Genomic DNA, 57,165 nt, shown 5'->3' with positions numbered 1-57,165 from the left:
GAGAACTCCTCCTCGATGGCGGCGTTGTGCTTGTAGGTGGCCCGGGAGACCAGCACGGCAACCAAGAGGTTGAGCACGAAGCCCGGAACGATCTCGTACATGGCACTGGACAGCACATCGATGTTGCCCCAGACGAAGACCGTCACGGCACCGGTGAGCATGCCCGCCAGGGCGCCGGTGGAGGTCAGCTTGCGCCAGTACAGGCTCAACAGCACGATCGGTCCGAAGGCAGCGCCGAAGCCGGCCCAGGCGAAGGAGACCAGCTCCAGGATGCTGGAATCCCGGTTCAGGGCCAGCGCCGCGGCAACAACGGCCACGACCAGCACACCGGTGCGCCCGAGCATGACCTCGCGCTTGGGGGTCAGCTTCTTGCCGGCGATGTTGTACAAGTCCTCGACCAGGGCCGAGGAGCAGACGATCAGCTGCGAGGACATGGTGGACATGATGGCCGCCAACACCGCGGCGAGCACCAGCCCCGCCACGAACGGGTGGAAGAAGATCTGGCTCAGCAGCAGGAAGACCGTCTCCGGGTCGGTGATCTCCTTTTCCGGGCTGCCGGCAAAGTAGGCGATGCCGACCAGGGCGGTGACGATCGCGCCCAGTGCCGTGAGCATCATCCAGCCGATGCCGATGCGTCGGGCCGTCTTGGCCTCGGACGGGGAGCGCAGCGCCATGAAGCGCACGATGATGTGCGGCTGGCCGAAGTAGCCCAGGCCCCAGGCCGCGGTGGAGAAGATGGCGACGGCGGCCAGGAATCCGTTGGTCGTGTTGAAGGACGAGAACAGGTTCAGCGCATCCGGGTTGACCTGCGTGATCTTGTCACCGATCTGCCCGATGTTGCCCATCTGGAAGATGGCCACGATCGGGACGGCAATGAGTGCGGCAAACATCAGCAGGCCCTGGGCGACGTCGGTGAGGGTTGCGCCCAGGAATCCGCCGAAAAGGGTGTAGAGCAGGGTGACGCCGGCGACCACGAACAGGCCGGTGAGGTAGTTCCAGCCGAAGGAGGACTCGAAGAACTTGCCCGCGGCCACCATGCCGGAGGAAACGTAGAAGGTGAAGAACGCCAGGATGATGACCGAGGCGGCGATGCGCAGGAAGTGGCTGTTGTCCTTCAGCCGCTTCTCGAAGAAGCTGGGGATGGTGATCGCGTTCTGCGCCACCGCCGTGTAGGAGCGCAGGCGCGGGGCGACGAACTTCCAGTTCAGCCATGCGCCGATGGTCAGGCCGATGGCGATCCAGGCCTCGATGAGGCCGTTGAGGTAGATCGCGCCGGGCAGGCCCATCAGCAGCCAGCCGGACATGTCGGAGGCACCGGCGGAGAGCGCTGCGACCCCGGGCTTCAGCCCGCGGCCCGCGAGCATGTAGTCGTCGATGTTGTTGGTGCGCTTGAAAGCGAAGTAGCCGATGCCCAGCATGGCGGCAAGGTACACCGCGATGGCTATCAGCTGGAATGTTGAATCGGACATGATGGGTCCTCATGAAGGTTGGGGCGTCCCGGGGAAGGGTGATCCCCGGGGTCTTTCGTTGCCGGCGGCACGGTTGCACTGCCGCACCGGCACGTGCCTGTGGAACGCAACCGGTCTCGAGTATGACAGCAAAGTTCGCCGGTTTGTGGCGGCTCTCACGGCGCCGTTACCCGTTTGTGACCTAAGTAACTGTACCGTCACCGACCGCATGCGGTCCGGGGAGCGCCACCGCCTGCTCGTGCAGCGCCTTGCGCACGGCCACCAATCCGGGGTGCTGCGCGGAGGAGTGCCGCATGGCGGTGAAGATGGTCCGGTGCGGGGCTCCGGGCAGGTCGACCACGCGCAGGTCCCGGGCCCGGTAGGCCCAAACCAAATCCGGCAGCAGGGCCACGGCGTTGCCGGATTCGACCAATCGCACGTGGGCCTGCAGGTCTGCGGTCTCGTAGCGCACATCCGGCTCGAAGCCCGCGGTGCGGCAGGCCTGCTCGGCCCAATGCCGGGAGGCCGCACCGCGCGGCTCCATGACCCACGGGAGGCCCGCCGCGGCCTCGATGGAGGAGACGTGCCGGAACTCCAGGGGCATCTCGTCGTTGTTTCCCGGCAGCGCCAGGCGGATGGCGTCGTGGGCCAGGATCTTGCGGTCCAGGGCCGCGTAGTGCGGGGCCGCATGACCGGGGTACTGCTCGGCGACGACCAGGTCGAAATCCCGCGCCCACGTCTCATGCAGGGCGGTTTCCGGCTCGTGCTGCACCATCTCCACCCGCAGGTGCGGGTACTGGCGCCGCAGCTCGCGCAGCACCGGGGGAATCAGCGAGAGCACCGCGGTCTGGAACACCGCCAGGCGCACCGTGCCGGCAATCGCCGGCTGGGTCGAGGCGAGGTCGGCCTCGGCACGTTCCATGGAGTCGAGCAGCTCGTCGGTGTGGGCTACCAGGACCTCGGCCTGCGGGGTCAGCTGCAGGCGCCGGCCGACCTTGCGCAGCAGCTTCACCCCGGTCTCCTTTTCCAGCAGCGAAAGCTGCTGGGAGACGGAGGAAGGACTGTAGCTGAGGGCGTCGGAAACCTCGGCAATGGTGCCGCGGATGCTCAGCTCCCGCAGCAGCCGCAGGCGGCGGATTTCAAGCATGGTTTGCTCCCTGGGATGCTCGGTGGCGCGGCCGGATAGCGGCCTTTGTCGACACCCCAACGATACATTGGAAAAGCCGAAGTAAATCGTTCGGCTTTGTTCACTTTTGCCGAAGTGATGGTTGGGTCCATACTGACTGGTGAACCCGCCTATCAAAGCGACACCTTTCGTGCGCAAGATGGGTAGCGGTAGCCCCTTTTTTAGCCACCCCTTTCCTCCAAGGAGAAGCAGCCGTGTCCCTTACGACCCCGCACGTGCGTGTAGTCCCGCCGGCCCTCGCCGCCGACGGCACCGCTCTGGTCCGCCCCCAGGACCTTGCAGACGAAGCCATCAAGCTGGTGCGCCACTGGCTCACCGAAGGCTCGAAGGTTCCCGTGGATGCCTCCGCCGCGCAGCTTGCCGGTGTGCTCAAGGACCCCAACGGCCTGGACTTCACCGTCGGCTTCGTCGACGGCGTGATCCGCCCCGAGGACCTGAAGGTCGCCGCCCGCAACCTCAAGGCCCTGGCCCCGAAGGTCCCCTCCTTCCTGCCCTGGTACATGAAGTCGGCCGTGGCCCTGGGCGGCACCATGGCCCCGATCCTGCCGGGCATCGTGGTTCCGGCGGCCCGCCGCGTGCTGCGCGAGATGGTCGGCCACCTGATCATCGACGCCACCGACGCCAAGCTCGGCGCCTCGATCTCCAAGATCAAGAAGGAGGGCATCGACCTCAACGTCAACCTCCTGGGCGAAGCGATCCTCGGCGAGGGCGAAGCCGCCCGCCGCCTCGAGGGAACCCACAAGCTGCTGGCCCGCGACGATGTCGACTACGTGTCCATCAAGGTCTCCTCCACCGTGGCCCCGCACAACCACTGGGCCTTCGACGAGGCCGTCGAGCACATCATCGAAAAGCTCATCCCGCTCTACCGCCTGGCCGCCACCTCCGCGCCCAAGAAGAAGTTCATCAACCTGGACATGGAGGAGTACAAGGACCTGGACCTGACCATTGCGGTCTTCACCCGGATCCTCGACCTCCCCGAATTCCGCGACCTGGAGGCCGGCATCGTGCTGCAGGCCTACCTGCCCGATGCCCTCTCGGCCATGATCCACCTGCAGGAATGGTCCGCCAAGCGCGTGGGCGCCGGCGGGGCACCGATCAAGGTCCGCGTCGTGAAGGGCGCCAACCTGCCGATGGAGCAGGTCGAGGCAAACCTGCACGGATGGCCGGTTGCCACCTGGAACACCAAGCAGGACTCGGACACCTCCTACAAGTCGGTGCTGGACTACGCCCTGCGCCCGGGCCACGTGGAAAACGTGCGCATCGGCATCGCCGGCCACAACCTCTTCGACGTGGCCCTGGCCTGGCTGCTGGCCCAGGGCCGTTCCGTCACCGAGGGCATCGAATTCGAGATGCTGCTGGGCATGGCCACCGGCCAGGCCGAGGCCGTCCGCAAGGATGTCGGGCGCCTGCTGCTCTACACGCCGGTCGTGCACCCGGGCGAGTTCGACGTGGCCATCGCCTACCTGATCCGCCGTCTCGAAGAGGGCGCCAGCCAGGAAAACTTCATGTCCGCGGTCTTCGAGCTGGACAAGAACGAGGCACTGTTCGAGCGCGAAAAGCAGCGCTTCCTCGCCTCCCTGGCGGACCTGGATGACAGCATCCCGGCCCCGCACCGCATCCAGGACCGCAACATCGTGGACCCCGCGGCGATCGAGGCCAAGCTGGCCGCGCTGGCCGACGGCACCTCCGACTTCACCAACACCCCGGACACCGACCCGGACCTGCCGGGCAACCGCGCCTGGGGCCGGGAGATCGTGAACAAGATGGTCGGCTCGACCCTGGGCAAGGATTCCGTGGCGAAGGCCATGATCCACACCGAGGACGAGCTGAACCAGGTCGTCGAGACCGCCGTTGCGGCCTCGGCATCCTGGCAGGCCATGGGCGCCGCCGCCCGCGCAGCCATCCTGCACCGCGCCGGTGCCGCCCTGGAGGCGCACCGCGCCGACCTGCTCGAGGTCATGGGCTCCGAATGCGGCAAGACCCTGGACCAGGGCGACCCCGAGGTCTCCGAGGCCATCGACTTCGCCCACTACTACGCCCAGCGCGGCCTGGAGCTGGAAAACGTCGACGGCGCCACCTTCGTGCCCTCGAAGCTCACCGTGGTCACCCCGCCGTGGAACTTCCCGGTCGCCATCCCTGCCGGCTCCACCCTCTCGGCCCTGGCCTCGGGTTCCTCGGTCATCATCAAGCCCGCGGGCCAGGCGGCACGCTCCGGCGCCGTCATGGTCGAGGCGCTGTGGGAAGCCGGGGTGCCGCGCGATGTCCTGCAGCTGGTCCAGCTCTCCGAGCGGTCCCTGGGCACCGAGCTGGTGTCCCACCCGAGCGTTGACCGGTTGATCCTCACCGGCGGCTACGAGACCGCCCAGCTCTTCCGTTCCTTCCGCAAGGACCTGCCGCTGCTGGCGGAAACCTCGGGCAAGAACGCCGTGATCGTCACCCCGCACGCCGACCTGGACCTGGCCGCCAAGGACGTCGCGGCCTCGGCCTTCGGCCACGCCGGCCAGAAGTGCTCGGCCGCCTCGCTGGTGATCCTGGTGGGATCGGCTGCTGACTCCAAGCGCTTCCACAACCAGCTCATCGACGACATCCGCTCGCTGAAGGTCGGCTACCCGCAGGACCCGCAGACCCAGATGGGCCCGGTCATCGAGCCGGCGCAGGGCAAGCTGCTGCGTGGCCTGACCACCCTGGGCGAGGGCGAGAAATGGGTGCTTGAGCCCAAGAAGCTCGACGAGACCGGCAAGCTGTGGAGCCCGGGCGTCCGCTCCGGGGTCAAGCGCGGTTCCGAGTACCACCTCACCGAGTACTTTGGCCCGATCCTCGGCGTCATGACGGCGGAGACCCTCGAAGAGGCTGTCTCGATCGTCAACGACATCGACTACGGCCTGACTTCGGGCCTGCACTCGCTGGATTCGGATGAGATGGGCTACTGGCTGGAGAACATCCAGGCCGGCAACCTCTACATCAACCGCGGCATCACCGGTGCCATCGTGCAGCGCCAGCCCTTCGGCGGCTGGAAGAAGTCGGCCATCGGCGCGGGCACCAAGGCCGGCGGACCGAACTACCTGGTTGGCATGGGTTCCTGGGAAGACGCCCCGGTCGCACAAACCGGTGCGCTCTCGGCAACCTCCGCCGCATTGCTGAAGGCGGCCGGCGAGTCCGGCCTCGAGGCCGCGGACCTGTCCTGGCTCGAAGGCGCGCTGGCCTCCGATGCCACCGCGTGGACCAACGAGTTCAACACCGCCAAGGACGTCTCCGGCCTGCACGCCGAGCGCAACGTGTTCCGCTACCGCGCCCTGCCGGTGACCGTGCGCTTCGAGAACGAGACCTCTGGCCACGGCATCGCCGAGCTGGTTCGCGTCGTTGCCGCGGGCATCGCCGCCGGGTCCCGCGTCACGGTGTCCTCCGCCGTCGAAGTTCCTGCGGCAATCCGCGCGGTGCTCACCGAATCCTCGGCCACCGTCGTGGTTGAGGACGCCCAGGGCTTCGGCGCCCGCGCCGCGCGCCTGGCCGCCAAGACCGGTCCGGACTCCGCAGCCCGCATCCGCCTGATCGGCGGCTCGGTCATGGATGTTGCCGAGGCAACCAATGGCAAGCCCGATGTTGCCATCTACGGCAACAACGTGGTTTCCGCAGGACGGGTGGAAATGCTGACCTTCCTGCACGAGCAGGCGGTCTCCATCACCGCGCACCGCTTCGGCACCCCGAACCACCTGAGCGACGCGGTTATCTAACCACGGACCTCGTCCACGCAATGGCCCGCAGCACCTCCCCTGACGGGGAAGGAGCTGTGGGCCTTTTGCTGGTATTTCAATGGTGATTATCGCGTTGAATAATTTATGGATTCTGCAGTGGGAACCAAATCGCAGCGCCGATCATAGCTGCGCAAACCACGAATGTCACCACGCCGCAGATTTGCCACAGGTTCTTGGTGTGACCATTGGGCGCCTTGACTATGGCCAGAGTGGCGGATGCCAAGAGGGCAAGCCCTACGGGCAAGAAAACCCAAATCTTGGGCATGCTGTCTAGTGGAAGGATAGTTGTCGCGCTATACAAGGCGAGGAAAAGTGCTGGAACACCGAGCCCGATGGACAGCAGTGCGACCAGAAGGTTGAACCGTGTTTGTGCGTCGGCTTCGCGAGAACTGGAAATGCTTGTTGCCGATGAGATCAATGCTTGAATGGCGGTGGATTCGTTTTCCAGCTGAAGCTGGAGCTGGATGCATTGGCGGATTGCGGCATCATGGATTCTCATCCAGGGGCGCATGGCCGTATTCGCAGGGATAGCGTCGTTCACGATAGAGGGATCTTGAAGTTTTCGGTATGAGTGGTAGGCCGGGCTGTCAACAATGAACAGCCATAGGCCTTCGCGATGAGCTTCACGGGCCTGATCTGCTGCACGTCCACAGATCACATTGAGCTGCAGCAGGTGTGCCACGATTTGGGTGTATGCCTCTGACCCGCTCGTTCCGTGGCTCGACTTGGCGAGCATCGTCTCGAAGTTGTAGCGCAGGTCCCGGACTTTGGAAATCGTGTTACGTGACATCTCACAAAGTATTTTCGCAACTTTTGGAACTTCATGATCGGAACGTGTTTCTAGCTGTGGGAGTACCGATGCCAGAATAGCTTTCGAAATTTCGGAACATACGAACTCGGTGTCTTTCACTTCGCCAGAGCCATTTACGTGTCGAAACGAATTAATGACTGGCGCCTGTATCCGGCTGGTCATGTCGGAGATCGTTTCTTCCAGAACCCACGAGTCGACTAACGTCACATTCACCAGGACTTCATCGGTGATGGTTTGCATGATGAGACAGTGTCCGACACCTATGACGCGTTTTGAACTGGTGGCGTCCACAGAAATCAACAATGGAGCAACACGAATGTCCTTGACACCGTTCGGCCGTTTTGCTTCCCCGTCTGCGAATAGTTCATGCAGTTCGGTCGAAGAGACCTGCGAATCACCGAACCTGACAATTGGAGCCAGCAGCGTGTCCATTAAGAATTAAACTCCTAGTGAAGGACGGTTATTTTCGCCAAGTATACGTCTTGGATCCTTGAGAGATTGAAATGGCTCAGATTTAGCTGCGGCCAAATGCAGAGCTCCATAAACGATTCATTGCTAGTCCTCGAGCTTCAGCGCCTTGTGCCACGACAAGGCACTGCCGGTCTGCATGATCGCCCGGCGGTAGATCTTCTCGCCGAACAGCACCATGGCCCAGGCCGCCGCGACGGCAACGGCCAGCGAGGCGAACGGCTCCCACAGCGGAACATCGCTGCTCAGCAACCGGATGGGCATGGCCACCGAGGAGATCACCGGAACATAGGACGCGACGACCAACAACGTGCCCTTGGCGTAGATCCCGGTGAACAACACCGCCACCAGCACCATGATCACGGGGCCCGTGGACTGCTGCAGGTCCTCGGTGCGCGAGGCCATCGCACCCAGCGCCGCCCACACCGCGGCCAGGATCAGGAAGCCGGCCAGGAAGAAGGCCAGGAACCAGCCGGCGGTGGCGAACACCACCGAAACGAACGGGACCGGGGTGGGCATCATGTTCAAGGCAAGCAGGCCGATCCCCACGAACAGGCACAGCTGACCCATGGCCAGGATCATGTTCCCCAGGATCTTGCCCGCGAGCAACTGGCGGATCGGGATGGCGGTGGCCAGGATCTCCACCACCCGGTTCTGCTTCTCCTCCACCACCGAGTTGGCGATCGGCATCCCGAAGATCATCGCGGACATGTAGAAGAGGAACGAGAAGATGAAGCCCATGACCATGGCCATCGAGTTGCGTTCCGAGTCCCCGTCAAGCAGCACCGGGCTCACGGTGGAACCCGCGGTCAGCGTCTCGGGGGAGACCCCCAGCTTCCCTGCGTTGAATTCCAGTGCCTGGGCGCTTGCCGCATCACCGAGCAGCGACTGGACCGGGCCGGGTACCTCGTTCAGTGCGGTGAGGCTGTAGCCATCCGGGGTGGGCGCGAGCACCAGGTCGGCGTCCTTGGCGCGCAGGGCATCGAGCGCCGCGGTCCCTGACGACAACGGATGGGAAACCAATTCGACCTTCTGGTCGTTGGCAAGCGCCAGCTCGTTGGCCGAGGCCACCAAGGCGGCGGTCCTGCCGTTTTGCTCGAAGGCGATCGTTGCGGTGGTGGTCTTGTCTCCCATGATCCCGGCGAACAGCACCGAACCCACGATGAGCGCGAGGGTGATCAGCGTGGTGATGATGAACGACTTGTCCCGGACCTTCACCGTGACCTCGCGCAGGGTCACGATCAGCCAGGGCGCGCTTGGCTGTCCGGAAGATGCGGACCGGGCCGGTGCGTCGGTGGGCCTGGTGCGGTGATCGGTGATGCTCATCGGATGACCTCCCGGTAGATTTCTGCCAACGACGGACGTTGCGGGGCGAATTCGGTCACGGCCCCGCGATCCACCGCGATGCGCAGCACGCGCTGGGCAGCGGCGTCATCGGTGAACTCCACCAGGGCCCGCGGGCCCGCGACATCCAGCACCCGCACCCCGGGCTGCTCGCGCAGCCACCCGGCATCGGGCGGGGTCACCACCACGTGCTTGGCGCTGGCCCGCGCCCGCAGATCCTCGGCGCTGCCGGAGGCCACGATCTTGCCTCCTGCCAGCACCACGAGGTTGTCGCAGAGCTGGTCGATCAGATCCAGTTGGTGGCTGGAGAAGAGGATCGGCACCCCGGTGGCGGCCCGCTCGGCCAACAGCTTGGTCATGGAGTCCACGGCCAGCGGGTCCAACCCGGAGAACGGCTCGTCCAGGACCAACGCGGTGGGGTGGTGCATCAGCGAGGCAGCGACCTGCACGCGCTGCTGGTTGCCCAGCGAGAGGGATTCGAGCTTGTCCTTGGTCCGGTCGGCAATGCCGAAGCGGTCCAGCAGGTCCAGGGCCTCGCTGCGGGCATCGGTGCGGCTCATGCCGTGCAGCTGGCCCAGGTACTGGAGCTGGTCCAGCACCTGCTGCTTGGGGTACAGCCCGCGTTCCTCGGGCATGTAGCCGAAGCGGGCCCGGTCGGTGTCGGTGATCTGCGTGCCGTTGAAATACACCGACCCGGAATGGGACTTGAGCACTCCCATGATGATGCGCATGGTGGTGGTCTTGCCGGCGCCGTTGGCCCCGACGAACCCGGTCATACCGTCGGCGGGGACGGAAAACGACACCTCGTCAAGCACCGTCCGGTCACCGAATCGCCGGGTGAGACCTTGTACCTCTAACACGGTGGGACATTCCTTTGGTTGGCGGGTGTTCTCCTGCCTTCCAATCTATGTGCCGGGCCCGCCGCGGCGGATCGTTCGAAGGAATGAAATTCGCCTGTGGGGACCCTGCGCCCCCGCCTCAGGCCTCCGTCGAAGGGATGAGCCCGACCCGGTAGGCGAAGACGACGGCCTGCACCCTGTCCCGCACCCCGGCCTTGGCCAAGACGTTGGACAGGTGCGTCTTTACGGTTGCCTCCGAGACATACAGGGCAGCGGCGATCTCCGCGTTGGACAGGCCCGAGGCCAGCCTGGTGAGCACTTCGCGTTCCCGGTTGGTCAGCTCGTCCAGCACCCGCCGGTCATCCGGGTCAAGCGCTGCCGTCGGCGCCGCGGCCGTGCCCGGTGCCGAAGCGGCAGTGCCGCGCTGGATGATGCGCAGCGTGACCTCGGGGGAGAGCAGCGCCTGGCCGCCGGCCGCCGCATGCACCGCCTGGATGATCATTTCCGGTTCGGTGTTCTTCAGCAGGAATCCGCTGGCCCCGGCATCGATCGCGGCAAAGAGGTAGTCGTCGCGGTCGAAGGTGGTCAGCACGACGACCTTGGCGTTGGTTGCCGAGGTGATCTGCGCGGTGGCGCCGACCCCGTCGAGCACCGGCATCTGGATGTCCATGAGCACCACGTCCGGGTGCAGGTCCAGGGCCGCGGCGACAGCCTCCTGCCCGTCGGCGGCCGTGCCCACGACCACGAGGGACTCGTCGGTGCCCAGGATCAGGGCCAGGGAGGAGCGGATCAGCGACTGGTCGTCGCAGACAAGGATGCGGATGGGGCTCATGGGGTTCCTTCAACGGTGTCGGGCGTGTGCAGGGTGCGCAGCCGGGCGCGGGTGCGCCACCCGGCCGGGGAGCGCGGGCCGATGTCCACCAGCCCGTGGTGCAGCGCCGCACGTTCCTTGATGCCGCGCAGGCCGTAGCCGCTGCCGGCGGTTCCCGGGCGCGGGGTTCCGTCATCGATGACCTCGACCTCCACCCAGTCGCCGTTCCCGTCGCTGCCGCTGCGCAGCGAGAGCACCGCCGAGCGTGCGGTGGAGTGCTCGCGCACGTTGGCCAGGGACTCTGCGGCGATCCGGTACAGCGCCAGGCCCAGCCCGGGGCCGACCTCGCCCAGGAAACCCGGCCGGTGTTCGACGGTGATCAGCTGCACCGCGACCCCGGCGCGGGCCGACTGCTCCACCAGCCCCGGCAGCTGCCCCAGCGAGGGTTCCGGGGAACGGTCGGTTGCGCCTTCCCCGTCCGGTTCCCCGTGGCGCAGCACCCGCAGCAGCGAGCGGGTCTCGCCCACCGCCTGGCGGGCCGAGTCCTCGATGCCGAGCATCAGCGCGGCCGAGCGTTCCGGGTCCCGCGGCTGGACCATGCGGGCGGCTGCCGCCTGCACCCCGACGGCCGAGATGTGGTGTGCCACCACGTCGTGCAGTTCCCGGGCAATGCGCAGGCGTTCGTCGACCACCGCGCGGCGGGCCAGCTCCTTGGCCTGCTCCCGCAGCTGTGCGGCCTGTTCCACCACGACCTCGTGCCGCCAGGCGCTGCGCCAGGACGTCTCTCCCAGGAAGATGGCCCCGCCGAAGTAGAAGAGGTTGACCAGGAAGTTGTACCCGGCGTAGGCGATGACCGGGTCGATGAAGCCGGAGGTCTCGATGGCGATGGGCAGTTCCAGCTCTGTGCCGTAGAACAGCTTCGCGTTGGTGATGGCCACCAGCAGCCACACGGCCATGGCCAGGATGACGCCGCCCAGTGCCAGCCTCAGGCCGCGCCGGTCGCGCGCCCAGGTGACCGCCGAATAGAGCCCGACGAAGTAGGCGATCTGCGGTGCCAGCTGCATCATGACAGTCGGGAGCCAGGTGCCGAAGCCGATGAACTGCGCCGAGAGCACCAGCATCGAGGCGATCGGGAAGCGCCGGCGCACCGCCAGCGGGGCAATCATCGCGCACATGGCCAGGTAGGCCGGGACTCGGTCGGGGGCGTCTTCCGCCGGCGCGAAGCTAAGGATCATTTCCATGCCCAGCAGCGCCGCGGCCATGAGCAGCAGCGTCACCCAGGCATCGCGCCGCAACTGCTGATCGCTCGGTTGCCGGCGTTCCCATTCCTCGGGCGGAAAATCGCCGGGCAGGAAGCGTTGGCGCAAGGCCAGGAATTTCATGGTCCATCCTTTAGTTGCGCAGCTGTCGTCATCATTCCCACACACGAACCTATCGCACCGGGAACCTGCGGAGCGTCTTTCGTTGCGGCACCGGAACCCAAATTCCCTTGTCTGGGAGCGGCAAATGAGATTGGGTGGGGCCATGGGCACTTTCATCGAGGACTATGCGTTGCTTTCGGACCAGCGCACCGCGGCACTGGTCTCCCGGCTGGGCTCGGTGGACTGGCTGTGTTTCCCGCGCTTCGACTCGGGATCCGTCTTCGCCTCGCTGCTGGGCGGCCAGGAGAACGGCCGCTGGCTGCTGGCGCCGCTGCAGGGCGAAGTGGTGAGCCGCAACTACCTCGACGCCTCCTTCGTGCTGCGCACCCTGTGGGCCAGCGACACCGGACAGATCCTGGTCACCGACTTCATGCCGACGGGCAATGGACACTCCGGCATCATGCGGCGCGTGGAGGGGCTTTCGGGAACCATGCGGGTGGAACACGAACTGGTCATCAGGTACAACTACGGGGCGGTGCTGCCGTGGGTGCGGCGCAGCTTCGACCCGGTCAAGGGCACCGAGTCGCTGGTGACTGTTGCCGGCCCGCACGCCGCGGTGCTGCATGCCGCCCGGCTTCCCAAGGCCAGGCACCACACCCACCGCGACGAATTCGACGTGCGGGCCGGGGACGTGTTCGACTTCGAGTTCGCCTGCTATCCCGGGCATGCGGCGACCCCCGAGCCCAGCGACGTGGGCCTGGCCATGACCCAGACCGCGAAACACTGGCACGACTGGGCCGCGAAGATCCCGCGGCACGAGGCCCACGACGCGCTGGTGCGCCGCTCGCTGCTGGTGCTCAAGGCGCTGACCCACCGCGAGACCGGCGGGATCGTCGCCGCGCCGACCACCTCTTTGCCGGAGTTCTTCGGCGGGGAACGCAATTGGGACTACCGCTACTGCTGGTTGCGCGACGCCGCGCTGACGCTGCAGGTGATGATGACCCACGGCTACGAGCAGGAGGCGCTGCATTGGCGCGACTGGCTTTTGCGTGCCATCGCCGGGGACCACAACAACCTGCAGATCATGTACGGGGTCGGCGGGGAACGCGAGCTGCCCGAGCGCGTCTTGCAGCACTTGCCCGGGTACGGGGGAGCCAAGCCGGTGCGGGTGGGCAACGCCGCGGTGCACCAGTACCAGGGGGATGTGGTCGGCGAGGTCATGGTCGCGCTCGACGAGCTGCGCACCATGGGCGGGCGCGAGGACCACTTCTCCTGGCCGCTGCAAAAGGCGCTGATCGACTACGTGATTGCCAACCTGAAACGCAAGGACCACGGCTTGTGGGAAATGCGGGGGAACCCGGAGTACTTCACGCACTCGCGGGTCATGATGTGGGCGGCCCTGGATGCCGGGGTCCGGGCGGTGACGCACCACGGGCTGACCGGCGACGTGCTGGCGTGGGAGTCCGTCCGCGACAAGCTGCGTGCCGAGATCATCGAAAAGGGCTTCAACGCGGATTTGGACTCGTTCACGCAGACCTACGCCACCACCGAGGTTGACGCCTCGCTGCTGGTCCTGGCCCAGGTCGGCTTCGTCGACTACCAGGACCCCCGGATGCTGGGGACCGTGGCACGGCTGGAGAAGGACCTGCTCGACGCGAACGGGTTCATCCGCCGATACCGCACCGAGGCCGCGGGAGACGGGCTGCCGCCGGGGGAGTACACCTTCTTGGTGTGCACCTGTTGGCTGGTGGAGCAGTATGCCCACTCCGGGCGCCTCGACGATGCCCGGGCCCTGTTCGAGAAGCTCGCCGAAACCGTCAACGACCTGGGGTTGGTGGCCGAGGAATTCGATCCGGTCTCGGGGCACATGGCCGGGAACTTCCCGCAGGCGCTCTCGCACCTGGGGCTGATCCGTGCCGCCGACGCCATCGCGGAGGCCGAGGGGACGCGTCCGTTCCGGCCGCGCCGCGGACCGAAGTAGGACCGCGGGAACCTCGGCCTCCGACCGGCTACCGGCCCCCGGGCAGCGGCAGCGGTTCTGCCAGCGGCTGGCGGGCGGCATCCAGGTCGATCCCGTAGTCCTTGGCGAAGACCGTGCGGGTGGAGGTGTAGATGTCCTTGGCGTTCTCGTCGAGCTCGAAGACGCGGGCACCGCGCAGGTTGTGCTGTTGCGCCCCGCCCAAGCCGTAGGGGCCGAAGCCGGTGCCCGGGCCGTATCCCAGCTCGATGCCGAAGTAGTTGCCCATGTAGGTGTTGATGTGGTCGTGGCCGCAATAGGCGCCACGCACGTCCCCGCGCTCCAGCATCGCGGTGAACAACCCCGAGTTGAACGCGCCGACGTAGACGTCCTCGTTCTTCTCTCCCACGATGCCGTGCTTCTTCGCCGCCTTGGCGTGGTCGGCGTCGTTGGAGGTGAACTGGGAACCGAACCACATGTGGTGGTGTTCCCACAGCGGGATGTGGAAGAACATCAGCGACGGGACCTTGCCGAAGCGCTGTTCTGTGGCCTTTGAAGCCGCGCTGTACCAGGCAACCTGCTCGGGCCGGATCCAGTCGTAGGACTTCAAGCCGGCAAAGTCCTGTCCGCCGACCTTGTCGTCGGCGTAGCGTCCCGAGTCGAGCAGCCAGATGCCGAACACCGGCTTGTTGCCGCGCGAGGAGGAGATCAGCAACTGGGAATTCGAGGACCCGAACACCGCGTCGTCCTTGGTGTTCACGTTGTACTTGTAACCGCGCACGAACTCGAGCATTTTTGTCTCGGTCATCCCGGTGCCATGCACCAGGGAATCCTCGTCGTGGTTGCCAAAGGTCAGGGCCCAAGGGATCTTCCGGGATTCCATGGGCATCACGACGTTGTTGATGGCCTGCTTGACCTCGGTGGCGGTGGTGGGCTTGCCGTCAATGACATCCCCGTTGATCACCACGAAGCCAGGCTTCTCGGCATCCAGCACCGCCTCCATGAGTTCCAGTGTGCGCTTGTCGGTCAAATGGCCGTCCTGCGTATCGTTGAATTGGACGATTTTGAACTTGCCCTCTGGCCCGAACCTCAGCTTGCCGTCGGGTGAGGCCACCGGCTGCCCGGGAGTGGGGGTGGTTGCTGCACTGGCCGGGGCGGTTCCGGCGGCAAGCGCGCCGGAGATTGCCGCGGCGGTGCCGCCGAGCAGGATGCCTCGGCGGGGAACGGACGAGGGAGTTTTCACGTGATGCCTTTCGGTGGTTGCGCCTCGGGGGACGATCGAACGCGATGGTGCGAGGGCGCGAACAAGACCTTAGAAAGGTTTGGTGACCAACGGGTTAATGCGTGGTTGACGTGGGATTCCGGTGAGTGAAGTCGAAGGTGGGAGCTTTCGGGGTGCGGGCTGCGCTCGCCGAACACGACCTTGCGGCGAGCACCGTTACCTGCAAGAATTCTTGATGCGCCCCAGATGGGCCGAGCTTCCAGGAGGTCAAGGCAACTCACGTCGTTGCCACAATGCAGCGGTTCACGGACCGCCATGCACCGTGGTGACGGTCTTGCGTTCAGCAAGAGCCCCTCCGTATCCGGCGCACACACTTTTCCACACTGCCTGTCGACATGGGCCATGTGTTGCCTGCATCCTTCGGATCCACCAATTCGAGAAACAGGAAAAACCATGAGCATTTCTTTCAACCACACCATAATTGCCGCGAAGGACCGCGAAGCCTCGGCGCAGTTCTACGTCGACCTCGCCGAGGCCCACCGCATCGAAAGCTGGGGCCCGTTCACCAATCTCCAGTTGGACGACGGGGTCATGCTGCAGTTCGCCGAACCGCCCATCGACTTCCCGCCCCAGCACTACGCGTTTCTCGTCGATGACGAGCACTTTGAGCGCACCTACGCGCGCATCCAGGAACGCGGGATCGAGCATTGGGCCGATCCGCAGCGAACCCGCCCGGGCCAGACGAACACCGAACATGGTGGGCACGGGGTGTATCTCCTGGACCCGGCGGGGCACTACATCGAGTTCATTACCCGGCCCTACCTGTAACGGGAATGTGCAGCCCGTTGTCCGTTGCGCAGAAATCGCGGGAGTCCTCAGCGTAGCTACTTGTCGAACAGGGAAGCGCAGCCCGGTGCGTGGGGGTTCCGGGTGCAGTTTTCGGCGACCAGGATCTTCCTGGTCCGCCACACGCTCATCGTGACCTGTTCGCTGGGCACGTTGGCGACGCCCGGGATCGGGGTCCAGGGGCCGCCCTCGGTCGAGTATTCACCGCGGAACCGGGTGGTCAGGCCGACCCTGAAGTCGCCGGTGTCCTGGTAGACGTGGCTGGTGCTGGTGGCCTCGTCGAAGCCGCGCTCGGCCACGGGGCCGCCGGGGAATGCGAGCGTCCGGGAGGTTCCGTCGCCGTAGGTCCACAGGTATGAAACGGGGATCGCCCGCACCCGGATGTCCTGGTCGTACAGGGTGATGTTGAAGTCCTGGGGTTCGGACTCCGCATACATGTGAGCGTGTCCGTTGCGCAGCGAGAAGTTCTCGGGCTGGCTGACAATGGTCGAAGCCAAGATCGGCAGCCTTCGGAAGTCGCTGAGGCCAACCTTTGCGATGTCGTCTTCCGCGCCCGGGATGGTGGTCGGCGGTTCAACTTGGCAGTATTGCGTAACGGAAACTACTTGGCCAGCTCGAGGACCGTTGACTGCCCGAATGGTCCGCACGATTCGATAGCCGCCACCCGGGCAAGTTGGATCAGAGATTGCGTTGCAGCCTCGAGCCAGAGTGAGATCCGGGGTGCATTCGCTGAAGTATTCCACGTCGTATCGAAGCTTAGGTCCGTTTGAAACGGTCTTTGATTTCCCTGGGAGGTGGGCGAAATTGCTGGAGTTCTCAACATTTTTCGGTGGACACGTCACTTCGATGGTCATGTGACGACCGCCCACCTTCGTGTATTCAACGCATCCTGTTTGCGCATTCGCCGGTGCTGCAAGGGCAATGCATGCGATCAACAACGAGAGAACAGCAACAAGTGTTCTGCTGCAGATGCGGCCGGACATGTCATTTCACGTCTAGGTATTCGAGAGTCTCCACCGACCATCCGTCATCCCAGCTGAGGAGCATGGTGGCCGGAAATGGCTTGTCGCTCGCAGGGAAAACTCCTTGTCTTGTCCCGTCGCTCATGTACGCCACCATTTCGCTTTGGGTGGATGTGTAGAGCACTACTCCGTTCTTGGGCTGCAGGATGCTTTTGGTGACGGTGATTTCAAAGTCCGCACCAGCCAGCCACGATCCTGCCTTCCTGTTGTTGTCGAACGGATCAATGAAACCGCTGGCACATTCGACACAGGTACGTTCTGTCACCTGTTTGATTGGTTTCGTGTCGTTCGTTTGGATCGTGTACTCAACGAGTTCGTAGTAGTACTCGGCAAAAGCCTTGATCCCAGCCTCGTTCTTTTTCTTCGCAGCCTCGGGCATCTCCGGAATCGGCCAGTTCTTTGCGGGGCCTTTGGAACTTCCCGCAACCGGTGTGGGAGTTGGCTTCGCGCTGGGGGTCGGCGATGGCGTCGGAGGGGAACTCGTTGCGGTTGCTTCAGGCGTCGGAGGCGACTTGGTTGGCTCGAGCGGTTCGGCGCTTCCTCCGCATCCCGCCGCAGTGAGCACGAGCGCGCCGGAGCAGAATACGAGCATGACCTTCTTGAATTTCGCAAACATGCCAACGGCCTACGATTCGGTTGGAGTCAAGTAGCAGACATCCTAACCCCGTTGCCAAATGTTTGGGAGAGGTTTTCCACAGGCACACCATCCGGGGCCCGTCTGTTGTCCCGGGCCATGTTGCGGAACACGGCCCGGGACAACTCAGGCATCGGCCTGCTGCGGAGCATCCGCCCGGTCGAGCGGATGATCGATCTCGTCCCGGTACATGCGCCCTGCAAACCAAGCCAGGACGCCGATCACCGGTGAAGCCACACCCGCCACCACGAAGATGATCCACAGCGGCATGATTGCGCCCAGCGGGCCGGCAAGCGCCATCGACACGGGCATGAGAGCCAGCGAGACGAAGAAGTCCAACGAGGACACCCGCCCGAGCATGTGGGTCGGCACCCGGCGCTGCAACAGCGTTCCCCAGATGACCTGCCCGAGTCCTCCGGTGATTCCCACGACGACCAACAGCGCGGCCAGCTGCCATGGGGAGCGGGTCAACCCGATGAACGCCAAAGGGATCGTGCCAAAGGCCCAGAACGCCATCATGAAGGTCAGGTAGCGCCGCGGCAGGGGAAGCGATGCGGTGACCATCGAGCCCAGCGCACTGCCGATGCCGAATGCCGCCAGCATGAAGCCGAAGGTCTTTGCATTGCCGTTGAGCTGGTCCTCCACCACGAAGGGCAGCAGAACCTCGATCGGGCCAATGAAACTGAGCACGGCGACAACGGCAAACAACAGGGTCCACAGCAGCCACGGGGTGCCCAGCGTGTAGCTGACCGCCTCGCGGAGGTCGGCCAGGACGCTGGGGCGCTTCTGGTCTGGTTCCAGGTGCGCGTCGTAGGCGCGGTGGTGGCCAAGAAGGTTCAACACCACGAAGGCCACCAGGTGGCAGGCGGCAATTCCGACAATAGCCATCGAGGGCGCAAAGGATGCGACGAGCACGCCGGCGATGGCGGGACCCGCGGCCTGCTGCAGCACCGGGCGAAACATTCCCTCCATGCCGTTTGCGGCCAATAGGTCCTCGGCCGGCAGGATCCGGGGAAGCAGAGCCGAGTATGCGGGGAAGAAGAATGCGGCACCGGCGCCCTGGATGAAACCTGCCACGGCGAGGTGCCAGAGCTGGATGGAACCGGTGAGTGCCAGGACCGACAGGGTGCTCATCACCGAGAGCGAGACGGCCTCGACGGCGATGATGATTTTCCGGCAGCTGACCCGGTCCGCAGTGATGCCACCAATGAGCACGAAGCCAAGCAGGCCGAGCGAGGTTGCGGTGGCCACCACCGAAAGCTGGGCCGGGCCGCCGCCCAGGTGCTTGACCTGGTAGACCATGGCCACGGCCCACATTCCATGGGCAAAGACGCTGATGGCCATGGCAATGAGCAGGATGCGGTAATCGCGATGGGCGAAGGGTCGAAGCGCGCGCGGGGCCATGGTGGGGGTCCTGAAGATGGATGCGATGTCCGGAAGCACGGTGGTGTCCGGGTTCCATCTTGAATCAACTCATTGATATAAGTCAATCACTAGCGCGCGACAAAATGGGCGACAGGTAAGTTACCCATGAGTAGGATGGGGTTCATGCATGCTCTCTTTCGCCTCCTGATCCTGCTTGCCACTGCCGGCAAGCGCCCCAAGCTGTCCATGTTCGACACCTCGTCGGTGCCGATGCGGGCGCTGCTCACCGACATCGACGTGGCCGGACACATCAACAACGGCATGTACTTCTCGCTCTTCGACCTTGGCCGGTTCGATCTCATGGTCCGCGCCGGGGTGTGGAACGTGATGAAGAAGAACAAGTGGACCCCGGTGGTCCAGGCCGAGACCATTTCCTTCCGCAAGTCCGTGATCTTCAACCAGAAGTTCACGCAGGAAACCCGCATCCTGGGCATGGACGACAAGTGCATCTACTTTGAGCAGCGGATGGTCGCGGACGGTGAGATCTACGTGCACGCAACGATGGCCACCCGGTTGCTCTCCAGGAAGGGCCCGGTGTCCAACGAAGAGATCCTCGCCGCGGTGGGGCTGGAAGTTCCAGCGGACCTGGTGCTGCCCGATTGGGTGGCGCGCTGGCGCGAGGACACCGCGTTGCCCGGCGCCCGAAGGCCGGCGCCGCACCTCTGGGGCTAGCCGGCCGGGGCGTTGAAGTCCGCGAGCTGGCCGCGGATCCCGTCGAAGTGGCAGGCGAGCAGCGAGCTGGCCAGCGGCTTGTCGCCGGACTTCACTGCCTCGAAAAGTTCGCGGTGCGAATGCGCGGTTTCGGCAAGATGCGCGCGGGTGCTGTCCTTGGCATCGATGCTCTGGTGGATGGTGCGGTACACATCCCAGAAGACGCCCAGGAGGTTGCTCAGCAGTTGGTTGTTCAGCGGCTCGAACAGGATCCGGTGGAAATTCCTGTCGGCGTCGATGAAGCTGTGGCCTTCGGCTGCGAGCCGCTCCATGTCCACCACGGTGGCTTCGAGTTCGGCCAGGTGGTGCTCGGTGATCGCCGACATGGCCGTCCCCACGAGCCCGGCCTCGAGCGCCTGGCGCACGTCCACGAGCTCATTGGCCTCGTGCCCCTTGTGGCGCAGCGACATCTGCCCGCGGAAGGTCAGCGAGTCGGACAGGGCCACGAGGTTCTCCTCGGCCACGAACATGCCGAAGCCGTGGCGGATTTCCACCACGCCCAGGGCCTGCAGGACCTTGATGGCCTCGCGCAGGGTGTTGCGCCCCACGCCCAGTTCCGCCATGAGCTCCTGCTCGGTGGGCATGGCATCTCCCGGCAATAGGCCGCGGTCCAGGATCAGGTCGGTGATGTCGGAGGTGAGCGCACGCAGCCTGGCGTGGGCATCGAGACGAGGTGGTCGCGAGACGATCATGAGCGGCTGATTCCCCTTTCGGATGGGCGGTGAAGATTCCCTGCTGAATCAATGATGATGCAAGGTTTCCAATGTGACGCGGTTGACGTGTGGTGGTGATGGCGCTTACAGTCTATCTCACAGCATAGGACGTCCTACGTCCGACTTTCACCGTCTTGGAAATGAAAGAGATTAGATATGACCATCAAGGATTTGGCCAGCAAGCCCCGTGGCCGTCGTGAATTTCTCAAGATGACCGGCATGCTTGGTGCAGCAGCTGCCTTCTCGGCAACGGTTGCGGCCTGCTCGAGCCCAGGGACCGCAACCGGCGGCAGCGCCGCCGCCACGGGTGCCGCCACCCACCTGGAAGCCGGCATTTCCTACGCCCTGTCCACCGGTTTCGACCCGATGACTTCCTCCGGCGCCACCCCGTTCGCCGCCAACATGCACATCTTCGAGGGGCTGGTCGACCTGCACCCGGCAACCCGCGAGCCGTACCTGGCGCTGGCCGCCGCCGACCCGAAGCAGCTGACCGACACCAGCTGGGAAGTCAAGCTTCGCTCCGGCGCCAAGTTCCACAACGGCGACCCGGTCACCGTGGAGGACGTCGTCTACTCCTTCGATCGAGTCACCGACACCAAGAACGCCTCGCTGTTCGCACAGTTCGTCCCGTTCATCAAGTCCGTCAAGGCCAAGGGCGAAGACACCGTCGTGTTCACCCTGAACTACGCCTTCCCGCTCTTCGCCACCCGCATCTCCGTGGTCAAGATCGTTCTGAAGAAGGTTGCCTCCGCGGACCAGGCGGCATTCGACGCAGCCCCGGTCGGCTCGGGCCCGTACAAGCTGGTCTCCGCCACCAAGGACGACAAGATCGTCTTCGAGAAGTTCGCCGACTACAACGGCGCCTACGCGGCCAAGGCGGACACCATGACCTGGTACCTGCTCTCGGACGCCGCAGCCCGCGTCACCGCCGCCGAATCCGGCCGCGTCGCGGCCATCGAGGACGTCCCGTACCTGGACGTCGACCGCCTCAAGTCCAAGACGAATGTCGAATCCGTGCAGTCCTTCGGCCTGCTCTTCCTGATGTTCAACTGCGAGTCCGGCCCGTTCGCCGACAAGCGCGTGCGCCAGGCATTCCACTACGCCACCGACACGCAGACCATCATCGACCGCGCATTGCTGGGCAACGCCAAGCCGGCCACCTCCTACGTGCAGGAAACCCACCCGCAGTACGTCAAGGCCGCCAACGTCTACGGCTACGACGCCGCCAAGGCCGAGGCCCTGCTCAAGGAAGCCGGCGTCACCAACCTCGAGATCGAGTTGCTGACCACCGACACCTCCTGGGTCAAGGACATCGCCCCGCTGCTGCTCGAATCCTGGAACAAGCTCCCGGGCGTCAAGGTCACCATGCAGAACCTGCAGTCCGGTGCCCTGTACACCGAGCGCGTCGACACCGGAAAGTTCACCATCGTGGCCGCCCCGGGCGACCCCTCGGTCTTCGGCAACGACCTGGATCTGCTGCTGAGCTGGTTCTACCGCGGCGATGTCTGGCCGACCAAACGCTTCCGCTGGTCCAAGGCCGCCGAATACAAGGCGCTGCAGGGCATGCTCGATGCGGCAGTGAAGTCCAAGGACGAGGCCGGTGCCGTCAAGGCCTGGACCGAGGCCATCAACCTGCTCTCCGACCAGGTCCCGCTGTACCCGGTGCTGCACCGCCAGCTGCCGACCGCCTGGGACGAGAAGAAGCTCGAGGGCTTCAAGCCGCTTCCGACCACCGGCATCTCCTTCGTCGGCGTGGCCCCCAAGGCCTAGCCCTCGATTGTTCCGGTTGCGCCGCCGATTCTCCCAAGTCGGCGGCGCAACCGCCCCCCTCCTGCAACACCCCTTGCCAACTCATTGCCTACCCATCGGAGTTCTTGCGTGGGAACCCTCCTACGGCTGCTGCTACGCCGCCTCGCCGCCCTGCCCCTGATGATCCTGGGAGTCACCTTCCTGGTCTTCATCATCCTTAAACTTGCACCCGGTGACGAGGCCACCTCCGCCCTGGGCGAAGGCGCCAGCGCGGCGGCCAAGGACGCCTACCGCGAGGAGCGCGGGCTCAACGACCCGCTGGTCATCCAGTACGTCTCCTTCCTGGCCCGGCTGATCCGCCTGGACTTCGGCACCACCACCCCGCCGGCCCGCCCGGTCGGCGAAATGATCGCCAACGCGTTCCCGCTGACCCTGCAGCTGACCTTCTTCGGCGTGGTGATCGCCGTGGTTCTTTCCCTTCTCTTCGGCGTGCTCGGCGCCCTCTACCGCGACCGCTGGCCCGACCAGCTGGTCCGCGTCTTCTCGATTGCCGCGATCGCCACCCCGTCCTTCTGGCTGGGCATCCTGTTGATCCAGTGGCTCGCCCTGGGCGCCAACCCGCTCTTCCCCTCCGGCGGCGCGGCCGCCGCGGGCACCGGGCTCGGCGGCTGGCTGGCCCACATGACCCTTCCCGCACTCGCGCTGGCCATCCCGGTCTCCGCCTCGCTGATCCGCGTGGTGCGCACCTCGATGGTCGAGGAACTGGACAAGGACTACGTCCGCACGGCCATCGGCAACGGCGTGCCGCGCGGCGAGGTGCTGACCCGCAACGTGCTGCGCAACGCGCTGGTCACCCCGGTCACCGTGCTGGGCCTGCGCATCGGGTACCTGCTCGGCGGCGCCGTGGTGATCGAGATGATCTTCTCGCTGCCCGGCATGGGCCAACTGATCATGAACGGCATCACCAACTCCGACGTGAACCTGGTCCAGGGCGTGGTGCTGGCCATCGCGGTCACCTTCGTGCTGGTCAACATCGCCGTGGACCTGCTCTACCTGCTCATCAACCCGCGCATCAGGACGGTGTAACTTCATGGCTCTCCTCGCCCCCCGCAACGGACTTGTTGCCCGCCTGAGCGCCGGCGGCACGCGCTTCACCGCGCTGCCGCTGGGCTCCAAGATTTCCCTGGCCTTCCTGGTGCTGGTCGCCCTCGCGGCGCTCCTTGCACCCATGCTGGCCCCGCAGGACCCGCTCGCCTCCGGCATCCCCGCCCAGGGCCCCAGCGGCGAAAATCCCTTCGGCACCGACCGGCTGGGCCGCGACATCCTCTCGCGCCTGCTCTTCGGCGCCCAGGCCTCGCTGCTGGTCGGCCTGGGCTCGGTGGCCCTGGCCCTGGTGATGGGCGGGCTGCTCGGCGCGCTTGCCGCCACCAGCGCCAAGTGGGCCAACGAGACCATCATGCGCATCATGGACATGCTCATGGCCTTCCCGGGCATTGCCCTGGCCGCCGCGCTGCTGGCCTCGCTGGGCAACTCGCTGCCGGTGATCATCCTGTCGATCGCGATCATCTACACCCCGCAGATCGCCCGCGTGGTCCGCGCCAACGTGCTGGCCCAATGGGGCGAGGACTACGTGCGCGCCGAACGCGTCATCGGCGCCGGCCGCTTCTACATCCTGGGCACCCACGTGCTGCGCAACTGCGCCGCTCCGGTGCTGGTCTTCGCCACCATCATGGTCGCCGACGCCATCATCCTCGAGGCCTCGCTGTCCTTCCTGGGCGCGGGCATCCAGGACCCGGCGCCCAGCTGGGGCAACGTGATCTCCTACGGCCGCACCCTGGTGCTCAACGGTGCCTGGTGGGCCACCACCTTTGCCGGCGTGACCATCCTGCTCACGGTGCTGGCGCTGAACATCCTGGCCGAGGGCATGACCGACGCGCTGGTGAACCCCAAGTCCACCCGGAAGTCGGCCTCCACCTCGGAGCGGGCCGCGGCCAAGGCCGCCAAGCCGGCCGTCGACACCGCCGCGCTGGCCCGCCTGCGCGCCGAGCTCGAGCTGCTCGCGGCCACCGAGGCCAGGCGCACCGACCGCCTGGTGCTCGATTCCTCGACCGGGGAACCGAAGACCATCCTGGAGGTCAGGGACCTCTCGATCCGCTTCCCGGCCCGCTTCGGCGAGACCCGGATCGTGGACAACGTCTCCTTCACCGTCCGCGAGGGCGAGACCATGGCGCTGGTCGGGGAATCGGGCTGCGGCAAGTCGATCACCTCGCTGGCCATCATGGGACTGCTGCCGGACACCGCCGTGGTCACCGGCTCCATCAAGTTCGGGGACAAGGAACTGCTGCCCGTCGGTCCCGGCGGAAACCACATCGCCGGGGACGACAAGGTTTACAGGGGCCTGCGCGGCGAGCAGATCGCGATGGTCTACCAGGATGCGCTTTCCTCGCTGAACCCCTCGATGCTGGTCGGCGACCAGCTGCGCCAGCTCACCAAGCGCGGCGGGCGCACCAGCCCCGCCGAACTGCTGCGCCTGGTCAAGCTCGACCCGGTGCGCACGCTGCGCTCCTACCCGCACGAGCTTTCCGGCGGGCAGCGCCAGCGCGTGCTCATCGCCATGGCCTTGAGCCGCAAGCCCAAGCTCGTGGTCTGCGACGAGCCGACCACCGCGCTGGATGTCACGGTGCAGAAGCAGGTCGTGGACCTGCTCAACGAACTGCGCGAAACACTGGGCTTCGCGATGGTCTTCGTCAGCCACGACCTGGCACTGGTCGCCTCGCTGGCACACCGCGTGACGGTGATGTACGCCGGGCAGGTCGTCGAATCCGGCCCGGTCCCGGCGGTGCTCGCCGCCCCGGCGCACGAGTACACCCAGGGCCTGCTCGGCGCGGTGCTCTCGATCGAATCCGGCGCCGCGCGCCTGCACCAGATCCCCGGCACGGTGCCCTCCCCGTACTCGTTCGCGCCGGGGGACCGGTTCGCCGAACGCTCCCAGCGGGCCGCCGCGGATCCGAACCGTCCCACCGACTTCGTCCCGGCCGGGGAGCACCCGGAACACTTCTGGGCCAGCCACGAACCAGTTTCCCCAGGAGTATCGCGATGAGCAACGCATCCAGCACCCCCGTCGTCCAGCTGCGCGACATCCACGTGCACCACCGGGCCCGCGGCGGCAAGCTCTTCAGGCCGAACATCGTCCGTGCGGTCAACGGGGTCGACTTCTCCGTCTCGCGCGGGGAAACCGTGGGCATCGTCGGGGAATCCGGCTGCGGCAAGTCCACCCTCGCCTCGGTGCTGGTGGGCCTGCAGGAACCGACCAGCGGCCAGGTGCTCTTCCGCGGCAAGGACGCTTCCAAGCGCAACGCCGCGGGACGCAAGGAATTCGGCCGCTCGGTGGCCGTGGTCTTCCAGGACCCCTCCACCGCGCTGAACCCGCGCATGAGCATCTCCGACATCCTCACCGACCCGCTGAAGATCCACGGCATCGGCACCCCCGCCAGCCGAGCGGCCAAGGTCGCGGACCTGCTCTCGGTGGTCGGGCTGCCGGCCTCGGCGGCCTCGGCGATGCCCAACCAGGTCTCCGGCGGCCAGCGCCAGCGCGTGGCCATCGCCCGCGCCCTGGCCCTGGACCCGGATATCATCGTCGCCGACGAGCCGACCAGCGCGCTGGATGTCTCGGTGCGCGCCCAGGTGCTGAACCTGCTCACCGACCTGAAGGCCACGCTGAACCTCGGCATGGTGTTCATCTCCCACGACATCCAGACCGTGCGCTACATCTCGGACCGGATCTGCGTGATGAACGCGGGCAAGATCGTCGAATCCGGCACCGCGGCCCAGGTCTTCGAGAACCCGACCGACCCCTACACCCGCACGCTGCTCGGCGCGGCCCCCACGCTGCTGCAGCTCTAGACCCGGCGGGCGGGAACGCGTCACCACACATCCGCGCCCCCGCCCGCCACCTTCCCCACCCCAAGCACCACCCCCTAAAGAAAGATTTTCTCGTGGCATTCGCTAACAACCCCAAGTACTCCGGCGTCATCCCCCCGGTCGTGACCCCGCGCACCGCGGAGGGGGCCATCGATGTGGCGGGCCTGCGGGCTGTCGTCGAACACCTCATTTCCGGAGGGGTCACCGGCCTGTTCGTGCTCGGTTCCTCCGGCGAGGTCCCGTACCTGACCAACACCGAGCGCGAGCTCGTGGTCACCACCATCGCCGCCGCCAACGCCGGACGCGTCCCGCTGGTCGTGGGCGCCAACGAGCAGACCACCAACCGCGTCATCGAGGAAGGCCGCAAGATGGTCGACCTCGGCGCCGACGCCCTGGTCGTCACCACCCCGTACTACGCGCTGTCCAACGCCGCCGAGGTCGAGGCGCACTTCCGCGCCATCCACGCCGCGCTGGGCGTGGACATCTTCGCCTACGACGTGCCGGTGCGCACCCACGTCAAGCTGTCGGTGGCCACCGCCGTGGCGCTGGCCACCGACGGGGTCATCGTCGGGGTCAAGGATTCCTCGGGCGACGACGTCTCCTTCCGCCAGCTGCTGCTGGCCACCAAGGACATCGAGGGCTTTTCCGTGTTCACCGGGCACGAGGTCGTCGTCGACGGCGCGCTGCTGGGCGGCGCCCACGGCGTGGTCCCGGGCCTGGGCAACGTCGACCCGGCCGGCTACCGCCGCCTCTTCGACGCCGCGGTGGCCGGCGACTTCGCCACCGCCGCCAAGGAACAGGACCGCCTGGCCCGCGTCTTCGACATCGTCTACACCCCGGACTCCGCACGCGTCTCCGGCGGCGCCGCGGGCCTGGGCGCCTTCAAGACCGCACTGGTCGCCCAGGGGATCATCGGCTGCAACAAGATGAGCGTCCCGATGGTGGACCTGAACGAGTCCGAGGCAGCCGCGATCACCGCGATCCTCGCCGAGACCGGCCTGCTCTAGGCGTCCATGGACAACGCAACAGCATTGGTGCGCCCCGGGAATCCGGGGCGCACCGCCGCGTTCGGCATCGACCTGGGCGGCACCAAGATCGCCGCCGGCCTGGTTGACGCCGCCGGCACCGTGCTGGCCACCGCCTCGGCCCCGACCCTCGCCACCGCCGGGGCCCGCGCCGTGCTCGACACCGTGGCCACGCTGGTTGCCGAGCTCTCGGCCACCGAAGCCGCGGCGAACCTGCAGCTGATCGGACTGGGCCTGGGCGCGGCCGGGGTCATCGACCCGGGAACCGCCCGGGTGCTCTCGGCCACCGACACCATTGCCCGCTGGGCCGGCACCGACCTGGCCGCCGAGCTGTACACCCGCACCAACCTGCCCGTGCGCGCGGTCAACGACGTGCACGCCCACGGACTGGGCGAGGCCTGGTGCGGCGCCGCCGCGGGCCGGGCCAACGTGCTGCTGCTGGCCGTGGGCACCGGGGTGGGCGGCTCGCACCTGCTGCACGGGGTGCCGCAGACCGGCGCGCACCACGTCGGCGGGCACATGGGGCACTTCGCCTCCCCGCTGGCCACGTCCGTGCCCTGCTCCTGCGGGCGCACCGGCCACCTGGAGGCCATCGCCGCGGGCCCCGGCATCCACCGGAACTACCTGCGCCTGGGCGGGGATCCGTCCGTTCCCGACACCCGCGAACTGACCGCCCGCGCCTATGCGGGGGATGCGTTGGCCCGCCAGGCGCTGCGCACCGGGGCGCTGGCCGCCGGGATCGCCGCCGGTTCGCTGGCCAACATCCTGGACCCGGAGGCCATCGTGCTCTCCGGGGGCATGAGCGGGGCCGGAACCCTGTGGTGGGATGGTGTGCGGGAGGGCTTCGCCGCCGAGGCCATCGACCCGCTGGCGCACCTGGAACTGCTTCCCGCGGCCCTGGGCAACGATGCGGCGCTGATCGGCGCCGCCGGACTCTTCCTGGCCCCGACCGATTCGAAGGAACCGATATGCTCTTGACCCCCGCCGACCTCGAGGCCCTGCGCGGCCGGTTGATCGTCTCCGCGCAGGCCTATCCGGGCGAACCCATGCGCACCCCCACCACCATGGCGCAGGTCGCCGCCTCCGCCGTCATCGGGGGAGCGGCGGCCATCCGCGTCCAGGGCATCGCGGACGTGCAATTCACCCGCAGCGCCGTGGAGGTTCCGGTGATCGGGCTCTGGAAGGACGGGCACGAGGGCGTGTTCATCACCCCCACGGCCCGCCACGCGCTGGCCGTGGCCCACGCCGGGGCGCACATCGTCGCCCTGGACGGCACCCGCCGCGGGCGCCCGGACGGATTGTCGCTGCAGCAGACCATCGAGCTGGTCCACGCCGAGTCCCACGCCCTGGTCATGGCGGACTGCGGGTCGCTTCAGGACGCATTGGCCGCGGCCGAGGCCGGGGCGGACCTGGTCGGGACCACGCTGGCGGGCTACTCCGGGGAACGGCCCAAGACCCAGGGCCCGGACCTGGAACTGCTGGAGGCGATCGCCGCCGCGGGCCTGTCGGTGCCGCTGGTCGCCGAGGGCCGCATCCACACCCCGGCCCAGGCCCGCGCGGCCCTGGACGCCGGGGCGTTTGCCGTGGTCGTGGGCACCGCGATCACCCATCCGGCCACGATCACCGGCTGGTTCGACGCCGCGCTGCGCTAGCGGCGATCCTCGTGGGTGACCAGTGACTCGGCGGTGTTCACGACCTGCTGGGCATGCAGGCGCGCAATGAAGTCCATGGGCCGCTCCTCGTCCAGCGCACGGTTGGGGGACATCAGCCAGTCGACGGCCGCCTGCGGGTCCTCCAGCGACTGCAGGGTCAGCCAGACCCGGTAGCCCAGGCGCAGCCGCTGCTCCGTCATGGTGTCCGGTTCCGTGCTGTCCGGGTGGGCCCAGCGGTGCGGTGCGGTGGCGTCATGGGTGCCGGCCAGCTGCTGCACCGCGGGCGCGCCGATGGCATCGACCAGGGTGCGGACGATGTCGTGGATGTCCGTCCGTGTTGCTTCGACATACACGGCGCTGTGGTTCAACTCTTTCATGCCCTAAGCATCGTCCTGCCGGGCCCGAAAATCCATGGGCTTCGCGGTCTTTTTGCCCAGATGGGGACACGGTTCTTGGCTTGCTGTACCCGGGGGCCGATTCAGTGGTGGAATGGAGGCATGATCATCGTTCCCCCGCCGCTGGCCGTCACCGGGTCCACTGGAAGCCTTGGCAGCCGGGTCGCTGCCGGGCTTTCCGCGGCCGGCGTGAAGCAGCGCCTGCTGGCCAGGACCCCGCGCAAGGCCCCGCCAGTGGACGGCGCCACGGTGTTGCAGGCCGCGTACGAGAACACCTCAGCCACGCGCACGGCGCTGGCCGGGGCCGAAACGGTGTTCATGGTCTCGGCCTCCGAATCGCTGGAGCGCCTGGAGCAGCATTGCGACTTCGTCGATGCGGCCCTCGAGGCCGGGGTCCGCCACCTGGTGTATGTCTCGTTTGTCGGGGCCGCCCAGGACGCGGTGTTCACCCTGGCCCGGGACCACTTCGCCACCGAGGAATACATCCGGGCCTCGGGCCTGGACTTCACCTTCCTGCGCGACAACCTCTACGCAGACTTCCTGCCCGGGCTCGTGGGAGCCGACGGGGCCATCCGGGGGCCCGCAGGTTCGGGCAGGGTCGCGGTGGTGGCCCAGCACGACATCGCGCGCACCGCCGTGGCGATCCTGCAGGATCCGGAACGCCATGCCGGGGCAACCTACGAGTTGACCGGCCCCGAGGCGCTGTCGCTCACCGAGGTTGCCCGACAGCTCGGTGAGGCCCGCGGGGAACCGGTCAGCTACGTGGACGAGAACGTCGAGGAGGCCTACGCCTCGAGGGAACCGTACCGGGCCCCGAGATGGCAGGTGGATGCCTGGGTGTCCACCTACCTTTCGATTGCCTCCGGGGCCATGGAACGGGTCAGCGGGGACATCGAGGCGATCACCGGGGTGCCGCCGATGACGCTGGCGCAGCTGCTGGAAACCCTGCCGGCCGGTCGCTCCTAGGACACCAGGGATGAATCCCCGGCGGGTTCCTCCACGCTCCCGGAGGGCGAGATGAATTCGCCGCGCACCACGCGCGCCAGCACCTCGGAGAGCAGGTCCACGCCGGCAAGCATGTCCGCGTCACTGGTCAGCTCGCGCTCGTTGTGGCTGATGCCTTCGACGCTGGGCACGAAGAGCATGATGGTCGGGACGATGTCCTTCATGTTCGTCGAGTCGTGGCCCGCCAGGGTGCGCACCACCCCGTGGCTCAGGCCCAGCGACCCGGCGGCCCGCGCCGCCAGCTCCAGCCCGGCCTGGTCATAGGCCTTGGCGCCCCAGGCGTGCTCCTTGCCGCGCTCGATCCGCACGTTGGCCAGCTGCTCGATCTTCGCGATGCGGGCGTGCAGGTCCGCATCCGCGGCGGCCAGCACGTCGGGATCCGTGGAGCGCACGTCCACCAGCAGGTTCACGCGGCTTGCCACCACCACCGGGGAGTTGGGGAAGACGGTGAACTCGCCGCAGGAGGTGATGACCATGTGCTCATCGGTGGAGTGCTCCAGGGCGATCTCGCGGGCGGCCACCACCAGCGCGGAGGCACCCAGCAGCGCGTCCCGGCGGTCGGCGATGACCGTGGCGCCGGTGTGCGCCTGGTCGCCGTGCACCGTGAACTCGTACTTGTTCGCGCCCCAGGTCGACTCGACCAGGCCGATGGTGAGGTCCCGGTCCTCCAGGGAGCGGCCCTGCTCGATGTGGATCTCCACGTAGGCGGCCACGGGCAGCTCGAAGTCGCCGATGGTCCCGATGGCCTCGAGCGCCTCGCGCACCGTGGTGCCGGCCGGGTCGGTGGTTTCCAGCACCTGGTTGGCGGGCAGCTTGCCGGTGTACACGGAGCTGCCCATCATCGAGGGCTTGAACCTGCAGCCCTCCTCGTTGAACCAGTTGATGACCACGATGTTGAACCTGGCGGTGCCGGGGTCCCCGTCCAGGGATTCCCTCACGCGCAGGGCCGCATGCGCCCCGGCCAGCACGCCGTAGGCGCCGTCGAAGCGGCCGCCCAGCGGCTGGGAATCCAGGTGCGATCCCACGGCGATCCACGGGGCGCCGGGAACCAGCTCGAGCATCGAATACTGGTTGCCGACCGCGTCGTAGCGCACGGTGAAGCCGTGGCCCTCCACCAGTCCGCGGAACCAGTTGCGGGTCTGCCCGTCGGCCACGGTGGCGGCCTGGCGGTCCACGCCGCCGCCGGCGGTGGCGCCGTGGCTGCTCATCGAGGTGAAGTCGGCAAGGAAGGGGTTGTGGTCGGGGGTCATGGTCTCTCCTGCAAGGTGGTGGGGGCGGGGATCAGGCGGTGGCGGGAACCGCGGCGGCGGAGCGTGAGTAGCTGGACCTGCCGCCGACGAAGGTGCCCAGGATCTCGAGCGCGGCAATGTCGTCGGCGTGCAGCGGGGACTCGGAGAGCACCACGAAATCGGCGAGCTTGCCTCGGGCCAGGGACCCGCGGTCGGCGAACAGGCCGGTGGCCTGGGCGGCGTTGATGGTGTAGAGGCGCAGCGCCTCAAGCGGGCTCAGGCATTCCGCCGCACCGCCGAGCACCGTGCCGTTCTCGGTCCTGCGGTCCACGGCCGAGGCCATGGCCCGGCGCACGTTGTTGTCGGCCACCGGCAAGTCCGAGCTGCCGGCGGCCAGGACCCCGGCGGCCAGCAACGATTGGCCCCGGTAGAGCCAGCCCTCGCGCTCTGGACCCACGAGCTTGGCGAACTGGTCGCCGAGCGGGCCGATGAAGGAGGCCTGCGGGGTCACCGCGATGCCGTGCCTGGCCACCGCCGCGACCTGGTCGGGGCGGGCGATGCCGAAGTGCTCGATGCGGTTGGGCAGCGCGTTGCGGCCGTGCTTTTCCTGCAGCCCGGAGATGATCTCGATGGCCAGGTCGATGGCCGCGTCCCCGATGGCGTGCAGCGCCACGGGCCAGCCGGAGCGGTAGGTGGCGGCGATCCGGTCCCGGTACGCCTGCGCGTCGTCGAGCAGGTAGCCGGTGTTGTGCAGGTGCCCGCAATAGTCCTCGGTCACCGCGGCGGTGGCGCCCAGCAGCGAGCCGTCCATGAACACCTTCACCGGGCCCAGCGAAAGGTGCTCGTTGCCGAACCCTGCCGTGATGCCCAGGTCCAGCCCCAGCCCGGTGCCGGTGCCGTGGGCATCGGAGGGGTGGGATTCCTGCTCGCGCAGCGCGTCTAGCGTCGGCATCAGCTGGGCGCGGGCGTGCAACTTCCCGGCGGCCAGCGCCCTTTGGTAGGCGGTGACCTCCACGGGGGAGTGGCCGATCCAACCGCCGCCGATGCCCGCCTCGGTGAAGGAGGTGATGCCCTCGGCGGCGTAGCGGGCGGTCGCGGCATCCAGGGCGCCGACGATCTGCTCCACCGAGTAGGGCAGCAGCATCTTCTGGATGATCCCCTGGGCCGATTCCTCGACCAGCCCGGTGGGGGCACCCTGCGCGTCGCGCACCACGGCGCCGCCCACGGGGTCGGCGAAGCCCGGTTCCAGGGCCCCGGCCAGGGCGAGGGTGGCGGTGTTGGTGATCGAGGCGTGCCCCGAGACGTGGCGCAGGTACATCGGGCGGTCCCCGGTGATCGCATCGAGCCGCACGATGTCCGGGAACAAGCCGCCGTGGTTCTTGTGGTTGAAGCCGGTGCCGTTGAGCCACACGACGGGGGTGTCGGCCAGCCGGTCCATCTCGGCTTCGAGCAGGGCGTAGAGCTCCTCGAGTCCGCGGGCCCCGGAGAGGTCCAGGGCGGCGAGCCCCAGCCCCCACCAGGTGGTGTGGCAGTGGGCGTCGATGAAGCCGGGGGTGATGGTCGCCTCGCCGAAGTCCTCGGTGCGTTCCGCGGTGCATCCGGCCAGTTCCTCGTCGAAGCCGACGATGCGCCCGCCGATGATCCCCATCTCGCGGGCCGTGGGGCGCGCCTCGTCCATGGTCAGGATGGTGCCGGCGCGCACCAGCAGATCGAGCCTCATGCGTGGGCCTCCGCACCGCTTGCCACGGATCCGTGCGCGACGGTGCCCGGGCCCATGGTGGCCGGGTCGGTCTTCAGGTGCAGCACCGCCGGCAGGCCGCTGGACAGGGCCCGTTCGAGTGCCGGGGCGAATTCCGCGGTGGTGGCGATGAATTCGCCGTGCCCGCCGAAGGATTCGATCCACTGTGCGAAGTTCGGGTTTTCCATCGCCGTGCCCGAGGGTCGCTGCGGGTAGTGCCGTTGCTGGTGGTCCACGATGGTGCCGAAGATCCCGTTGTCCGCCACGACGATGAGCGGGGTCCCGCCGTGGGCGAAGGAGACGGCAAGTTCCTGGGCGTTCATGAAGAAGTCCCCGTCCCCGCAGATGGCCACGACGTGGCGGCCCGGGTGCATGATGCTTGCGGCCACGGCGGCCGGAACCGAAAGCCCCATGGCGCCGTTGCGCGGTCCGGCCAGGGACTTCGGGCCGTGGTGGGACAGGTAGCGGTGTCCCCAGAGCGTGGCGTTGCCCGCGCCGTAGGTGATGATGCGGTCGGCATCAAGGGCGGCCTCGAGGGATTCGAAGGCGATGCCCAGGTCCACGCCGGTGCCGCCGTCTGGCCCGGGGACCGTGAAGTCCAGCTGTTCGGCGCGCAGCCTCTCCATCCATTCCGGACCGCGCGTGCCACGCAGCGAGTCGCCGGAGGGAAGGGCGGAAAGGAATTGCGCCGGGCCGATGCCCAGGTGCGCGTCGATGCGTCCGGCGTGGCCCGTCAGCCCGGCGTCGGGGGACACCACGATGGTCGGGGTGTCCAGCGCCGCTTGGTAGCCCTCGGAGAGCACATCGCCGCGGGTGCAGCCGATGAAGACCAACAGGTCGGCATCGTTCAGCGCCTGCACGGTGCGTTCGGCCCGGCCGTAGCCCAGCCAGCCCGCGTAGGCCGGGGAGTCGTGGTCGATCGCGTCATAGGCGCGCCAGTCGGCCAGCACCGGCACGCGGGCGGCCTCGGCGAAATCGGCAAGCCTTGCCGAGGTGGCCGGATCCCAGCCGTCCCCGCCCACAATGATCGTCGGCTGCATCGCCCGCCCGAGCATGGTGGAGAGTGATTCAAGGGCGGCTGCACTTGGTGCGGCATCGGGCAACGGAAGCACCGCGGGCACGGGGGAGGAGGTCATGCGGACCAGGACGTCCTCGGGCAGCCCGACCACGACCGGTCCGGGGCGTCCGGTGGAGGCCAGGCGCATGGCCCGTGCCACCACGTCGCCGGCCTGGTGCTCGTCATCGAGGACAAAGACCGCCTTGGCGGTGGTGGAGAACCAACCTTCCAGGCTGAATTCCTGGAAGGAGTCCCGTCCGCGGTCCGCCAGCGGAATCAGCCCGACGAACAGCACCATCGCGGTGGCGTCCTGCCAGGCGGTGTGGATCGCGATCATGGCGTTCGCTGCACCGGGGCCCCGGGTGACCATGGCAATGCCGGGGCTCTCGCCGAGCCGGCCCTCCGCCAGGGCCATGAAGCCGGCACCGCCCTCGTGGCGGGTGACGACGGTGTGGATCGGGGAATCGTGAAGCCCGTCGAGCACATCGAGGTAGCTTTCACCCGGAACCGCATAGATGCGCTCCACGCCGTGGGCTTCGAGGGTCTTGACGATGAGGTGGCCGGCTGACAGGGTCATGAGCGGTCGTGGTCCTTTGTTGTCGAGCGTAAAAAAAGAAGAGGGAGGCACCCGGTGTGCACCGCAGGAGTTGGGGCTCCTGCGGTGCGTGCCGGAGGGCCGCTAGTGCTTGAAGCCGGGCAGGTCGACGCTGAGCTTCGGAGCGATGACGCCCGCAACCGCGGTGAACAGCGACAGGAAGATGAGCATGGCGGCGGCGGGCCACCAGTGGTTGGACGCGGCGGCGACCAGGGCGGTGGCGGCCAGCGGGATGAACCCGGAGATCATGCCGGCGGTGTTCTGCGCGAAGCCGACGCCGGTGTAGCGGGTCTTGGCCGGGAACAGCCCGGTGAGCACCGTGCCGGAGGCGGCGTAGGGCAGCGAGAGCGCCGCGACGGCCAGGGTCATGCCGGCGATGACCAGCACGTCGTTGCCCGAATCGATGAGCATGAAGGCGGGCCAGGCAATGATCGCGGAGAAGATTCCGCCATAGGTGATGACCTTGGAGGAGCCAAAGCGCTCGCCGAGGCGTCCGCCAATGATCAACACGGGGATTTCCACGAGGGCGGCAATGATGCCGCCAAGCAGCATCAGCGAACGCTCGTATTCCAGGACGTTGACGCCGTACCAGACCACGAATGCGGTGACCAGGTAGAAACCGCCGATGCCGAGCATGCCGGCAGCCATGCCGATGATGATGTGCTTCCAGGATTCCTTGAGCGTGGTGCGGATCGGGGCCTTTTCGGTCTCGCCATTTTCCATCAATTCCTTGAATACCGGGGACTCATCGAGGCGGCTGCGGATGTACAGTGCGACCAGCAGCATCGGGATCGCAGCCAGGAACGGGATGCGCCAGCCCCAGGCGTCGAAGCTTTCCTGGGACAGGAACACGGTCATCAGGAAGAAGCCTCCCGAGGAGAGGATCGTGCCAATGGGGGAGCCGATCTGCGGCAGTGCCGCGTAACGGGCACGACGGTGCAGGGGTGCGTTTTCCACGACGATGGTCATGGCTCCGGACCATTCGCCGCCGACGAACAGGCCCTGGGCGATGCGCAGCAGCACCAGCAGGATCGGGGCCGCGATGCCGATGGCCGCGTAGGTGGGCAGCAAGCCGATCAGGCCGGTGATGATGCCGATGCCGACGATGGTCACCATGAGCGTCTTGCGGCGTCCGATCTTGTCGCCCATGACCCCGAAGATCATTCCGCCGATGGGGCGGGCCACGAGTCCCACGCCGAAGGTGGCGAAGGCTGCCATGGCGGCAGCCGTGGCATTCTGGCTGTCGAAGAACTGGATGTTGAATACCAGCGCGGCGGCAGCGCTGAAGAGGAAGAAGTCGTACCACTCCATGGCCGTGCCAATGAGGGCACCAATGGCAACCTTGGTGGCCTCCTTGTCGGAGATTTCTCGGGTTGCACCAGCTTCGAGTGTTCCAGTGTGGGTCATGGGAATTTTCTGCCTGATCTCAAGGGGAGGGCCGGTGCGTCGCTGCATGCCATCCGGTTTGTGGGGATGATGTTTATCTTGCCAAGGATCCACCGTGATGCACCGCACGTTTCACAACGAGTTCCATGCCACAAACGGTGCAAAAGCACATAATATGGTCGAATGGCATGGAACCAGGGCACCGAAAGCAAGCAAAACATCCAATCTGGCGACGCGGGGCGCTGGAGCGTCCTGCTGGATGGGTTGGACGTTGGGAAGCTGACCGACGAATTCATTGCTCGTCTGGGCGCCATTTCGATCTATGCCCAATCGCCGTTGCCGCTCAGCGAGATCAGGCGCACCGGCAGCGCATCGTTCAAGGCCCTGATCCTCGCCATGAAGGCGGATGACGACGAACCTGGCTACTTGCGTGAACGCGATGCCATCGCGCTGGATGTGGGAGTTTCCAGGGCGCGGGCGGGGGTTCCCATTGAGGCGCTGATGACCGCGATCCGCTTGGACTTTTCGGTGATCTGGGAAGCCATCACTGCCATTGCCGCGCCCGCGGACGCACAAGTGCTGGTCGAGCACACTGCTCGCGTCTGGGAAGTCGTGGACGGCTATGCGGGCGAAACCCAGAGGGCCTATGTCGCCGAGCTGGCCAGGATCCAGGCGGAGGCTGCAAGCAAAAGGCAAGGTTATCTGGCCACGCTTTTTAGCGAGAAAAAATTGACGCCTTCCGCGTTGGAGCGGATAGCAGAGGAACTTGGCCAGGACCCTGACACCGAGTATGTGGTCGTGGTCGCGCTGTGGGACCACATTCCAGCATTGCGACTTGCGTTGGCCAATGTGCAAGCGAGCAACCAGGTGTCGACCTATTCAATGGCGGATGCATTGGTGGTTTTTTATCCGCTCGAGGAGAGTGCCGGCTCGGAGGCCCAGCGGCTCAACGCGAGCCTTGAGCGACTCTCCTGCGGATTGATCGGGGAGGGCTGCGCTTTGGAGCAGGTTCCGCACGCCGCCGCCGTGGCTGCCGCGTTGGCAAGGCTGCTGGAGCCGACGGAAGAAGGTGCCATGACATGGGCTCGGGGATGGGCTCGCATGGCCCGGCGAGAGCTGGAACGGGCGGGCGCTCCAGGGCTGGGCGAGGTGGAGCGCGCATTGGATCAATGCGGCGCGACCGAACGCCGCCGACTGGGCGAAGCGGTGCAGGCCTACCTGCAATCCGGAAGCATTGCACATGCAGCTGAACAGTTGTACTGCCACCGAAACACCTTGATGAACCGACTCAAACGCTTTGCCCAGCTCACCGGCGTGGACCCCACCATTCCCGTCCAGGCGGCGAGACTGGTGGTGGGTTGGTCGTAGGAGCCAGCCGGCTCGGGTCCGGTCGCGGTGGCGGTGGAGCGCCACATCGCGCCGCCATGGCGTTAGTGCATGATCCTGCCCGGCGAGCTGGTGCAATCTGCAAGCGGAGCGGTCCCGAAGTGCATTCGCTAGACGAAGTGGCTTGGGTATTAGGGAAGCCCACGGGGAGTCGGTTTCCCATGTGGTTGAAGTGCTCGGGGAAGCCATTGCCGCGCGGGAACCTGACAAGTCCCCGAAATGGCAGGTCGAAGCAGGACTCCACCTATCTGTAAATTGGCTTCGGGCAATGGAGCATGTCGGTGGCGGCGCCGGGGCCGTCTCCTGGAGTCTCTGCGGCAGGAAGTTCATGGGCTCATAGTGTGTTTGCCGCAGATCGGAGCCGCTCCATACTTTTAGAATATTTTTTCGATAATTTGTCATGGCACCTTCTAACTGTAGATTTTTAGTTTTATAATTAAGGTATGGCAGCGGCGTCATCGAGCAGCAGCAACCCCCTTCATGGGACCGCGATGTCGCTCGCCGGACAGGCCCCCACATATGATGCGCTGGTGCTTGCGGGAGTTGACCTGGACGCGATGGTCGCCGAGCACGTGACACGAACCGGCATTGACGGGATCCGCTGCGTGGCCTCGGCCGTGAACGCTGCCCCGCTGCACGAGGCAACCCACCAGGCGATTGAGTCCTTGGGGGCCTTGGAGGCCCTGAAAACGGCCACATGGGCGAAGCAAGTAGCGCAAGCGGTGGCCTTCGAAGATACGGTAATCGCCAAGCGCGTGGAAACAGGGACGCGGAAGGACAACCCCTCGTGGGGAACCCGCGGTGAAGTGGCCCTGGCCTTGCATGTTTCCCCGGACAACGGGGCCAGCTTCATGAACAGCTCGCGGCTGCTGACCGACGACCTGCCCAGTACCGTTCGGGGCATGCGGTCCGGACTTATCACCTTCGAGCAAGCCATGGTGGTGGTTTCCTGCGTGCGTGACCTGCGGGTCGAAAACCGCCAGCTGATTGATGCGCTGCTGTGGAACGGGCAGCAAACCTGCTTCGAGGCTGGAACCGCCATGTTGCGGCACCGGATCCATTGCTGGGCGCTGGCCCTGGAACCCAAGGGCGCTGCTGATCTGGAGGATCTTGCCACCAAGCGTCGCTACTTCGATGGCTACCAGATCGATGACTACACCGTTAAATTCAGCGGCAGACTTCCCTTGGAACAGGGCCTGCCGATGTTGCAGGCCCTGCGCAACGCCGTGGACAAGCCCCGGAGCGCAGAGGATGACCGATCCCGGGCGCAAGTGGCCGCGGATACCGCGTTCGAGATGTTTTCGGGCACCAAGGCCGGCGACAGCGTTCCCGTGGAGCTCCTGCTGGTGATGAACGCAGAGAACCTGACAGCAGATGCCCAGCACCCGGTGCTGGTTCCCGGCCATGGCTACCTCAGCGCCGCCAAAGGACTCGACCTGTTGGCAGGGAACCCCGAAAATCCTTTGGACACGTGGCTTCGAAACCTATATGTGGCCCCGGAGACGGGGAAGCTGGTGGCCATGGAATCTGCCGGGCGGCTCTTCGCCGGGCAACTCAAGAAATTCATCAAGGTCCGTGACCAATATTGCCGGACACCCTTCTGCAACGGCAGGATCCAGGAACTTGACCACGTGGTGCAGGTGCGTCGCAATGGCAAGACCACCGAGATTAATTCCTCGGGTCGCTGCAAACGCTGCAATATGACCAAGGAAGCGCCCGGCTGGAAGGAATCCCCCCTTGCCGGCGCAGGCCGGCATGCCTTCGAAATCACCACACCCAGCAGCCACACATACATTTCCATTGCACCGGCTCCGATGAATGGAACCGGCCCCCAGTGGCCGCCGAAGCGTCTATAGACACCCACCTCCACAACCACTTCCGGGCTCGGAAGCCATCACCAGGAACACACATGTGCTCCCGGCACAGCCATGGGCTCGAGCCGTTCGAATCGCTGGAATTGTCCTGGGATTCGTGACGGGAACCGGGAGGGCACTAGATTATGGGAATGCCACAAGCAACCCCAATCACCGTATCGATAACCCGGACGGTACTCCCTGAACATCACCGTCGTTTCAATGCCTGGGTACAGGCCGGCCAGGTACTGGCGCGGGAATGGGACGGCTACCTTGGATCCGGATGGATCCGCACCGCTCCCGACTCCAACGAATGGCATGTCCTCTACCGGTTCTCCTCAGCCAAGGCCTTGGCGGCGTGGGACGAATCCGAGGAACGCAGCTGGTGGATCGACAGCGCCGCCGAACTGGTGGAAATCACCAAGGTCGAACACCGCACCGGAATCGAGGGCTGGTTCGAACAGCCCGGGGACATGAACTTCACCATCGCCGAAACCGTGGTGCCGCCGCGCTGGAAGCAAGCGGTCAGCATCTTCCTGCCATTCTTCCCGCTGAGTCTCTTGTCCAACTTCCTGCTCATGCCGCTACTGGGAAGCTGGCCGATTGTGCTCGCGGTGCTGCTCAACATTTGCATTCTCACCCCGCTGATGACGTACATCTTCCTGCCGGTGACCACCCAGCTGCTGAGGCCATGGCTGCAAAAGCCGCGCCGGGACAAACGCCGAAAGTAACCAGACCGGTCGTGGAAAAACGGGTGGGCACGGACCTTGCGGCCCGTACCCACCCGAAGAGCAGAGTCTTGCTGCGGTCTACAGCAGCTCGGCGCGCAGTTGCTCCGGGGACTTCGGGGACAACAAGCCGGGGGCGACGTCGAAGACCGTCTTTGCCCCGATCTGGCCGGACTGGTTCATCTTGTGGACCGCGCGGGCGTAGGCCACCAGCACGCTGGAGGTGAACTCCGGGTTCGACTGCAGGGTCAGCGAGTATTCGATGACCTGGGCGTGTGCATCGGTGGTGTTGCCGCTGCGGAAGACGAAACCGCCGTGCGGCATCGAGGAATGCTCGGAAGCCAGGGTGGCGGCATCGATGAAGTTCACCGTGGTGTCGTACTGGTCGAAGTAGTGCTCCATGGTCACGATGGCCTCGCGGACCGACGCGGCGTCGGCGCCGTCCTCGAGCACCACGAAGCACTCGCGCACGTGCTTCTCACGGGTCTCCAGGCTGGGGCGTTCGCCCGCCCGGACCTTGGTGATGGCCTCGGTGCTGGGGATCGTGTACTGGACGCCGCCTGCAACGCCCGGCACCCGGCGGATGGCGTCGGAGTGGCCCTGGCTCAGACCGCGGCCCCAGAAGGTGTAGGTTTCTCCGTCGGGAAGCAACGCCTCGCCGTAGACGCGGTTGATGGAGAACATTCCCGGGTCCCAGCCGGCGGAGATCAGCGCGGTCTTGCCGGCGGCGGTGGCCGGGGCATCGACGGCGGCGAAGTGCTCGGGGATCTTGGCGTGGGTGTCGAAGCTGTCGACGGTGTTGAACATGGCGGCCAAGGCCGGGCCCTGTTCGGGCAGGTCGGACTTCGAGCCGCCGCACAGGACCAACACGTCGATGTCTTCGGTGTGCTTGGTCAGCTCGTCCATATGGAAGGCCGTAGCACCGCCGGGAAGGGACAACGTTGCCGGGTCGCGGCGGGTGTAGACGCCGACCAGTTCCATGTCGGGGTTCTTGGCAATGGCTGCCTGCACCCCGCGTCCCAGATTTCCATAACCGGCAATGCCAATGCGGATTGATGCTCCCACGAAATTCCTCACTTCAAACTATTCTTGCGACCCCTCACACGCTAGTGCCTGCGGGGCCCGAACGCATAGAACGGTGACGGGCACCCGAACGGAACCCGGTTCGACCCGGTCTGTGTGGGGGACCGGTTCGCTAGCCCGGGAGGTTGGCTTCGATCGCGCGAATGATTTCGGGGTCGTCGGGCACGGTCTTCGGGCGGAACCGCTGGATTTCTCCCGAGGGCATCAGCAGGAACTTCTCGAAGTTCCACGTGATGCGCCCGGCCTTCCCGGTAGCATCCTTTGTCTTCTTCAGCTCGGTGTACAGCGGGTGTTCATGCTTGCCGTTGACCCTGACGCGGTCAAAGACCGGGAAGGTGACGCCGTAGGTGCTCGAGCAGAATTCCGCGATCGCCTCATTGCTGGACAGTTCCTGCAGGAACTGGTTGCTGGGGAATCCGAGCACGGTGAAACCGCGGTTCCCGTAGGTGCGTTGAAGCTGTTCAAGCTGCGCGTACTGCGGGGTGAGCCCGCAGCGTGAGGCGACATTGACCAGGAGGACGACCTGCTCGGCGTAGTCGTCGAGGGTTGTCATTGTTCCATCCATTTTTGCGATGGGAATGGTGTGGATGTTCATGCCAGTTACAGCAACACGGGGGTGCCTTGCATTCCCTGCGATGCACGTTTTCCGAGCTTTCCTCGTTCGCGGTGGTTGATGCGAATGGCAGCAACGGGGAAAGCGCAGGCGGCGCGGCCCCAAACCGGGGCCACGCCACCCGCTCCTGCTTTCATCGCATGGGTGCGATGGGAACCGCGTCCTAGCCGCGCAGGTGCCGGCGGTTGCGGACCATGACCAGCACCGGGATCAGCAACAACGCCAGCGGGATGAGCAGCAGCAGCGCGCTGGGACCGCTGCTGATCTTGGCTGCCGAGACCGCCTGAGTGCTGGCCTCCAACCGCGAGGTTCCGCTGGCCAGTTGCGTGGAACCTTCCGAGAGGGTGGACAGGCCGGTGGCGAGCTGGGAGTTGCCATCGGCCAGCTTCGCCGCACCGTCGTCGAGCTTGGTGGCTCCGGTGGACAAGTCCGAGGAGCCCTTGCGCAGGGCCTCGAGGCCCAACGCCAGTGTTTCGGTGCCGCCCGCGAGCTTCGCCGCACCGGCGTCGAGGTCTTCGGCGCCGTGGGCGAGTTTCGTGTTGCCTGCAGCCAGGTTTCCGGCACCGTTCTTGACCTTGGCTGCACCTGCTGCAGCCGAGTCGGCGCCCTGGGCCAGGGTGGGGGTGTTGGCCGCCAGTTTGGAGGTTCCGGCCTTGAGCTCGCCTGTTCCGGCTGCCAGCTTGCCCGTTCCGGCCGCCAGCTTCTTGCCGCCAGCTGCCAGGTCCTTGGCCCCGGTGTTGAGCTTGGCTGTCCCGGAATCCAGGGCCGAGGTTCCGGCCGCGAGCTTGGTTCCGCCCTGTGCCAGGGCATCGGCGCCGGTGCCGAGCTTGCCAGCCCCTTCTTCCAGTGATGCCGTTCCCCGCGCCAGGGAACCGGCTCCGGTGCTGAGCTTGGTGGTTCCGGCGGCCAAGGAGTCGGTGCCCTCGGCCAGCTGCGAGGCTCCGTTGCCCAGCGAGCCAAGGCCCGCCAGCAGGCCCTTGGAAGAATCGTTGAACCCGGCGTCGAGTTGTCCGAGTCCCGCGTTGAGGTTCTTGGCGCCGGCATCCAGATCGGTGGCCCCGGCCTTCAGCGCGCCGATGCCTTCGCCCAGGGCCTTGGAGCCGTCACTGAGTTTTCCCAGTCCTCCATCGAGCTGCGCGGCACCGGACTTCAGTGCCTGTGCACCATCATCCAGCGCGCCGGTCTGCTGGGGAAGTTCCTTGGTTCCCGCTTTCAGGGCGTCCATGCCCTGCGCAAGTTGCTTGCTTCCGGCGGCAAGTTCCCGGGCACCGGCGGACAGGCTGGTGGTGCCGGAGTTCAGCTTCTTCAGCCCGCCGTTGAGGTCCTGGGAACCCGAGCTCAGGGCGTTGACCTTATCCAGCAACAGGCCCGCCGGCACCGCCGGGTTTTCCTTCATGAATGCCGCCAGATCCGCGAGACCGCCGGAGAGACGCTCGGTTCCGGCTGCCAGTTCTGCGGTCTTTGCATCGGCCGTGGCCAGCCCGTCGGACAGGTTCTTGGCACCGTCCTCGACGCCGGAGGAGCCTTGTTGCGCCGCGACGATCCCGCCGCGCAATTGCGGTGCGGCGGCGGCCAGCGCCTTGGTGCCTGCGGCCAGCTTGGTGCTGCCGGAGGCAAGCTGGCCTGAGCCGTCCTTCAGGCCCGCCACGCCTTCGAGCAGGGCGGGAGCCTTGGCGGCGAGTTCTTCGACGCCGCCAAGCAGCTTGCCGCTTCCGGCGGCCAAGGCCCCGGATCCGGCCGCGGCGCTCGAGGTTCCTTCAGCGAGTTTTTGGGCACCCGCGTTTGCCGCTTGGGTTCCTGCGGCGAGTTTCTGGGCCCCGTCCCGGGTGGCATCGGCGCCGGCGGCGACCTGCTGCGCGCCGGCGGACAGGTCCTGGGCTCCGGCGTTGGCCTGGCCCGTTCCCAGGCCCAGCTTCGCCATTCCCGCGGACAGTTCCAGGGATCCGGTCTTGAGCGACTGCGCCCCGGAGTCCAGGGTCGCGGTGCCCGTGGCCAGCGATTCGGTGCCGGTGGCGAGCTTGGTCGAGCCCGCACTCAGTGCACCTGCACCTGTGTGGGCATCCCGTGCACCGGTGGCCAGCTTGCCTGCACCGGCATCGAGCTTGCCCGCCGCGGCATCGAGTGAAGCGGTTCCCGCGGCTAACTTGTCCACACCTGTTGCCAGGTTGCTGGCCCCGTTGCCCAGCTTGGAGGCGCCGGCCGCGGCATCTTGGGCTCCGAGGGAGAGCTTTGAGGTGCCGGCGTGCAGCGAGTCCGCGCCGTCACCGAGCTTGCCGGCGCCCGCGGCGGCGTCCTGGGCTCCGTCGGCCAGCTTCTGTGCGCCGGCGGACAGGGCACCGGTGCCGTTGGCCAGCTCCGTGGCCCCGGCGGCTGCCGCGCCGGAGCCGTCGGCCAGCTTGGCAACCCCGTCGTTGGCCTTGCCCATGCCGTTGTTCAATTCGGAGGCGCCGGTGGCGACCTGCGAGGAGAACATCGCGTAGAACGCCACGAAGGCGATCAGGAACAGGCCGAGCAGGACCGTGATGACGGCATGCAGCAACGTGTGCCGCTTGGCGGCAATATGTGCATTCAACTGGACTCCTTGGGGGAAAGTGTTGGATGGTGCAGTGGCTTGCCGCAGCGTTTTTGGGCGCACCGAACTACGCCGTGCACTGCGGCACGGTGGAGAGGGGAGGGCCTGCGGCCGGAGGCCGGATGGCCCGAGGTCGAACTGTGATGGGAGTAACAAAGAGGGCTAGACCCATTGAACTTACTCGTCGGTAGGTTTGCAAGGGTTTTGGCGAAAAACTTACCCGACAGTAGGTTGTGACGGTTTCGGCGGCATTCTCCGCGGTCGATCCAAATGCCCTTCAACCGGTGCCGAGTGGAGCCGGGTTCCTGAATCGGCCCACATGGCGCGCGAAGGTTGTAGGCTCGCAGACATGGTGAGATTCCTGATTATCGCGTTGTTGTCGTTGCTCGGCTTCCTCACGATTGTCGCCGCGTCCTTCGGCCGCGATGGATGGTGGGCGATTGCTGCGCTGGCCTTGCTGCTGCTGGGGTTGGGCATCCACGACGTGATCCAGACCAAGCATGCGATCCTGCGAAACTTCCCGGTGCTCGGACGCATGCGCTTCTTGTTCGAGTCCATCCGCCCCGAGATCCAGCAGTACTTCATCGAGCGGAACACCGACGGACGGCCCTTTGACCGCGACACCCGCTCGCTCATCTACGCACGTGCCAAGGGCGCCGACAGCCACAAGGCCTTCGGCACCGAACGCGACGTCAACGAGGTCGGCTACGAGTTCCTGCTGCATTCCACCGCCCCGGTGCCGGTCAGCGGAGAGCAGCACCGGGTGCGGATCGGCGGACCGGACTGCACCCAGCCCTACGACATGTCGCTGATGAACGTCTCCTCCATGAGCTTCGGGGCGCTGTCCAAGAACGCCGTGCTGGCCATGAACAAGGGCGCCGCCATGGGCGGGTTCGTCCAGGAAACCGGAGAGGGCGGTCTGGCCCCGTACCACCTGGAATACGGAGCCGACCTGTTCTGGGAGATCGGCTCGGGCTACTTCGGCTGCCGGAATGCGGATGGAAACTTCGACCCCGTCGTCTTTGCCCAAAAGGCGGCCAACGAACACGTCAAGGGCATCACCATCAAGCTCTCCCAGGGGGCCAAGCCGGGCCTGGGCGGGGTGCTTCCGGCGGCCAAGATCACCCCGGAAATCGCCGCGACCCGCGGGGTTCCGATGGGCGTCGACTGCATTTCCCCTGCATCGCACTCGGCCTTCGGCACCCCGCGCGAACTCATGGAGTTCGTCGCCCAACTACGGGAACTTTCCGGCGGCAAGCCGATCGGCTACAAATTTTGTGTGGGTTCGCGCACCGACGTGCTCGCCATGTGCAAGGCCATGATCGAAACAGGGATCACCCCCGACTTCATCACCATTGACGGTTCCGAGGGAGGCACCGGTGCCGCACCGCTGGAATACGAAGACCATGTGGGCACCCCGCTGACGGAGGGCCTGATGCTGGTGCACAATGCCCTGGTCGGCGCCGGGCTGCGCGGCAGGATCCGGCTGGGGGCGGCCGGAAAGATCGCCACCGGCTCCGACGTGGTCAAGCGACTGATCCAGGGCGCCGACTTCACCTTCAGCGCGCGCGCCATGATGATGGCCACCGGCTGCATCCAGGCGCAGAAGTGCCACACCAACCGCTGCCCCGTCGGCGTGGCCACCCAGGATCCCCGGCTGATGCGGGCACTTGACGTCACGGACAAGGGCAACCGGGTCTACAACTACCACAAGCTCACCGTCCAGGAAGCGGCCCAGCTGATGGCCTCGATGGGCGTGGGGGCTCCGGGCCAGTTGAACCTGCGGATGCTGCGCAGGCGCATCGACCAGTTCACCACGCGCAGTTACGCGGGGCTGCACAACTGGCTGGCGCCGGGGGAACTGCTGGAGAACCCGCAGCGCGGCTGGGCGATGGACTGGGAGGAAGCGGACTCCGGCACCTTCGGCGAGCACGTGCCCCTGCTGTGGTCCAACGACCGCGAACCCGCTCCGGCGGCCGTGGCCGGGACGGTGCCGCCCCAGCGCGTGGAGCCCAAGGATTCAACGCACCACATTGTGGCCCCGGTGCACCCGAATGCCGAACGGCCCGAGGGGCGCCCGGCACCCAAGGCCACGCCCAAGTCAGGCTGACTTCGTCATGAATGCGTAGGCCCGGGCAGGGGCGCGGAATAATCGTCGCCATGGACGCACCCGGAACGGCACCGAAAATCGGATTCCCCTCGGTGCTTGCCCACGCGTTCTTCCTGCAGGGCGCCGTATACCTGGTGCGCCCGGCAACCTCCTACAAGGCGCTCGAGCTGGGGGTGGACCCCGGGCTGCTGGGGCTGGTGGTGGCCAGCTTCTCGATCCTGCCGGTCTTCCTGGCCATTGCGATCGGGCGTGCCACCGACAGGGGACGCGAAAAGCAGGTGCTGCTCGGTGGCGCGGGGCTGATGCTGGTCTCGGGCGCCGGGCTGCTTTTTGCCGCTCCTTCTCTCCCTGCGCTGCTGGGCTGGAACGCGGTCCTGGGCGTGGGCCACCTGATGAGCATCATCGGGGAGCAAGGCCGGCTGGCCTCGGCCAATGCCCGGAACATGGATCGAGTCTTCGGCTTCTACACCATGGTCACAGCGGTGGCGCAGGCCGCGGCCCCGCTGCTGCTGGGGTTCCTGGGCGGGGCGGCGGTGAACCCGGACACCGCGGTGCTGCTGCGTGCCTACCTGTTGGCCGCCTTCGCGATGTTGGTGGCGACCTTGTTCATGGTGCGCCACTCGGTCCCGGTGGCGGCCGGCGGCTCCAAGGCCCCGGTGAAGCTGGGCACCGCGCTGAGGGTCGAACCCGCCGCCCGGAACACGCTCATCGCCTCGATCGGGCTGAGCATGATGGTGCTGTGCAGCATCGACCTGCTGCAGGTCTGCCTGCCGGCGCTGGGCGTCGAACGCGGGATCCCCACCCAAACCATCGGCGCCCTGCTGGCGCTGCGGGCCGCAGCCACGGTGCTTTCCCGGCTGGGCATGGACCGGTTGGTCCGCGCGGTGGGCAGGGCACGGCTGCTGCTGGTGTCCACGGGCGCCTCGGCGCTTCTGGTCGGGTTGCTGGTGCTGGATTTGCCGGTGCCCGCGATGGCGGCGGTGCTGGCGGCGGCCGGGCTGGGCCTGGGCCTGGGGCAGCCGCTGAGCATGACGGTGGTGTCCACCGCGGCGACCGAGGGCACCCGCGGGACCTGGATGTCGATCCGGCTGCTGGGCAACCGGCTGGGCCAGGCGGTGATCCCGGTGGGCGTGGGCGTCTTTGCCACCACCCTGGGCGCCGGGGGAGTGTTCCTGGTTCTGGGCTTGGGCCTGGGAGCGGCGACGCTCGGGTCGATCGCGCCGCTGCGCCCCATGGGGAAATAAGTCCGCTACGGGGCCTCGGCAATGACCGCAGCCACCGCGGCGGTGTCCACCTCTTCCAGCCGGGCCGGCTTCCACGCGGGGTTCCGGTCCTTGTCGATGACCTGGGCGCGGATGCCCTCGGCGAGGTCGGGGCGGTGCATCAGGTAGTCGGCGACCCGCAGCTCGCGGTCCAGCGCCGAGCGCAGGTGGTCCTCGGCGCGCGCGGCACGCACCGCGGCCAGCGCGCATTCAAGCGACGTGGGTGAATTGGCCCGGATCGCCGCAGCGGCCTCGGCAGCGGCGCTGTGGCCCATTGCATCGAGGCGCTCCAGGATCCCGGCCAGGGAAGGTGCGGAAAACGCAGCATCGATCCACGGTTGTGCCGCGGCCAGCCCGGACGCGGCGAAGGACCCGAAAAGTACCTCGAGCCCGGCGGCGATCTCGGGTGCGGGCATCGCCTCGAAGTCCGCCAGCGCGTCGACGAGCTCCTCGAAGCGGCCGGAATCCACCAGCATGTCCGCAAAGCCCAGCTCCACGGCATCGGCACCGCTGAAGGTGGAGGCGGTCAGCACAAGGTATTCGCCCAGGTGCCCCGGGGCGCGGCCCATCAGGTGCGTGCCACCCACATCGGGGCTGTAGCCGATGCGGGTCTCTGGCATCGCGAAGCGCGCCTCGGGGGTGGTGATGCGGATCGAGGCGTGCGAGGCCAGCCCGATCCCGCCGCCCATGCACAAACCGTGGACCAGCGTGACCACCGGCTTGGGGTAGGAAGAGATCGTCTCGTTGAGGTCGAACTCCAGGGACAGCAACTCCAGGAAGCGGGCGTGTTCCGATTCGGTGACCGCGGCGTGGAAGTCCTTGATGTCACCTCCGGCGCAGAAGCCGCGTTCCCCCGCTCCGCGCAGCACGACCATCGAGATCGCGGGGTCCTGCGCCCAGGCGGTGAACACCTCGGTGAGCTCGGCCAGCATTCCACGGGTCAGCGCGTTGATGGCCGCGGGCCGGCGCAGCTCGATGAATCCCAGCGAACCGTTGCGGGCGGAATGGATGAAGGTCTTGATCGGTCTGGTCCTGTCGTTGCGGCTGCGGTGCTGCTGCCAAGATATCGCCGATGCACCCCGGATGCGAAACCGCCCGCTCGGCAACATCGCCGACTTGAACAGCGGGACAGCGCGGCTTCGCCGGTATCCTGAACAGGAATTCACCACACCGGTGCGGCGCGCCGCCGCACCCCAGGGAAACACAGCGCAAGGGAGCACTCCGGGGCCATGGGATCGACCGACGAAAACGACGAACGCGGGTCCATCGCCCGTCGCGTGCTGCCCGGCGGCAAGGAACCCGATCCGCGCTTCACGCTGGCCAACGAGCGCACGTTCCTGGCCTGGATCCGCACCGCCCTGGCCTTCCTGGCCGGAGGCATCGCGCTGGAGGCATTCGCCGCCGACGCGTTCCCGGGCCCGCTGCGCACCGGGATCTCGGTGCTGTTGATCGTGATCGGCATGCTGGTCAGCGCCGGTGCGGCCCTGCGCTGGCGCGGGATCGAGATGTCGATGCGCCATTCGCGGCCCCTGCCCTTGCCGCTGATCGTTCCCATCCTGGGCCTGGGCGCTGCCGTCGCCGCCGCGGTGGTGGCCGTGCTGATCGCCCTGGACCGTTGAGCGCCGGCCCGCGGGAACCCATCCACCAGGATCCCGGGCTGCAGCCCGAACGCACCGTGATGTCCTGGGGCCGGACCACGCTGTCGCTGTGCGTCGCGGCCCTGGTGTTCCTGCGCTGGCTGCCGCATTACGGGGTCGGGATCCTGGCCATGGTCGTGCTGGCGATGGCGGCCGCCGGGGGCATCTACGCCACCCAGCGCCACCGCTACGCACGTTCCTCCCGGGGGATCCGCTCCGAGCTCTTGCACGCCGACGTGGTTGCGGTGCTGTCCGTCAGCGCCCTGGTGCTGGGCCTGGGAGTGATCGGCATCCTGGTGGTGCTGGGCCCGTAGCGGTTGAAATTGGCAGGCCATGGCGGGTACCGGCCGATAAACGGTGGCATATGATCGGTAGTTGATGTTCCGCCGGGAAAACGCCCGGTTTCCCGCCGCACCGAGGTCCAAGGATCAACATGAGAAAAACCGCCCTGGCCGTATCGGCCGTGCTGATTGCCGCACTGCTGGTTCCCGGTGTTCCGGCGCTGGCCGTGGCCCCCGCCGGCGCCGCCGTGGCCCCCGCGAGCATCAACGACACCAACAAGGCCTACCTGGCCAAGGCCGCCAAAACCCTCGGCGGGGCCGACGCGGCTACGGGCAAGCTCAAGGACGGGACGCTGTGGCGTTCGCACCGCGACGGCATCGTGGTGTATTCGAACAAGCGCCGCGCGCTGACGGTGCGCAACGCGATGGCCCGGGCGTGGGCGGACACCGGCTGGGAAAACGGCCGCTTCGGCTACCCAACGGGCGAGCAATACAAATCGGGGGCCGACACCCGGCAAAACTTCGGCGGCGGCGTCATCGGCGTGCGCCCCAACGGAACCTCATACTGGCTGCCCAAGGCCCCGAAGCTTCCCGACTTCACCGTCACCGGGGCCGGCTGGGGACACGGCGTGGGCATGAGCCAATACGGGGCCCGGGCCATGGCCGCCGAGGGCAAGAGCGCCACGGGCATCCTGCAGTACTACTACAACCCCGCCAAGGTCACCGCCGGCAAGAGTGCTCCGGCCGGAGACATCCGGGTGCAGGTGCTCAAGTCCGGCAGCAGCTCCCTGGCCGTTGCCGGCGGGCGCATGCGCGTGACCGACCCGGCGGCCAAGAAGACCTACACCGCTCCGGCCGGCTCAACGCTCACCCTGAAACGCAGCGGCTCCCAGCTGTCCTACGTGCTGAAGAACGCCGCCGGATACGACGTGGTGCCGCGCGATGCGAACAAGGACGGGGCCAGCGACAAGAACCCCAAGGCACAGGAAAACAAGACCAGCAGCAAGCTGCGTATCACCTGGGAGGGCACGCGCGCCTGGGCCTCGTCCAAGCGCGCCACCATTTCCATCCCCAAGGCCAACGCCGAGTCCTCGGCACCGGGGATCTACCGCCACGGATACCTGGAAGCGGGCCTGCTCAAGGACCAGGTGAACCTGGTGACCTCGCTGCGGTTGAACGACGAATACCTCTACGGCCTGGCCGAGGTCCCCTCCTCTTGGCCCTCGGCGGTGCTGCAGGCCCAGGCCATCGCCGGGCGCACCTACGCCATGCGCAAGGTCGGCAGGCTCAAGGAATCCTGCGACTGCAACGTCACCGACGAGGTCCAGGACCAGAAGTTCACCGGCTGGGCAAAGGAAAACGAACAGCCCGGCTACGGGGCCAAATGGAAGGCTGCCGTCAACGCCACCGTCTCGCGCAACGCCGCGGGCGTGCCCACTTCCGGCAAGGTCGTCACCTACGCCGGGCGGCTGGCCGAGACCGTGTACTCCTCCTCGACCGGCGGGGCCACCCGCAACAGCGAGGACGTCTGGGGCGGCGCGGGCCAGCCCTACCTGCGCTCGCGCACCGACCCCTGGTCGTTGAAGGCCAGCGCCAACAACCCCTACCGGTCCTGGACCCAGCGCACGTCCCAGCGGGAGATGGCCAAGGTCTTCGGCCTGGGCGATGTGGTGGGCGTGAAGTTCATCCGCGCCAAGGACCTGACCATCAGCTCGGCTACCGCCACAACCTCCTCCGGGACGGCCAAGACCCTGACCGGGAACGCCTTCCGCTCCTGGGCCTCCGGCATCGGCGCGCACTCGGCCTGGATCACCGGCATCAAGGCCAGCACCACCGTCCCCAAAGCCACGGCCATCAACCCCCGGAACTTCTGCAGCACCACGGTGAAACCCGGGTCGAACCTTGCCAAGGCCGCCTCCAAGGCCCGCGACGGGGCGGTCATTTGCCTGAAGGCCGGAACGCACAAGGCCGGCAACGTGGTGCTCAAGCCGCGGCAAACCCTCATCGGGCACACCCGGTCCAACACCCGGCTCGACGGGACCATCGCGGTCACGACGAAGAAGTCGGGCAAGCTGCACCGGATCGGCACGGCGTGGATACCTTCCAAGGCCCCCACGAAGCTTTCCTGCAACACGTCGAGCCCATGCAACTCCGCCCAGGTGCTCTTCGCCAACGGGGCCCAGCTGACCGCGGTGTCCTCCAAGTCCAAGGTCAAGGGCGGAACGTACTGGATCGACCACAGGAACCGGTCCATCTTCACGTCCAAGGCCAGCAGCAAGAAGTACAAGTACACCCTGGCCACCACGGCGCGCGCGGCAACGCTGGGCACACGGGCGCGGATGGGCAATGTGACTGTGTCCGGCTATGCCAACCCGGGCAACACCGGGGCTGTGTGGCTGCGCGGCGCCCACTCCACGCTGAGCGGCTCGACCGTCACCTGGAACCACGGCATCGGCGTGCAATCCAACGGCCAGGCCACGGCGGTCCTGGACTCCTTCCTCCGGCGCAACGGCCAGGCGGGCATCAGTGCCTCGGGCGGGAAGAACACCGTGGTGCGGGGAACCGAAATCAGCAAGAACGGGTGGGCGGGATTCCGGCCCGCGACGTTCACCGGCGGCATCGCCGCCTCCAACAAGGCCACGGTGAAGGTATCGGCCTCCCGGATCCTGGACAACAGGGGAGCGGGGACCCGCGGGGTGCGCGCCAAGAAGGGCGCCAAGGTCTCCGTCGTTTCAAGCACGGTGCGCGGAAACAAATAGGCGCGCGGCCTGCCAGTGCCGGTGTTGCCGGGTGCCCCCGAGGCGAGGACGGTGTCGCGCCGGCCCCTGAACCACCCGACGATTCCGAGGAGGATCGATGAATCTAGTTCCCCTGACCCAACCTGTTTCCGGCCGGGCGGTCTACAGCCTGGCGGACCAGGCCTTTGAGTTCGTCCCCACCGATCCCGGGGAAGTGGCGGCGCGCAGGGGTTCGTCTGCCTCGCTGGCACTGGACACCGTGCTTATCGAGGTAGGTATGCCCAACGGCATCCTCCTTTACGTTTGGGGATACTCGCCGCGGTCATCGTGGCTCAGTGTCCCGGGTAGGCCCGAGGGTGCTATTGACGGGGTGGTGATGGTCGACGAGCCGGCCTTGGGTCCGAGCGGAAGTGTCTCCATTCGCCGCGACCGCAGTGATCCCGCAGAGGTGTGGTGGACGCAATTCGACCCGGAAAGCGGCTGGTGCCGGATCACCCGTGGCGGCGCCGATGGGCGCCTGACGAGGATTGCGACCGACACGGTGATTGGAACCGACGACACCGGCATCACCTCGATGTGGCTGAAGCCGACGTTCGTCCGCTGAGCAAGCCTCCACTGCCTAGCGTCGCTTGGGACCGATGCTTGTCTCAGCCAGCGCCTTGGTCAGCCGGTCCATGAACACCCCGGTCTTGGGGTTGTCCCGGCCTTCGGGCCGCAGCGCGAAGATGCTGCGGGCCAGGCGGATTTCCGGGGCGTCGATGACCTGGATGCCTTCGGGGGCACGCTGCATGGCCAGCTCGGGGACCAGGGCGGCGCCCAGCCCGGCGGCTGCCATGTGCAGCGAGGCGTTGAAGTCATCGGAGTGGGCGACCACGCGCGGGTGGATGTTGAACGCGGCAAAGAGCCGGGAGATCACCGTCGCGTCGGACGTGCCGGGGTGGTGCATGATCCAGGGCATGTCGGCCAGCTGGGAGGCGGAAAAGACCGAGGAGCCATCGAGCTTCCAGGAAGCGGGGACCACGACGCGGAAGGGGTCGTCGCCCAGCCACTGGCGCTCGAGTTGCGCCGGCCAGGCCAGCCCCGCCTGGCCGACCTGGAAGATCAGGGCCAGGTCCAGTTCCCCGTCCCGGCGCAACCCGGTGATGGTCTGGTGCGGCTCTCCCACGTTCACGCGCAGCGCGATGCCCAACCGGTCCCAATCCTTGGAGCCGAGCAGCCGGGGCAGGGCAAAGGTGGCCAGGGACGGGAAGATCCCGATGCGCAGTTCCTGCAACGGCTTGCCGCTGGGGTCAAGGTCGGGGGTGGAGGTCGCGGCCATGAGCGCATCGATGTCGGTGAGCACGCGCTTGGCGTGGCGCACCATGGTCAGCGCGGCCGGTGTCGGCTCGATGCTCTTGGCGCTGCGGGCAAAGAGCGTGGTTGAGGTGTCGCGTTCCAAGGCGGACATCTGCTGGGAGACCGCCGAGGGCGTGTAGCCCAGGGCCAGGGCGGCGGCGGCGAAGGACTTGTGAGACACCACTTCCAGCAGGGTGCGCAGATGTACCGGATTGACCACGTGGGGAACTCCTGTGCCTGGGGACGGGTTGAGGGCGCGAGACGGTGGGGCTCGCGCCCTCCTCAATCCTAGGCGGGCACGGGAGCTATTCGGTTTCCTCGGCGAGGACTTCCTCTTCGGTCCATTCCTCTTCGACGGTTTCCTCGTCGTCGTCCTGGTCCTGGGCCGTGAGGTCGTCATCGAGCAGGTACAGGTGTTTGCGCAGCGGATCCAGGGCGGTCATGGTCTCCGGGCTGTCGGAGGAACCCTCGTAGGGCTGGCCGTCACGGCCGTCGTCCGGCTCGTACATGTCGTCGTCAATCGGCTCGTCAAAGACGGTGTCGTCAAAGCTGTTGCCCATCATGTCCCTCTTTCCTCGATCGGGCGGGATTTGCGGCTGAACCCCGATTGATTACAGCCTATGTTGACTCGACCCGTATGGGAATGGGCACTTTTTCGCGTGCGGACCAGGGTGCCGGCGCGCGGTATGGTCGATATATGGACAGCGACACCACACCCAGGTTCTTCACCCCGGCCATCAGCCGCACGGCATTGCTTGCCGCCGCCGGAAGGATCCTGGCACCTGCCTTGTGGCTGGGATTGCTGATCGGGATTTCATTCATCGAGACGCCATTGAAGTTCCTGGCCCCGGGCATGACCCTGGGGCTGGGACTGGGGATCGGGCAGCTGGTCTTCACCGCCATGAACATCCTTGAGGTCGTGTTCTTCCTTGTGCTCGCGGCCTCCTGCATCAAGCGCGGCCTGGACAGGGCATTCCTGTGGGTGGTCGCGTCGACCGGCCTGGTGCTGCTGGCGAAGATCGGGCTGATCCGCCCGTTCCTGGCCAAGCGCACCGAGGCGGTGCTGGCAGGCGTCGAGGCCGGCGGATCGAGCTGGCACTACTTCTACATCGCCGCCGACGGGCTGCTGACGATCCTGCTTATCACCCTGCTGGTGATGGGCGTGCGCCGCTGGGTGCTCCCGGGACGCTGAGCCGGGGGCAGCAGGGCACAAGAAGGCCGCGCCGCGCAGAAGCCGGGGAACACACGGGTGTTCCGGGGCCTTCGCGCGACGCGGCCTGTTTGGTTGCGGCGCTAGACGCCTGCCGGTGCCATGGCCTTGGCGGTGATCTTCACCGAGGCCAAGCGCTGGCCGTGGTCGCTGGCACTGTGCACGGTGATCAGCTCGTCGGCCTGCGCGGTGCGCGCGAACTCCTCAAGGTACTGGGCCACGGCCGGGCCGTCGCCGACCGCGGTGTACTTGAGCATGTTCATGATCGAGTCCCCGTGCGGGGAATCCAGCAGCATCTCCACCTCGTCGTCGGTGAACTCGACGGGGCGGTTGCGGCCCAGCATCATCCGGATGCGGTCGCGGCGGACCTGCTCGAAGATGGCATGGGCCTCCGTGTTGGTCTCGGCGGCCACCACGCCGACGCCGGCGATGACCCAGGGCTCGGCGAGGAATTCGGAGGGCCTGAATTCGTTGCGGTACGCGGTGGTTGCCTGGATGAGCGCGTCGGGGGCAAAGTGCGAGGCGAAGGAGTATGGCAGGCCCAGTTGGGCGGCCAGCTTGGCGCCGAACATGCTGGAGCCCAGGATGTAGAGCGGGACGTTGGTGCCGTGGCCGGGGTAGGCATTGATGCCCTCGATGCGTGATTCCTGCCCGAGGTACGCCTGCAGCTCCAGCACGTCGTGCGGAAACGCGTCGGAGGCGGAAGGATCCCGGCGCATCGCCCGGAACGTGGCCTGGTCGGTGCCCGGCGCGCGGCCCAATCCCAGGTCGATGCGGCCCGGGAAGAGCGTTTCCAGGGTGCCGAACTGTTCGGCGATCACCAGAGGGGAGTGGTTGGGCAGCATGACGCCGCCGGCACCCAGCCGGATGGTGTTGGTGTGGTGGGCGACGTGGCCAATAAGCACCGAGGTTGCCGAAGAGGCGATCGAGCTCATGTTGTGGTGTTCGGCGTACCAAACGCGTTTGTAGCCGGTAGCCTCGGCGGTCTGCGCCAATTCGACGCTCTGCGCGAAGGTCTCGGCGGCTGAACCGCCACGGCGGATGGGGGCAAGATCAAGGATTGACATAGGAATGCTCACATAGGCGGCAACCAGCGCCCGCCCGCATTCATTCCCCGGCATCGTGCACACCACACCGCCACCGGATCCGGGCGTAGGCTGTGGGGCATGAGGCGGATTCCGTTGATGCTGGCGCCCGGACTGCTGGCCTGCCTCCTGGGTGCCTGTACCACCCTTGTGCCCGATCCTCCCGAACCGGAACCCTCCACCGAAGCGAACACCCGGCAGCTTCAGCTGCCGGGCGATTGCCCGCAGGCCGACGCCGTCGAACCGGCGAAGGGGATCGAACCAGGGACCGATGCCCAGATAGCCGCGGACCTGCTGGCGGCGGTGGGCCAATGGAGCAATGCCGGATCCGCCATGGTTGTCAACGAACCGGCCTGGATCGGCCCCGGGGTGCCCGGGCATTGCCTGGCGGACCTGGCCGAGTCGCTGGGGCGGATCTACGCACCGGTGCTGTTTGCCGGAAACGCGGATGAGACGCTGGCGGGTTTTCGGGCCGGGATCGTGCAGGAGAACCTGGCGAACCTGAAAACGGCCCGGGCGGAGGGCCGGGGCACGGATGCCAAGCGGGAATTGGCGCTGATCCAGCAATCGTCGCAGTCGGAGTCCGGGACGTTCTTGAATCTTGTCGTGCGCCGGTTCGAGAGCGGATCAATCCAGCCGGCAGGCGTGGAGGAATGGTTCGTCATCGTGGGGCCGCCGGACTCGCGGAACCTCGTGTTTCATCTGGAGATAAAGGCGAGCCCGCACGGATCGTTCAGCTGGTGAGGCGCAAATCGTTAAACAGCAAGGGCGCCACTCCCATAAGGAGTGACGCCCTCGCCTAGTCAGCTAAAAGCCGCAGGTGATGATCCGAAGCTTAGACAGCGCGGATATCGGTGGCCTGCAGGCCCTTCTGGCCCTGGGTAACTTCGAACTCTACGCGCTGGCCCTCTTCGAGCGAGCGGAAGCCGTTCGACTGAATGGCGGAGTAGTGTGCAAAGACATCATCCGA

Annotated in this window: 48 protein-coding genes and 1 pseudogene (2 of these 49 cut by a window edge); 24 read left to right on the top strand and 25 right to left on the bottom strand. The window is 66.6% G+C overall.

What is annotated here, in order from left to right; all coding sequences use genetic code 11:
* Together putP and BLJ79_RS06790 are read right to left on the bottom strand one after the other, a co-directional pair.
* A protein-coding gene (putP, locus tag BLJ79_RS06795; protein WP_071213974.1) for a sodium/proline symporter PutP crosses the window boundary here: on the bottom strand, positions 1 to 1,469 show its 5' portion. The gene continues 61 nt to the left of window position 1, outside the view; the window shows 1,469 of its 1,530 coding nt (coding positions 1-1,469); its start codon is at positions 1,467 to 1,469; the stop codon falls past the left edge of the window.
* A gap of 181 nt (positions 1,470 to 1,650) precedes the next feature.
* The gene (locus tag BLJ79_RS06790; RefSeq protein WP_071213973.1) at positions 1,651 to 2,595 is read right to left on the bottom strand and encodes a LysR substrate-binding domain-containing protein; all 945 of its coding nucleotides are present in this window, start codon (positions 2,593 to 2,595) and stop codon (positions 1,651 to 1,653) included.
* Positions 2,596 to 2,828: 233 nt separating this feature from the next.
* Between BLJ79_RS06790 and BLJ79_RS06785 the strand changes: the two genes are divergently transcribed.
* Positions 2,829 to 6,365: a bifunctional proline dehydrogenase/L-glutamate gamma-semialdehyde dehydrogenase gene (locus BLJ79_RS06785; protein ID WP_083411061.1), complete on the top strand. Its 3,537-nt coding sequence runs from the start codon at positions 2,829 to 2,831 to the stop codon at positions 6,363 to 6,365.
* A 103-nt stretch (positions 6,366 to 6,468) separates the two neighbouring features.
* Here BLJ79_RS06785 and BLJ79_RS22805 read toward each other — a convergent pair whose 3' ends face one another.
* From BLJ79_RS22805 to BLJ79_RS06760, 5 genes are all read right to left on the bottom strand, one after another.
* On the bottom strand, positions 6,469 to 7,629 hold the full coding sequence (locus BLJ79_RS22805; RefSeq protein WP_139194761.1) for a hypothetical protein: 1,161 nt from the start codon (positions 7,627 to 7,629) through the stop codon (positions 6,469 to 6,471).
* Positions 7,630 to 7,752: 123 nt separating this feature from the next.
* Entirely contained in the window at positions 7,753 to 8,991 is a 1,239-nt protein-coding gene (locus BLJ79_RS06775; RefSeq protein WP_071213970.1) for an ABC transporter permease, read from the bottom strand.
* Positions 8,988 to 9,869 carry an ABC transporter ATP-binding protein gene (locus BLJ79_RS06770; RefSeq protein ID WP_071213969.1) on the bottom strand — a complete coding sequence of 294 codons (882 nt, stop codon included), beginning with the start codon at positions 9,867 to 9,869 and terminating at the stop codon, positions 8,988 to 8,990. The genes BLJ79_RS06775 and BLJ79_RS06770 overlap by 4 nt, the downstream gene beginning before the upstream one ends.
* Positions 9,870 to 9,987: 118 nt before the next feature.
* Positions 9,988 to 10,680 carry a response regulator gene (locus BLJ79_RS06765; RefSeq protein WP_071213968.1) on the bottom strand — a complete coding sequence of 231 codons (693 nt, stop codon included), beginning with the start codon at positions 10,678 to 10,680 and terminating at the stop codon, positions 9,988 to 9,990.
* On the bottom strand, positions 10,677 to 12,041 hold the full coding sequence (locus tag BLJ79_RS06760) for a sensor histidine kinase (protein WP_071213967.1): 1,365 nt from the start codon (positions 12,039 to 12,041) through the stop codon (positions 10,677 to 10,679). Before BLJ79_RS06760 ends, BLJ79_RS06765 begins: the two co-directional genes overlap by 4 nt.
* 124 nt (positions 12,042 to 12,165) lie before the next feature.
* Here BLJ79_RS06760 and BLJ79_RS06755 point away from each other — a divergent pair, with 124 nt between their 5' ends.
* Positions 12,166 to 14,001 (top strand): glycoside hydrolase family 15 protein, encoded by a 1,836-nt coding sequence (locus BLJ79_RS06755; RefSeq protein ID WP_083411060.1) that lies wholly within the window; start codon positions 12,166 to 12,168, stop codon positions 13,999 to 14,001.
* Positions 14,002 to 14,029: 28 nt separating this feature from the next.
* On the opposite strand, the gene BLJ79_RS06750 is transcribed toward BLJ79_RS06755, so the two are convergent.
* Positions 14,030 to 15,220 carry a metallophosphoesterase family protein gene (locus BLJ79_RS06750; protein ID WP_071213965.1) on the bottom strand — a complete coding sequence of 397 codons (1,191 nt, stop codon included), beginning with the start codon at positions 15,218 to 15,220 and terminating at the stop codon, positions 14,030 to 14,032.
* A 432-nt stretch (positions 15,221 to 15,652) separates the two neighbouring features.
* Here BLJ79_RS06750 and BLJ79_RS06745 point away from each other — a divergent pair, with 432 nt between their 5' ends.
* The gene (locus tag BLJ79_RS06745; RefSeq protein ID WP_071213964.1) at positions 15,653 to 16,027 is read left to right on the top strand and encodes a VOC family protein; all 375 of its coding nucleotides are present in this window, start codon (positions 15,653 to 15,655) and stop codon (positions 16,025 to 16,027) included.
* 56 nt (positions 16,028 to 16,083) lie between these two features.
* Here the strand turns inward: BLJ79_RS06745 and BLJ79_RS06740 are convergent, their stop codons facing one another.
* The 3 genes from BLJ79_RS06740 to BLJ79_RS06730 form a co-directional block, all read right to left on the bottom strand.
* Positions 16,084 to 16,542 carry a hypothetical protein gene (locus BLJ79_RS06740; protein WP_083411059.1) on the bottom strand — a complete coding sequence of 153 codons (459 nt, stop codon included), beginning with the start codon at positions 16,540 to 16,542 and terminating at the stop codon, positions 16,084 to 16,086.
* Between the two features lie 487 nt (positions 16,543 to 17,029).
* Positions 17,030 to 17,683 carry a DUF6318 family protein gene (locus tag BLJ79_RS22800; RefSeq protein ID WP_139194759.1) on the bottom strand — a complete coding sequence of 218 codons (654 nt, stop codon included), beginning with the start codon at positions 17,681 to 17,683 and terminating at the stop codon, positions 17,030 to 17,032.
* Between the two features lie 144 nt (positions 17,684 to 17,827).
* A complete protein-coding gene (locus BLJ79_RS06730; RefSeq protein ID WP_071214476.1) occupies positions 17,828 to 19,105 on the bottom strand; it encodes an MFS transporter in 1,278 nt (425 codons plus the stop codon).
* Between the two features lie 144 nt (positions 19,106 to 19,249).
* Between BLJ79_RS06730 and BLJ79_RS06725 the strand changes: the two genes are divergently transcribed.
* The gene (locus tag BLJ79_RS06725; RefSeq protein ID WP_071214475.1) at positions 19,250 to 19,798 is read left to right on the top strand and encodes an acyl-CoA thioesterase; all 549 of its coding nucleotides are present in this window, start codon (positions 19,250 to 19,252) and stop codon (positions 19,796 to 19,798) included.
* On the opposite strand, the gene BLJ79_RS06720 is transcribed toward BLJ79_RS06725, so the two are convergent.
* Positions 19,795 to 20,529 (bottom strand): FadR/GntR family transcriptional regulator, encoded by a 735-nt coding sequence (locus BLJ79_RS06720; protein ID WP_071213962.1) that lies wholly within the window; start codon positions 20,527 to 20,529, stop codon positions 19,795 to 19,797. The two genes, BLJ79_RS06725 and BLJ79_RS06720, sit on opposite strands and share 4 nt — an antisense overlap.
* Positions 20,530 to 20,706: 177 nt before the next feature.
* Here BLJ79_RS06720 and BLJ79_RS06715 point away from each other — a divergent pair, with 177 nt between their 5' ends.
* The 7 genes from BLJ79_RS06715 (at position 20,707) to BLJ79_RS06685 (ending at position 28,897) form a co-directional block, all read left to right on the top strand.
* A complete protein-coding gene (locus BLJ79_RS06715) occupies positions 20,707 to 22,320 on the top strand; it encodes an ABC transporter substrate-binding protein (RefSeq protein ID WP_071213961.1) in 1,614 nt (537 codons plus the stop codon).
* A gap of 108 nt (positions 22,321 to 22,428) precedes the next feature.
* A complete protein-coding gene (locus BLJ79_RS06710) occupies positions 22,429 to 23,385 on the top strand; it encodes an ABC transporter permease (protein ID WP_139194758.1) in 957 nt (318 codons plus the stop codon).
* Positions 23,386 to 23,389: 4 nt separating this feature from the next.
* Positions 23,390 to 25,399, top strand: coding sequence for a dipeptide/oligopeptide/nickel ABC transporter permease/ATP-binding protein (locus BLJ79_RS06705; RefSeq protein ID WP_071213960.1), 2,010 nt, complete (start codon positions 23,390 to 23,392; stop codon positions 25,397 to 25,399).
* Positions 25,396 to 26,202, top strand: coding sequence for an ATP-binding cassette domain-containing protein (locus BLJ79_RS06700; RefSeq protein WP_071213958.1), 807 nt, complete (start codon positions 25,396 to 25,398; stop codon positions 26,200 to 26,202). The genes BLJ79_RS06705 and BLJ79_RS06700 overlap by 4 nt, the downstream gene beginning before the upstream one ends.
* 92 nt (positions 26,203 to 26,294) lie before the next feature.
* Positions 26,295 to 27,227: a dihydrodipicolinate synthase family protein gene (locus tag BLJ79_RS06695; protein WP_071213957.1), complete on the top strand. Its 933-nt coding sequence runs from the start codon at positions 26,295 to 26,297 to the stop codon at positions 27,225 to 27,227.
* A gap of 6 nt (positions 27,228 to 27,233) precedes the next feature.
* Positions 27,234 to 28,223: an ROK family protein gene (locus BLJ79_RS06690; protein ID WP_071213956.1), complete on the top strand. Its 990-nt coding sequence runs from the start codon at positions 27,234 to 27,236 to the stop codon at positions 28,221 to 28,223.
* Positions 28,214 to 28,897, top strand: coding sequence for an N-acetylmannosamine-6-phosphate 2-epimerase (locus tag BLJ79_RS06685; RefSeq protein ID WP_071213955.1), 684 nt, complete (start codon positions 28,214 to 28,216; stop codon positions 28,895 to 28,897). Before BLJ79_RS06690 ends, BLJ79_RS06685 begins: the two co-directional genes overlap by 10 nt.
* Here the strand turns inward: BLJ79_RS06685 and BLJ79_RS06680 are convergent.
* Entirely contained in the window at positions 28,894 to 29,274 is a 381-nt protein-coding gene (locus tag BLJ79_RS06680; protein ID WP_071213954.1) for an MbcA/ParS/Xre antitoxin family protein, read from the bottom strand. The two genes, BLJ79_RS06685 and BLJ79_RS06680, sit on opposite strands and share 4 nt — an antisense overlap.
* A gap of 120 nt (positions 29,275 to 29,394) precedes the next feature.
* On the opposite strand from BLJ79_RS06680, the gene BLJ79_RS06675 reads away from it, so the two are divergent.
* Positions 29,395 to 30,258, top strand: a complete 864-nt coding sequence (locus BLJ79_RS06675) for an SDR family oxidoreductase (RefSeq protein ID WP_071213953.1) — start codon at positions 29,395 to 29,397, stop codon at positions 30,256 to 30,258.
* On the opposite strand, the gene BLJ79_RS06670 is transcribed toward BLJ79_RS06675, so the two are convergent.
* From BLJ79_RS06670 to BLJ79_RS06655, 4 genes are all read right to left on the bottom strand, one after another.
* Complete coding sequence (locus tag BLJ79_RS06670) at positions 30,255 to 31,547, bottom strand: M20 family metallo-hydrolase (protein WP_071213952.1); 1,293 nt, start codon at positions 31,545 to 31,547, stop codon at positions 30,255 to 30,257. The two genes, BLJ79_RS06675 and BLJ79_RS06670, sit on opposite strands and share 4 nt — an antisense overlap.
* 31 nt (positions 31,548 to 31,578) lie before the next feature.
* A complete protein-coding gene (locus BLJ79_RS06665) occupies positions 31,579 to 33,246 on the bottom strand; it encodes an amidohydrolase (protein ID WP_071213951.1) in 1,668 nt (555 codons plus the stop codon).
* On the bottom strand, positions 33,243 to 34,898 hold the full coding sequence (locus BLJ79_RS06660) for a thiamine pyrophosphate-dependent enzyme (RefSeq protein WP_071213950.1): 1,656 nt from the start codon (positions 34,896 to 34,898) through the stop codon (positions 33,243 to 33,245). Before BLJ79_RS06660 ends, BLJ79_RS06665 begins: the two co-directional genes overlap by 4 nt.
* 102 nt (positions 34,899 to 35,000) lie before the next feature.
* Positions 35,001 to 36,323 (bottom strand): MFS transporter, encoded by a 1,323-nt coding sequence (locus tag BLJ79_RS06655; protein ID WP_071213949.1) that lies wholly within the window; start codon positions 36,321 to 36,323, stop codon positions 35,001 to 35,003.
* A 162-nt stretch (positions 36,324 to 36,485) separates the two neighbouring features.
* Between BLJ79_RS06655 and BLJ79_RS06650 the strand changes: the two genes are divergently transcribed.
* The 3 genes from BLJ79_RS06650 to BLJ79_RS06640 all read left to right on the top strand — a co-directional run bounded on the left by BLJ79_RS06650 (position 36,486) and on the right by BLJ79_RS06640 (position 40,272).
* Positions 36,486 to 37,670 carry an RsbRD N-terminal domain-containing protein gene (locus BLJ79_RS06650; protein WP_071213947.1) on the top strand — a complete coding sequence of 395 codons (1,185 nt, stop codon included), beginning with the start codon at positions 36,486 to 36,488 and terminating at the stop codon, positions 37,668 to 37,670.
* 548 nt (positions 37,671 to 38,218) lie between these two features.
* The gene (locus BLJ79_RS06645; RefSeq protein WP_175475410.1) at positions 38,219 to 39,544 is read left to right on the top strand and encodes a DUF222 domain-containing protein; all 1,326 of its coding nucleotides are present in this window, start codon (positions 38,219 to 38,221) and stop codon (positions 39,542 to 39,544) included.
* Positions 39,545 to 39,693: 149 nt separating this feature from the next.
* A complete protein-coding gene (locus tag BLJ79_RS06640; RefSeq protein WP_071214473.1) occupies positions 39,694 to 40,272 on the top strand; it encodes a putative antibiotic biosynthesis monooxygenase in 579 nt (192 codons plus the stop codon).
* 78 nt (positions 40,273 to 40,350) lie between these two features.
* Here BLJ79_RS06640 and BLJ79_RS06635 read toward each other — a convergent pair whose 3' ends face one another.
* From BLJ79_RS06635 to BLJ79_RS06625, 3 genes are all read right to left on the bottom strand, one after another.
* Complete coding sequence (locus tag BLJ79_RS06635) at positions 40,351 to 41,334, bottom strand: diaminopimelate dehydrogenase (RefSeq protein WP_071213943.1); 984 nt, start codon at positions 41,332 to 41,334, stop codon at positions 40,351 to 40,353.
* A 130-nt stretch (positions 41,335 to 41,464) separates the two neighbouring features.
* On the bottom strand, positions 41,465 to 41,947 hold the full coding sequence (locus tag BLJ79_RS06630) for a glutathione peroxidase (RefSeq protein ID WP_071213942.1): 483 nt from the start codon (positions 41,945 to 41,947) through the stop codon (positions 41,465 to 41,467).
* 181 nt (positions 41,948 to 42,128) lie between these two features.
* Positions 42,129 to 44,537 (bottom strand): YhgE/Pip domain-containing protein, encoded by a 2,409-nt coding sequence (locus BLJ79_RS06625; RefSeq protein WP_071213940.1) that lies wholly within the window; start codon positions 44,535 to 44,537, stop codon positions 42,129 to 42,131.
* Positions 44,538 to 44,886: 349 nt separating this feature from the next.
* On the opposite strand from BLJ79_RS06625, the gene BLJ79_RS06620 reads away from it, so the two are divergent.
* Together BLJ79_RS06620 and BLJ79_RS06615 are read left to right on the top strand one after the other, a co-directional pair.
* Positions 44,887 to 46,647 (top strand): FMN-binding glutamate synthase family protein, encoded by a 1,761-nt coding sequence (locus tag BLJ79_RS06620; protein ID WP_071213938.1) that lies wholly within the window; start codon positions 44,887 to 44,889, stop codon positions 46,645 to 46,647.
* Positions 46,648 to 46,697: 50 nt separating this feature from the next.
* Entirely contained in the window at positions 46,698 to 47,891 is a 1,194-nt protein-coding gene (locus tag BLJ79_RS06615) for an MFS transporter (protein ID WP_071213937.1), read from the top strand.
* A 5-nt stretch (positions 47,892 to 47,896) separates the two neighbouring features.
* Here BLJ79_RS06615 and BLJ79_RS06610 read toward each other — a convergent pair whose 3' ends face one another.
* Positions 47,897 to 49,018 (bottom strand): enoyl-CoA hydratase/isomerase family protein, encoded by a 1,122-nt coding sequence (locus tag BLJ79_RS06610; RefSeq protein ID WP_083411056.1) that lies wholly within the window; start codon positions 49,016 to 49,018, stop codon positions 47,897 to 47,899.
* A 120-nt stretch (positions 49,019 to 49,138) separates the two neighbouring features.
* Here BLJ79_RS06610 and BLJ79_RS06605 point away from each other — a divergent pair, with 120 nt between their 5' ends.
* The 5 genes and pseudogenes from BLJ79_RS06605 (at position 49,139) to BLJ79_RS06590 (ending at position 53,169) form a co-directional block, all read left to right on the top strand.
* Complete coding sequence (locus BLJ79_RS06605; RefSeq protein WP_071213935.1) at positions 49,139 to 49,528, top strand: YidH family protein; 390 nt, start codon at positions 49,139 to 49,141, stop codon at positions 49,526 to 49,528.
* Entirely contained in the window at positions 49,525 to 49,860 is a 336-nt protein-coding gene (locus BLJ79_RS06600; protein WP_071213933.1) for a DUF202 domain-containing protein, read from the top strand. Before BLJ79_RS06605 ends, BLJ79_RS06600 begins: the two co-directional genes overlap by 4 nt.
* A gap of 119 nt (positions 49,861 to 49,979) precedes the next feature.
* Positions 49,980 to 51,497: pseudogene (locus BLJ79_RS24025) on the top strand (SpoIID/LytB domain-containing protein); the annotation flags it as partial.
* 669 nt (positions 51,498 to 52,166) lie between these two features.
* Positions 52,167 to 52,586 (top strand): right-handed parallel beta-helix repeat-containing protein, encoded by a 420-nt coding sequence (locus BLJ79_RS24020; protein ID WP_502686095.1) that lies wholly within the window; start codon positions 52,167 to 52,169, stop codon positions 52,584 to 52,586.
* A 97-nt stretch (positions 52,587 to 52,683) separates the two neighbouring features.
* Positions 52,684 to 53,169, top strand: a complete 486-nt coding sequence (locus tag BLJ79_RS06590; protein ID WP_071213930.1) for a hypothetical protein — start codon at positions 52,684 to 52,686, stop codon at positions 53,167 to 53,169.
* A gap of 15 nt (positions 53,170 to 53,184) precedes the next feature.
* Here the strand turns inward: BLJ79_RS06590 and BLJ79_RS06585 are convergent, their stop codons facing one another.
* The gene (locus BLJ79_RS06585; protein ID WP_071213929.1) at positions 53,185 to 54,120 is read right to left on the bottom strand and encodes a LysR family transcriptional regulator; all 936 of its coding nucleotides are present in this window, start codon (positions 54,118 to 54,120) and stop codon (positions 53,185 to 53,187) included.
* 85 nt (positions 54,121 to 54,205) lie between these two features.
* A complete protein-coding gene (locus BLJ79_RS06580) occupies positions 54,206 to 54,463 on the bottom strand; it encodes a hypothetical protein (protein WP_071213927.1) in 258 nt (85 codons plus the stop codon).
* Positions 54,464 to 54,597: 134 nt separating this feature from the next.
* Here BLJ79_RS06580 and BLJ79_RS06575 point away from each other — a divergent pair, with 134 nt between their 5' ends.
* The gene (locus tag BLJ79_RS06575) at positions 54,598 to 55,092 is read left to right on the top strand and encodes a hypothetical protein (RefSeq protein ID WP_071213926.1); all 495 of its coding nucleotides are present in this window, start codon (positions 54,598 to 54,600) and stop codon (positions 55,090 to 55,092) included.
* Positions 55,093 to 55,193: 101 nt separating this feature from the next.
* Here BLJ79_RS06575 and BLJ79_RS06570 read toward each other — a convergent pair whose 3' ends face one another.
* Entirely contained in the window at positions 55,194 to 56,177 is a 984-nt protein-coding gene (locus BLJ79_RS06570; protein ID WP_286135295.1) for an LLM class flavin-dependent oxidoreductase, read from the bottom strand.
* 99 nt (positions 56,178 to 56,276) lie between these two features.
* On the opposite strand from BLJ79_RS06570, the gene BLJ79_RS06565 reads away from it, so the two are divergent.
* Entirely contained in the window at positions 56,277 to 56,939 is a 663-nt protein-coding gene (locus BLJ79_RS06565) for a hypothetical protein (RefSeq protein WP_139194756.1), read from the top strand.
* 91 nt (positions 56,940 to 57,030) lie between these two features.
* Here the strand turns inward: BLJ79_RS06565 and cspE are convergent, their stop codons facing one another.
* A protein-coding gene (cspE, locus tag BLJ79_RS06560; RefSeq protein WP_007271190.1) for a transcription antiterminator/RNA stability regulator CspE crosses the window boundary here: on the bottom strand, positions 57,031 to 57,165 show its 3' portion. Its footprint extends 69 nt past the window's final position; only the last 135 of its 204 coding nucleotides appear in the window; its start codon lies beyond the right edge, outside the window; the stop codon is at positions 57,031 to 57,033.

Origin of the sequence: Arthrobacter sp. UCD-GKA, assembly GCF_001863355.1 — a bacterium.
Classification (GTDB): Bacteria; Actinomycetota; Actinomycetes; order Actinomycetales; family Micrococcaceae; genus Paeniglutamicibacter.
The sequence above is the reverse complement of the archived record's forward strand: the minus strand, read 5'-3'. Positions and strand labels throughout refer to the sequence as shown.

Bases quoted from the DNA above. Each gene is read 5' to 3' on its own strand.
- BLJ79_RS06745 (WP_071213964.1), top strand. From the start codon at position 15,653: ATGAGCATTTCTTTCAACCACACCATAATTGCCGCGAAGGACCGCGAA.
- BLJ79_RS24020 (WP_502686095.1), top strand. From the start codon at position 52,167: ATGGGCAATGTGACTGTGTCCGGCTATGCCAACCCGGGCAACACCGGG.
- BLJ79_RS06655 (WP_071213949.1), bottom strand. From the start codon at position 36,323: ATGACCCACACTGGAACACTCGAAGCTGGTGCAACCCGAGAAATCTCC.
- BLJ79_RS06700 (WP_071213958.1), top strand. From the start codon at position 25,396: ATGAGCAACGCATCCAGCACCCCCGTCGTCCAGCTGCGCGACATCCAC.
- BLJ79_RS06570 (WP_286135295.1), bottom strand. From the start codon at position 56,177: ATGTCAATCCTTGATCTTGCCCCCATCCGCCGTGGCGGTTCAGCCGCC.
- BLJ79_RS06775 (WP_071213970.1), bottom strand. From the start codon at position 8,991: ATGAGCATCACCGATCACCGCACCAGGCCCACCGACGCACCGGCCCGG.
- BLJ79_RS06720 (WP_071213962.1), bottom strand. From the start codon at position 20,529: ATGATCGTCTCGCGACCACCTCGTCTCGATGCCCACGCCAGGCTGCGT.
- BLJ79_RS06605 (WP_071213935.1), top strand. From the start codon at position 49,139: ATGGGATCGACCGACGAAAACGACGAACGCGGGTCCATCGCCCGTCGC.
- BLJ79_RS06610 (WP_083411056.1), bottom strand. From the start codon at position 49,018: ATGTTGCCGAGCGGGCGGTTTCGCATCCGGGGTGCATCGGCGATATCT.
- BLJ79_RS06590 (WP_071213930.1), top strand. From the start codon at position 52,684: ATGAATCTAGTTCCCCTGACCCAACCTGTTTCCGGCCGGGCGGTCTAC.
- BLJ79_RS06665 (WP_071213951.1), bottom strand. From the start codon at position 33,246: ATGAGGCTCGATCTGCTGGTGCGCGCCGGCACCATCCTGACCATGGAC.
- BLJ79_RS06660 (WP_071213950.1), bottom strand. From the start codon at position 34,898: ATGACCCTGTCAGCCGGCCACCTCATCGTCAAGACCCTCGAAGCCCAC.
- BLJ79_RS06715 (WP_071213961.1), top strand. From the start codon at position 20,707: ATGACCATCAAGGATTTGGCCAGCAAGCCCCGTGGCCGTCGTGAATTT.
- BLJ79_RS06730 (WP_071214476.1), bottom strand. From the start codon at position 19,105: ATGGCCCCGCGCGCGCTTCGACCCTTCGCCCATCGCGATTACCGCATC.
- BLJ79_RS06705 (WP_071213960.1), top strand. From the start codon at position 23,390: ATGGCTCTCCTCGCCCCCCGCAACGGACTTGTTGCCCGCCTGAGCGCC.
- BLJ79_RS06685 (WP_071213955.1), top strand. From the start codon at position 28,214: ATGCTCTTGACCCCCGCCGACCTCGAGGCCCTGCGCGGCCGGTTGATC.
- BLJ79_RS06565 (WP_139194756.1), top strand. From the start codon at position 56,277: ATGAGGCGGATTCCGTTGATGCTGGCGCCCGGACTGCTGGCCTGCCTC.
- BLJ79_RS06725 (WP_071214475.1), top strand. From the start codon at position 19,250: ATGCATGCTCTCTTTCGCCTCCTGATCCTGCTTGCCACTGCCGGCAAG.
- BLJ79_RS06675 (WP_071213953.1), top strand. From the start codon at position 29,395: ATGATCATCGTTCCCCCGCCGCTGGCCGTCACCGGGTCCACTGGAAGC.
- BLJ79_RS06680 (WP_071213954.1), bottom strand. From the start codon at position 29,274: ATGAAAGAGTTGAACCACAGCGCCGTGTATGTCGAAGCAACACGGACG.
- BLJ79_RS06755 (WP_083411060.1), top strand. From the start codon at position 12,166: ATGAGATTGGGTGGGGCCATGGGCACTTTCATCGAGGACTATGCGTTG.
- BLJ79_RS06690 (WP_071213956.1), top strand. From the start codon at position 27,234: ATGGACAACGCAACAGCATTGGTGCGCCCCGGGAATCCGGGGCGCACC.
- BLJ79_RS06760 (WP_071213967.1), bottom strand. From the start codon at position 12,041: ATGAAATTCCTGGCCTTGCGCCAACGCTTCCTGCCCGGCGATTTTCCG.
- BLJ79_RS06650 (WP_071213947.1), top strand. From the start codon at position 36,486: ATGGCATGGAACCAGGGCACCGAAAGCAAGCAAAACATCCAATCTGGC.
- BLJ79_RS06670 (WP_071213952.1), bottom strand. From the start codon at position 31,547: ATGACCCCCGACCACAACCCCTTCCTTGCCGACTTCACCTCGATGAGC.
- BLJ79_RS06790 (WP_071213973.1), bottom strand. From the start codon at position 2,595: ATGCTTGAAATCCGCCGCCTGCGGCTGCTGCGGGAGCTGAGCATCCGC.
- BLJ79_RS06620 (WP_071213938.1), top strand. From the start codon at position 44,887: ATGGTGAGATTCCTGATTATCGCGTTGTTGTCGTTGCTCGGCTTCCTC.
- BLJ79_RS06630 (WP_071213942.1), bottom strand. From the start codon at position 41,947: ATGAACATCCACACCATTCCCATCGCAAAAATGGATGGAACAATGACA.
- BLJ79_RS06580 (WP_071213927.1), bottom strand. From the start codon at position 54,463: ATGATGGGCAACAGCTTTGACGACACCGTCTTTGACGAGCCGATTGAC.
- BLJ79_RS06615 (WP_071213937.1), top strand. From the start codon at position 46,698: ATGGACGCACCCGGAACGGCACCGAAAATCGGATTCCCCTCGGTGCTT.
- BLJ79_RS06575 (WP_071213926.1), top strand. From the start codon at position 54,598: ATGGACAGCGACACCACACCCAGGTTCTTCACCCCGGCCATCAGCCGC.
- BLJ79_RS22805 (WP_139194761.1), bottom strand. From the start codon at position 7,629: ATGGACACGCTGCTGGCTCCAATTGTCAGGTTCGGTGATTCGCAGGTC.
- BLJ79_RS06640 (WP_071214473.1), top strand. From the start codon at position 39,694: ATGCCACAAGCAACCCCAATCACCGTATCGATAACCCGGACGGTACTC.
- BLJ79_RS06765 (WP_071213968.1), bottom strand. From the start codon at position 10,680: ATGAGCCCCATCCGCATCCTTGTCTGCGACGACCAGTCGCTGATCCGC.
- BLJ79_RS22800 (WP_139194759.1), bottom strand. From the start codon at position 17,683: ATGTTTGCGAAATTCAAGAAGGTCATGCTCGTATTCTGCTCCGGCGCG.